We start from the raw sequence: 41994 nt of genomic DNA, 5'->3' as shown, positions 1-41994 counted from the left end.
AGGCGCGCGTCCGCCACGCGGACCGCTGCCGACCCCGACCCGGGCGGCCCTTCGGCGCCGGCCGCCGCGGCGCCCGCCCGGCCCGGCCCGGACGGCGGACCCAGCAGCCCCGTACCCGCCCCGCAGACGCGAGAGAAAGGCCGTATGAACAGAGCCGACGACCCGTCACCACCCGCTGTGGTGCTGGACGGTGTGACGAAGAGCTACGACGGGGTGCGTGCCCTGGACGGGGTGTCGCTGACGGTGGGCCACGGCGAGTTCTTCGGGATTCTCGGGCCGAACGGCGCCGGGAAGACCACGCTGGTGGAGATCGTGGAGGGCATGCGGAAGGCCGACGCGGGCACCGTCGAGGTGCTCGGCCGGTCGCCCTGGCCGCGCAGCACCGCGCTGCTGCGGCGGATCGGCGTACAGACGCAGACCTCCGCGTTCTTCACCCGGCTGACCGCGGTCGAGCACCTGGAGACCGTGGCCGCGCTGCACGGCCTGGAACGGTCGGCGGCCGGCCGGGCCATCGAGTCGGTGGGGCTGGCGGCCAAGGCCCGCAGCCGGGTCGACGACCTGTCCGGCGGCCAGCGGCAGCGGCTCGCCCTGGCCACCGCGCTGGTGCACGACCCCGAGCTGATCTTCCTGGACGAGCCGACCGCCGCGCTGGACCCGGAGGCCCGCAGGTCGCTGTGGGGGCTGCTGCGCGAACTGCGCGGCCAGGGCCGCACCATCGTTTACACCACGCACTACCTGGACGAGGCCGAGGCGCTGTGCGACCGGGTGGCGATCATCGCGGGCGGGCGGGTGGCCGCGCTGGACACCCCCGCCGCCCTGGTCCGGTCGCTCGCGGCGCCGGCCCGGCTGCTGGTGCCCGCCGACCGGATCACCCCGGACCAGGCCCGCGCCATCGAGGGCGTGGACCGGGTGCTGGTGGAGGGCGGCGAGGTGGTGATCGAGACCCGCGTGGCCAACCGGGTGCTGGTCGCGGTCGGCGCCTTCGTGGACATGGACGCGATCCGGACCAGGACCGCGACCCTCGAAGACGCCTACCTGCGGCTGACCGGAGCCGGAACGGAGCTGGGCAGATGACCGCCACGACCCCGAGCACACCGAGCACACCGAGCACCCCCACCGACCCGGACGAGTCCGCCGACCTCAAGGACCCCACCGACCCGAGCACCTCGAAGGGCCCCACCCCCGGCCCCACCCCCGGCGGCAGCACGCGCGGCACCCGCAGCACCGCCTATGCCGCGCTGACCAGAGCCGCGTTCCTCGCCTCCGTCCGCGACCGGACCACGGTCTTCTTCACCTTCGCCTTCCCGCTGGTCTTCCTGGCGGTGTTCGGGCTGCTCTTCCGCGGCCAGAAGGTCGACGGCGGACTGCCGTACATCAACTACGTGGCGCCGGGCGTGCTGTCGTGGGGCGTCGGCAACGCGGCCCTGTTCGGGCCCGCGTTCGCGCTGATGCACTGGCGGCGCGACGACATCCTGCGGCTGGTGTGGCGCACCCCGACCCCGCTTCCCACGGTGCTCGGGTCGCGGTTCGCGGTCGCGGTCGGAGTGGGGCTGTGCCAGGCGGTGCTGTTCACGGCGGTGGCGGTGCTGCCGGTGTTCGGGCTGCACCTGGCGGGCGACTGGCCGCTGGCGCTGCCCCTGCTGGTGCTCGGCGTGGCCGCGTTCCTCGCGCTCGGCCTGGTGGTGGGCAGCCTCGCCAACACCCCGGAGGCGGTCGCGGCGATCGCGAACTTCGTGATGGTGCCGATGGCGTTCCTGTCCGGCGCGTTCTATCCGGCGGACCTGCTGCCGGGCTGGATACAGGCGTTCTCCTGGGTGCTGCCGCTGCGCTTCCTCGACCACGGGCTGACCGACGTGCTCGCCGGCCGCGACGGGCTCGGCCGCTACGCCCTGGACTGCGCGGGCCTGATCGGATTCACCGTCCTGTTCGGGCTGATCGCGGCCCGCGTCTTCCGTTGGAGCAACCGGACATGACCGCCCCGACCGCAGCACTCCCCGCCGCCGCGTGGGCCGCAGCCCCGGGCATCGAAGCAGCCGGGCGGGAACTGGAACGGCAGTTGGCGGCACGCGCCGCCGCTGCCGGGCTGCCCGCGCCCGCGGTGGCCGTCATCGGCGGCCACGACCTGCTGCGGCCCGACCCCGAACCGCCCGAGCAGGCCCGGCGCCGGGCCGCGGCGACGGTGCACCTGGCCCCGGACGCGGTGCTGGTCGGCCCCTGGGGCGCGGGGCCGGATGCCACCGCGCCGCACGCCGGCGAACCTCGGCCCGGCGGTGACGGCGCCTGCGGCTGCTGCCTCGCCGTGCGCTGGCAGCGGCTGCGCACCCGGACCGAGCGGGAGGCGCTGGAGGCCGGGCGGAGCGGCCTGACCGCGGCGGGCCGCTGGCCGGTGCTCCCGGACTGCACCGTCGACGCCGTGTGGGCGCTGTACGTGTGGGCGGTCGCCACCCCCAGGCCGCCCCATGCCGACGGTCTGGCCCGGGTCACCCGGCACGACCTGGAGACCGGCCGCCCGCACACGGTGCCGCTGCTCGCCGACCCGCTGTGCGCCCACCACGGACCGGCGTCGTCCCCCCACCCCGGCGAGCGGGGCGGTTCGGGGATCTCACCGCGGCCGAAGCCCGCCGCCGACCGGTACCGGCTGCGCACCCCGGAGTCGTACGCCCTGCCGACCGAGGCGCTGGCCAACCCGGTCTGCGGGGTGCTCGGCGCCGGCACCTGGAACGACGTGACCTCGCCGACCACCGCCCCCGTCGCGGGCTCGGTCTTCATGCGCGGCTACGCCGGACTGACCGACGTGACCTGGAGCGGCCAGGCCAACTCCTTCGCGGCCAGCCGTGAACTCGCCTTCCTGGAGGGCCTGGAGCGGTACGCGGGCACCCACCGCCGGGACCGTACGGCGCCGCGCGTCGCGTCCCTCGACGACCTCGCCGCACGCGGCGAGCCGGCCCTGGACCCGCGCAACTGCGGCCTGTACGCGCCGCGGACCTACCGCGACGACCCGATGGTGCACCCCTTCGACCCGGGCCGGCCGATCCCGTGGGTGTACGGCCACTCGCTGCGCGACGACCGGCCCGTGCTGGTGCCGGCCCGGCTGGCGTACTACAGCGCGGGCACCGCCGCCGACGACTTCGTCTACGAGTGCTCCAACGGCTGCGCGATCGGAAGCTGCCTGGAGGAGGCGATCCTCTTCGGACTGCTCGAACTCATCGAGCGCGACGCCTTCCTGCTCGGCTGGTACGGCAACGCGCCGCTGCCGGAGATCGACCTCGCGTCGTGCGACAGCCGGGTGCTGCGCGCGATGATCGACCGGGCCGCCCTGTGCGGCTACGACGTGCACGTCTACGACAACCGGATCGACCTGCCGGTGCCGGTCGCCACCGGGCTCGCGGTGCGGCGCGACGGCGGGCCCGGCACGTTCGCGTTCGCCGCGGGGGCCGCCCTCGACCCGCTCGCCTCGGTGGAGTCGGCGGTCTCGGAGATCCTCACCTACCTGCCGCACCTGCCCCGCCAGGTCGCCGAGCGGCCGGCCGAACTGGCCGCGATGGCCGAGGACTTCACGCTGGTGCGCCGACTTCCCGACCACGCCGCGCTGTTCGGGCTGCCGCGGATGCGCGAGCACGTGCGCGGCTACCTGGAGCCGCCGGTGACCAGGACGTTCGCCGAGACCTACGACGGCTGGGAACGGCGCCGGCCACGCGGCCTCGACCTGCGGGAGGACGTCCTGTGGTGCACCGGCGAACTGGCCGCGGCCGGGTCCGACGTGATCGTGGTCGACCAGACCACCGCGGAGCAGCGGAGGTTGGGCCTGCGCACGGTCTGCACGATCGCGCCCGGGCTGCTGCCGATCGACTTCGGCTGGACCCGGCAGCGGGCGCTGACCATGCCGCGGCTGCGGACCGCCCAGCGCCGGGCGGGGATGCGCGACGGCGACCTGGCGGAGGAGGAGGTGCGCGCCGTGCCGCACCCGTTCCCGTAGGGCTGTCGGGAGCGTCGGGGCCGCCAGGACGGCTGGGGCCGTGACGTGACTGCGCGGCAACCGAATCATGCGGAAGGGCCCGCGGGCCGGTGTTCCCGGCGCGCGGACCCCGTGTCGGCCCCGACGATCAGGCGGTGCAGCTGGTGGTGCTGGTGGTGCTGGAGCAGGTGCTGGTGCTGGAGCAGCTCGTGGAGGAGCCCAGCATGACCTCGCTCGCGTCGGAGTAGTCGGTGATCTCGAACGTCTCGGACTCCAGCTCCAGGATCTCCTGGGCAAGGGAGGCGAGCGGCGTGTCCAGCTTGGAGATGTCAACCATGGTGACTCCTTCTCGTCGACAGCGGGCCCGGCCACGTGGCGGCCGCAGCGTCCTTTCTACGCGCGTCCACTGGCGGAACCGCCCGCCGACCGCTGTCACTTCGCTGGCACGCCCCGAACCGGCCCCCGCCGCAAGGTCCGCCGGACCGTTGCCCACCGGCCCGTTGCCCGCCGGCCGGCTGCCCACCGGCCGGCTGCCCACCTGCGTGCTGCCCGCCGTCCGCTCCGCCGTAGCGCCCGACTGCCGTGCGAGGAGAGCCACTTGAGCCCGCAGGAGACGTTCGAGGAGGCCACCGCGCACGTGCTCGGGCCGGCCGCCGGGTTCTACGCCGACGTGCACCGCCACCCCGAGCTGTCCGGCGCCGAGCGGCGCACCGCCGACCGCTTCGCGCGCTGGCTGTCCGGCGCGGGGTACGACGTCACCCCGGGGGTCGGCGGGCACGGCGTGGTCGGGGTGCTGCGCAACGGCCCGGGCCCGGTGGTGCTGGTGCGGGCCGAACTGGACGCGCTGCCGCTGCGCGAGGAGACCGGGCTGCCGTACGCGAGCACGGTGGGCGATCCGGCCCCGGCGATGCACGCCTGCGGGCACGACGCGCACCTGGCGTGCGCGGCGGGCGCGGCCACGGTGCTCGCCGAGGCCGCCGACCGGTGGCGCGGCACCCTGGTGGTGGTCGGCCAGCCCGCGGAGGAGACGCTGACCGGCGCCGCCGCGATGCTCACCGACGGTCTCTACGAGCGCTTCCCCGCCCCCGGCGTGGTGCTGGCGCAGCACACGGTGCCGCTGCCCGCCGGGATGGTGGCGCACGGCGACGGGCCGCTGCTGGCGGCGAGCCGCACGGTGGAGATCGTCTTGCACGGACGCGGCGGGCACGCGGGGGCGCCCCAGCTGGCGGTGGACCCGGTGGTGGCCGCTGCGGCGCTGGTCGGGCGGCTCCAGACGGTGGTGTCCCGCGAGACCGGCCCGGGCGAGCCGCTGGTGCTCACCGTGGGCGCGCTGCACGCGGGCGGCGCCGGGAACGTCATCCCGGACCGGGCCACGATGGAGGTCACCCTGCGGGCCTTCGCCCCGGCCACCCTGGATCGCGCCCTGGCGGCCGTGACCCGGATGGCGCATGCCGAGGCCGCCGCCGCGGGGGCCGAGCGGCCGCCGGAGCTCCGGGAGCTGTCCGGGTCGGCGGTGACCGCGAGCGACCCGGGCGTGGCCGCGCGGCTGCGGCAGGCGCACGAGGCGGCCTTCGGCGCCGGCCGGGTCGCGCGCTGGCAGCCGTCGACGGCGACCGAGGACTTCCCGCTGCTGGGCGCGGCGGGCGTCGATCTGCACGGCGTGGCCGGCGTCGCGACCGGCTACTGGATGCTCGGCAGCGTCGGGCCCGGCCAGTGGGCGGCGGCCGGCGACAGCGCCGAGCGCCGGCTGGCGGAAGTGCCGGGCAACCACTCCGCCCGCTTCCGCCCGCACGCCCGGTTGACGCTGGTGACCGGCATCCGGGCGATGGCGGTCGCCGCGGCGGCCCACCTCGCCGGGCCGGACGGCGGACCCCAGGTCGGTTAAGGTCGCCTGCGAGTCGCCCTCCGCGGTGGAGGGCAGAAGAAGCCGCAGCCACCGTGGGGGCCGTCGTGAGAATGAGGCTGGAGTTCACCACCGAGCCGTTCGACCTGGAGGAGCCGCCCGCACACGCGTTGGCGGCGCGTGAGGTGCTGGGGGCCGGGACGCTGGAGGCGATCGACGTCGGCCCGTTCGGCAACACCGCCGAGGGCACCGAGGACGCGGTGGTCGAGGCGGTCGCGGAGCTGCTGCGCCGTACCGCGGCGGCCGGTGCCACCCGTATCTCGCTCCAGGTCAGCGTGCTCGGCGAGGAGCCGCGGTGAGCGGCGACGCGCAGCGGCACGCCTTCGTCGCCGCCGTGCAGCCGCTGGTGGACGCGATGGGCGGGCGGGCGCTGCCGCCCGACCAGGCCCGCGGCGACGACGTGGTGCTGAGCTGGGAGGGCGAGCCGGCGGTCGCGGTGCGGCTGCCGCATCTGGCCGACTCGCTCGACCACCTGCTCGCCGACCTGCGCCGCCGGCACGGCCCGCTCGCCGAGCTGGGCCGCAAGGAGAAGCAGACCGTGGTGCGCATCCTGGAGGAGCGCGGCGCGTTCTCGGTGCGACACGGCGTGGAGACCGTCGCGTCGGCCCTCGGGGTCAGCCGTTTCACCGTGTACAACTACCTGAACAGGGAGAACGCGGCCCGCGACCCGAAGTGACCGCGCTGCGAGCCGTGTTCGCGGCCAGAAGTTTTTCAACAAACTGTTGACGTCCGCGCGCGGCGGCTCGTAGCTTGCGGGGGTGACAACCAGCGCTTCGCCGGGCCTGGCCCGGTTCAACGCGGCCCCCGACCGCGCCGCCGCCGACCTGCTGCACGACGTGTGCGCCAGCCGGGCCTGGGGCGCGGCGGTGTCCGCCGGACGGCCGTACGCCCGCCTCGACGACCTGCTCGCGGCGAGCGACGATGCGATGGCGGCGCTCACCGCCGCCGACCTCGGCGAGGCGATGTCCGGCCATCCGCCGATCGGCCGCCCCACCCCGGGCGACCCGACGTCGGCGCGCGAGCAGCGCGGGGTCGGCGACAGCGAGCGGGCCGAACTCCTCCGGCTCAACCTCGCCTACCAGGACGCCCACGGCCATGTCTTCCTGATCTGCGCCACCGGCCTGACCGGGGCGCAGATGCTGGCCGCCCTCAAGGAGCGGATCGGCAACGACCCGGACACCGAACGCGAGATCGTCCGTGCCGAACTGGGAAAGATCAACCGGATCAGGCTCACCCGCCGCACCGAGGAGGACCCGGCATGACGGCAGCGCAGGACCCGGCGACCCCGGCAGGCCCGCCCGGCGCGGCGGCGGACGGGACCGGCCCGGCCGCCCCGCGGCACCCCGTCTCGGTGTCCACCCACATCCTCGACACCAGCGTCGGGCGCCCCGCGGCCGGCGTCGGCGTCGAACTGTCCGTCAGGACCGGGCCCGACGCGCCCTGGAGCGCGCACGGCGCCTCGGCCACCGACGCCGACGGCCGCTGCAAGGACCTGCCCGACCCGCCCGAGCACACCACGCACGTACGGCTCCGCTTCGCCGTGGAGCCCTACCTCACCCACCAAGCCGAGGCCCAGCAGGACGCCCCCCGCGTGGACCGAGCCGGTCCAAGGGACAGCGGAGTGTTCTTCCCGGAGGTGGCGATCGTCTTCGCGGTCGCACCCGGCGAGCACTATCACGTACCGCTGCTGCTCAATCCGTTCGGCTACTCCGTATACCGAGGGAGCTAGCGATGACCGCAGAGACAAGCCCTGCCCGCCTCACCCGCCTTGGCCAGAACCAGTACGGCAAGGCCGAGGTCCGGGTGGTCCGGGTGGTCCGCGACGGGGACACCCACCACCTGAAGGACCTCAACGTGTCGGTGGCGCTGTCCGGCGCCATGGACGCCGTCCACCTCTCCGGCTCCAACGCCAACGTGCTGACCACCGACGCCACCAAGAACACCGTCTACGCCTTCGCGCAGAAGCACGGCGTCGAGTCCGCGGAGACCTTCGCGATCCACCTGGCCCGGCACTTCGTCAGCAGCCAGGACTCGATCCACCGGGCCCGCATCCGCGTCGAGGAGTACTCCTGGGACCGGATCGGCCCGCCGGAGCGCGGCCACTCCTTCGTCCGCGACGCCCGCGAGACCCGCACCACCGAGGTCGGCTACGACGGCGAGCGCTGGCAGGTGATCTCCGGCCTGAAGGACATGGTGGTGCTCAACTCGACCGACTCCGAGTTCTGGGGCTACGTCAAGGACGACTACACCACCCTGAAGGAGACCTACGACCGCATCCTCGCCACCGAGGTCAACGCCCGCTGGCGGTTCGCCTGGAGCGGCGACGACCAGCCCGCGCCGGCCTGGGAGGAGGAGTACGCGCGGGTCCGCGGCCACCTGCTGGCCGCGTTCGCGGAGACGTACTCGCTCTCGCTCCAGCAGACCCTGTACAGCATGGGCGCGCGGGTCATCGAGCACACGCCGGGCGTGGACGAGATACGGCTGTCGCTGCCGAACAAGCACCACTTCCTGGTCGACCTCGAACCGTTCGGCCTGAAGAACGACAACGAGGTCTACTACGCCGCCGACCGCCCGTACGGCCTCATCGAGGGCACCGTGCTGCGCGAGGGCGCCGAAGCCGCGATCCCGGTGACGGACTGAGAGAGGCGGACACCATGACCGAGCAGGACCCCGCGCGGCCGGCCCCGCGCCTGGTGATCGAGAACTGCGCGATCGCCACCGTCGACGCCGACGGCACCGAGTACGACTCCGGGCACGTCGTCGTGGCCGGCGGCGTCATCGAGTCGGTCGGCGCAGGACCCGCGCCCGCCGGACTCGCCGACGTCGCCCGCCGGATCGACGGCACCGGGCACCTGGCCACCCCCGGCCTGGTCAACACCCACCACCACTTCTACCAGTGGCTCACCCGCGGCCTGGCCCAGGACAGCAACCTGTTCAACTGGCTGGTCGAGCTGTACCCGACCTGGGCCCGGATCGACGAACCCATGGTGCACACCGCCGCGTCGGGATCGCTGGCGATGATGGTCCGCGGCGGTGTCACCACCGCGATGGACCACCACTACGTCTTCCCGCGCGGCGCCGGCGACCTGCTCGGCGCCGAGATCCGGGCCGCGGCCGACCTCGGCGTGCGCTTCACCGCCGCCCGCGGCTCGATGGACCGCGGCACGTCCGACGGCGGGCTGCCGCCGGACTTCGCGGTGGAGAGCACCGAGGAGGCGCTGCTGGCCACCGAGGCCGCGATCGACACCCACCACGACGCGTCCTTCGGCTCGATGCTGCAGATCGCTGCCGCGCCCTGCTCGCCGTTCTCCGTCTCCACCGAACTGATGCGGGAGGCGGCCCGGTTGGCCCGCCGCAAGGGGGTGCGGCTGCACACCCACGGCAGCGAGACCGTGGAGGAGGAGAAGTTCTGCCACGAGCTGTTCGGCATGGGCCCGACGGACTACTTCGAGTCCACCGGCTGGCTCGGCGACGACGTGTGGATGGCGCACTGCGTGCACATGAACGACTCCGACATCGCCGCCTTCGCCCGCACCGGCACCGGAGTGGCGCACTGCCCGTCCTCCAACGCCCGGCTGGCCGCCGGGATCGCGCGGGTGCCGGACATGCTCGCCGCGGGCGTCCCGGTCGGCCTCGGCGTGGACGGCACCGCCTCCAACGAGTCCGGCGAGCTGCACACCGAACTGCGCAACGCGCTGCTGATCAACCGGCTCGGCGGCGGCGAGAAGGCGCTCAACGCCCGGCAGGCGCTGCGGCTGGGCACCTACGGCGGCGCCCAAGTACTGGGCCGGGCAACGGAGATCGGCTCCCTGGAGGCCGGCAAGCTCGCCGACCTGGTGCTGTGGAAGCTCGACGGCATCGGGCACGCGTCCATCGCCGACCCGGTCGCGGCGCTGGTCTTCGGCGCGGCGGCCCCGGTCACCCTCTCGCTGGTGGGCGGCCGCCCGGTGGTGGAGGACGGCCGGCTCACCCGGGTCGACGAGGACGCCATCGCGAAGCTGACCCGCAGCGAGGCCCGCCGCCTCGCACACATCGCCGGACTGGCCTGACCGCCCCGGCGGTTCGGCCGGTCGGCGCCGCGCCGCGCGGGTCGCGGCGCCATGGCGGCCGGCACCGGTGAAGACGACCGGTCGGGGAGGGACGGCCCCCGACCGGTGGCCGGGCCCTGTCCTGAACAGGCCCCGGCGACAGCGCCCCCGGGCCCGGAGATCCGATCCGGATCGCCGGTGCCCGGGGGCGCTGTGCCGTGAGCCGGCCTGTGCCGTGAGCCGGCCTGTGCCGTGAGCCGGCCTGTGCCGTGAGCCGGCCCGGGGTGCGGGCCGCCCGGCCGGCGGCCGTGAGCGCCCAACCTCCTTACGGCTCCAGCGACTTGTACATGATGTGCAGCCCCACGTAGCCCAGCCGCAGGTGCCGGAAGCCCTCGGGCACGGTGCCGATGACCTCGAAACCCAGCGACCGGTAGAGCCGCACCGCGGGGGTGTTGGACGCCACCACCGCGTTGAACTGCATCCCGCGGTAGCCGGCCGCCGCCGCCCAGGCCAGCGCCTCCTCGCACAGCGCCCGCCCCACGCCCCGCCCGGAGTGCTCCGGGTCGACCATGAAGCTGGCACTGGCGACGTGGGCCGCGTTCCCCATCTGGTTCGGGTTCATCTTCGCGGTGCCGAGGACCGCGCCCGACCCGGCGACGGCCACGACCGTACGGCCGGGCGGCGTGAGCATCCAGTAGCCGCGGCCCACCTCCTCGGTGAGGTCCACCGGGTAGCTGAACGTCTCGCCCCGCGCGCAGATCCCGTGCAGGAACGGCCAGATCAGCGGCCAGTCCGCGGCCGTCGCGTCGCGTATCTCCACCGTGTCGCGTCCTTCCCTCGTGTCGCGCACCTCCGGGTTCGGCACGCGTCTACCCGACCAGCCGCTGGTAGGCGGGCAGGGTCAGGAAGTCGACGTACTCCGTGTCGAGCGCGGTGCGGATCAGCAGGTCGTGCGCCTCGGCCCACTTCCCGGCGGCGAAGGCGTCCTCGCCGATCTCGTCCCGGATCGCGAGGAGTTCGTCGGCGGCGACCTGGCGGGCCAGCTCGGGGGTGGCCTTCTCGCCGTTGTCGAAGACGACCCCGGTGTTGGTCCACTGCCAGATCTGCGAGCGGGAGATCTCCGCGGTGGCCGCGTCCTCCATCAGGTTGAAGATCGCCACCGCGCCCGAACCGCGCAGCCACGCCTCGATGTAGCGGATGCCGACCTGGACCGCGTTGCGCAGGCCCTCGTAGGTCGGGCGGGCGTCGAGCGAGGCGATGTCGATGAGTTCGGCGGCGGTGACGTGCACGTCCTCGCGCAGCCGGTCCTTCTGGTGCGGCCGGTCGCCCAGCACCGCGTCGAAGGAGGCGCGGGCGATCGGCACCAGGTCGGGGTGGGCCACCCAGGAGCCGTCGAAGCCGTCGGCGGCCTCGCGGTCCTTGTCCGCCTTGACCTTCTCGAAGGCCACCTTGTTGACCTCGGGGTCGCGCCGGGACGGGATGAACGCCGCCATGCCGCCGATCGCGTGCGCGCCGCGCTTGTGGCAGGTGCGCACCAGCAGTTCGGTGTAGGCGCGCATGAACGGCGCGGTCATCGTCACCGCGTTGCGGTCCGGCAGCACGAACCGCGCGCCGCCGTCCCGGAAGTTCTTCACGATCGAGAACAGGTAGTCCCAGCGGCCCGCGTTGAGCCCGGAGGCGTGCTCGCGCAGCTCGTAGAGGATCTCCTCCATCTCGTAGGCGGCGGTGATGGTCTCGATCAGCACGGTGGCGCGGACGGTGCCGCGCGGGATGCCGACGTAGTCCTGGGCGAAGACGAACACGTCGTTCCACAGCCGGGCTTCGAGGTGCGACTCGGTCTTCGGCAGGTAGAAGTACGGGCCCTTGCCGAGGTCCAGCAGGCGCTGGGCGTTGTGGAAGAAGTACAGGCCGAAGTCGACCAGCCCGCCGGGGATCTGCTCGCCGTCGACGGTCAGGTGCCGCTCGCCGAGGTGCCAGCCGCGCGGGCGCACCACGACGGTGGCCAGTTCGGCCGCGTCCTTCAGGGCGTAGCTCTTGCCCTGCGGGGAGGTGAAGTCGATCCGGCGCTCGTAGGCGTCGATCAGGTTGATCTGGCCGCCGATGACGTTCTCCCAGGTGGGGGCGGAGGCGTCCTCGAAGTCGGCGAGCCAGATCCGGGCGCCGGAGTTGAGCGCGTTGATCGTCATCTTGCGGTCGGTGGGGCCGGTGATCTCCACCCGGCGGTCCTGCAACGCGGCCGGGGCAGGCGCCACCTGCCAGTCGCCGTCGCGGATGTGCGCCGTCTCCGGCAGGAAGTCGAGGGCAGCGGTGCGGGCGATCTCGGCGCGGCGCTCCTTGCGGAGGGCGAGCAACTCGTCGCGGCGGGCGGCGAAGTGCCGGTGGAGCTCGGCGAGGAAGGTGAGGGCCTCGGGGGTCAGCACCTCCTCCGAGCGGGGTACGGGCCCGGCGGCCTCGGAGACGACGGCCGGGGACGGCGCGCTTGCTGACATGCGGGTCACTCCTCCGTAGAGCAAGGGTGGCACGGGGTGCCGGGGCGCGCCGGAGCGCGCTCGCTTCTGCAAGGTGGAGCATAGTTTTCGCTGTGCGGAAGTTCAACGTTTTGTGGCACGCCGTGCAGTGTCGGATCGCGGTCCGCCCGGTGTCCCGCCGCCCGCGCCCGCTGCCCGCGCCGCCGCCGGAACGCACCGGACCGCTGCCTCGACCCGCCGTCGACCCGCCGTCGGGCCGCCCCGGACCGTCCTCGCGCAGCCGAGCGCCCGCCGCCCGGCGCCGTCCCCCCTCAGTCGAGAAGCCGCAGGTCGGCGGGGGTGTCGATGTCGGCGGGATCGCCGATGTCCCCGCACTCGACGAGCACGGTCTGCTCGGCGTGCTCGCGCAGATACGTCCGGGCGCCGCGGTCCTCGCCCGCGCTGCACGCCACCCCCGCCCAGCGGCTCGCACCGAACAGCACCGGGTGCGCCCGCCGCCCGCCGTACACCGCCGAGACCAGCGCCGACGGCAGGTCGTCGGCCTCCCGCGCCGTCGCGATCACCCGCGCCACCGCCGCGCCCGGCACCCCCGGCTGGTCCACCAGTCCGATCACCGCCGCGGTCGGCAGCCGCGCCGAGGCGGCCAGCGAGGCGAGCCCGGCGCGCAGCGAGGAGCCCATGCCGTCCGCCCAGTGCGGGTTGTCCACCAGCACGCAGCCGGCCAGGTCGGCGCGCTCGCGCACCTCCTCCGCCGCCGCGCCCAGTACCACGTGTACCTGGTCGCAGCCGCCCGCCCGCAGCACCGCGACCGCGTGCTCCACCAGGGGCCGCCCCCGGTAGGCCAGCAGCGCCTTCGGCCGGCCGCCGAGCCGCCGACCGCCACCGGCCGCCAGCAGCAGTCCGGCCACCTCGCCATGAGAGTTCATACTTCCTGCATACCGCGCGTGTCACGGCACTGGAACAGGACGCCTTCGGCGTGGCGTGTTCCGGTATCGTCGGGCCGTGTTGCGGGTGGGGCGGTTGCCAGGTGAGGAACGGGGACTGAGGGGACTGATGGGGCCAGCGCACACCGGTCCGGACTTCGGTCAGGACCTCGGGCCGGACTTCCGCGGCCCGGTCTTCGCACCGCTCGCCGGCGACGATCCGGCGACGGTCTCCGGGCACCGGATCGGCGCGCGCCTCGGCGCGGACGGACCGGGTGCCGCCGGCACCACCTACCTCGCGTACGAGCCGGGCGGGCAGCCGGTCGCGCTCACCGTGATCCGCCCCGAACTCACCGCCGCCGACGGCTTCGCGTCCCGCTTCCACCACGACGCGCAGGCCGCGGCCCGGGTGCCCGGACCCCGCGCGGTGCCGGTGCTCGGCAGCGGGCGGGAGGGCGAGCGGTACTGGATCGCCTGCGGCTACGTGCCCTCGCTGTCGCTGCGCGCCGCCGTCGAGGGCGCGGGACCGCTGCCCACCGGGGTCGTGCTGCGGCTGGTCGCCGCGCTCGCCGAAGGGTTGCAGGCGATGCACCACGCGGGTGTGGTGCACGGCGGGCTGCGGCCCGCGCACGTGCTGCTCGCGGGGGACGGGCCCCGGGTGAAGGGGCACGGACTGGCGTGGGTCGCGCAGGAGGCCGGGAACGCCGACGCGGGCAGCGTGGACGTGGCCGGCGTGGACGCCGGTTCCGCTGATGCCGCCTCCGGTGCTGCCGGTTCCGGTGCCGCCGGTTCCGCTGCCGACGGTACGGGCGAGGCCGGTACGGACGGGCCCGAAGGCGCGGGCGGCGCGGGGGAGTCGGGGGATGCCGGACGCGCTTCCGCGCAAGGGGCGGCACGCGAGGCCGGTCCGGCCGAGGTCGGTGAGGCGACCGCCTTCCGTTCGCCCGAGCAGGCCGCGGGCAAACCGGCCCGGGCCGCCACGGACGTCTTCGCGCTCGGCCAGATAGCGGCGTACGCCTCGATCGGCTCCGCACCCTTCGGCGACGGCTCCCGGGTCCAGCACGCCGAGCCCGATCTGAACGAACTCCCGGGCCAGCTACGGGAGATCGTCACCCGCTGCCTCATCAAGGACCCCGCGCTACGACCCTCCCTCGCGCAGATCACCACGATGTGCGCGCAGGCCGCTCCCGAGTCGCGCCCCGTCTCCTGGCTGCCGGCCCCGCTGCTCGCCGCGATCCTCCCGGCCATCCCCCCGCCGCACTTCGCGCAGCCGCCGGCGGCGGCGCCCCCCGCCGCGCACCCGGCCGCGCCCGTGTCGCCGCCCCACCCGCCGCAGCCCCCGCACCGGCCCGCGCCGGAGGCCCCACCTGCCCCTGCTCCTGCCCCTGCGCCCGGCGCCGAGGAGCCGTGGCCCGGGCCCGCTCCGGCCGGCCGCCCGCCGGAGCACGCCCACGCGCAGGTGCCGGGCCCGCCCGGTCCGCTCGGCCCACCGGGTCCGCCGCAGCACGGCGGATACCTCTGGCACCCCCAGCAGTGGCCGCGGGCGCCGTACGTCCATGTGCCGCTGCCGCTGCCGAGGAAGAAGCGCAAGGCGGTCGGCGTGGTGGCCGCGGTCGCCGGGTTCGCGGTCGTGGCGACCGCCGCGGTCGCGCTGTCCTCGGGGGACGGCGGCGGCAAGCCGACCGTGGGGGCCCAGCCGCCGGCGGCCGGGGCGCCGCAGCCGTCGTCGCCCTCGCCGTCGTCCCCCTCCGCACCGGCGATGCCCTCGCCCACGATGCCCTCGCCGACGTCGCAGCCGCCCGGCGGGGGCGCCACCGGGTCGCCGCCGGAGACCGGCCTCGTGTACCAGCAGTTGCACCTGCCCGCCGGCGACGGAATGTCACTGCGCGGCGACCCGCCTACCGTCAGTTCCGGCACGTACAGCGGGGACTTCGGGTTCACCGGCGACGCCGCCGCGTTCACCGCCGACCGCTCCCGCGACACGCTCGCCCTGATCCCCGCGGCGAGCCCGGCGACCGCCGCCGCCTGCCGGTCGTCCGACGCGGTCCGGGTGAACTCGGTGAACGCCGACTCGCTCGGCGAGGGCGCGCGGCTGTGCGTGCGGTCCGTCGACGGCACGGTCACCGCGCTGGTGACGTTCCGTCAACTGCCGACCCGTCAGGCCGCCCATCCGGTCGCGGTGTTGGACCTCACGGTGTGGCACGAGGTGGCGGAGCGTTCCGCGCCGGGTACCGGAATCCGCGCGAATTTCGCCGACGGAGTGGCGCGACGAGGGTGATGTCGCGTTAACTGATCCGCCCCGGGGCGAGCCGTGGCGGGGAAGCGCCCGGGTGGAGTCCGACGCGAGGGTGGGTTGTCCGTGGTGGTGGGGGAGTCGCACGTGCTCGAGAACGGGCGCGGAGCCGCGGTCGGCAGCGGGCCGGGCGCGGATCTGGCGGAGGCGGTCGGCCGTATGCGCCGCGAACTGATCACGTACCGGCCGATGTTGCCGGACCGGGCCGTCGCCGAGGTCGAACTCGACGCACTCGCCCGCGCGGCCGGTGCCGTGGACCGGGCGCCCGGCTCGGTGGACTCCGAGCGGTTACGCCATTCGCTCCTGCTGGTCGTGGCGGCGATCGGCTCGGTGAGCGCGCTGACCGAAGCGCTCGACGCGCTGCGCGAGGCCGTCGAACGGATCGCCCCGCCGCGCCCCTGACGACGGAGGCGCCGACGCGGAATTCCGCGGCCGTCACCCCCGCGCTCGGTTGGTGGTTTGTCACCCCGTGCTCGGTGGGTGGTCTGTCGCCCCCGCGTCGGGCGGGTGGTCCGTCACTCCCGCGCTCGGCAGGCGGTCCGTCACCCCGCGTCCGGCAGGCGGCCGGGCGCGGTCCGCTCTCAGGTCGCCAGCGCCCGCGCCAACTGCCGTGCCACGTCCTGGAGTACGGGCACGATCTTGTCGGTGGCCGCTTCGGTGACCCGCCCGGCCGGACCGGAGATGGAGATGGCCGCGGCGGTGGGGGAGTCGGGCACGGTGACCGCGAGGCAACGCACCCCGGCCTCCTGCTCGTTGTCGTCGACGGCGTAGCCCAGGCCCCGGATACGGTCGAGTTCGGCGAGGAACGCGTCCGGGTCGGTGATGGTGTGCTCGGTCGCCGCCGGCATCCCGGTCCGCCCGAGCAGCGCCCGCACCTGCTCCGGCGGGACCTGCGCCAGCAGCGCCTTGCCGACCCCGGTGGAGTGCGGCAGCACCCGCCGCCCGACCTCGGTGAACATCCGCATCGAGTGCCGGGAGGGCACCTGCGCGACGTACACCACCTCGTCGCCGTCGAGCAGCGCCATGTTCGCGGTCTCGCCGGTCGCCTCGACGAGCTCCGCGAGGTACGGGCGGGCCCAGGTGCCCAGCAGCCGGGACGCGCTCTCGCCGAGCCTGATCAGCCGGGGCCCGAGGGCGTACCGCCGGTTCGGCTGCTGGCGGACGTAGCCGCAGTCCACCAGGGTGCGCATCAGGCGGTGGATGGTCGGCAGCGGCAGCCCGCTGCTGGCCGACAGTTCGCTCAGCCCGACCTCGCCACCCGCGTCGGCCATCCGCTCCAGCAGGTCGAAGGCGCGTTCAAGCGACTGGACGCCTCCGGTGCGGTCAGCAGGCACGTACGTTCCCCTCGTTCGTGGTGGACCCTCGCGGCGGGCCGCCCGGACGCTCCGGCGCGGCCGGTCCGGACCGGAGCGGCACCCCGGCACCCGCCGCTGGCGGAAGGTGGTTTTCGCTCTGTGGAATCCTACCGCCCTTGACGTCCCGGGGAACGATACCCACCATGGCCGTCAACAGAACGTTGAAATTCTCGATGACGGAGGCCGTGTGGTGGAGGAGCAGGTGCTGCGTTCGACGCGCGTCGTGACCCCGGAGGGCGAGCGGCCCGCGGCGGTGGTCCTCGCGGCCGGCACGATCACCGCGGTGCTGCCGTACGACGCGCCGCTGCCACCGGGCGCCCGGTGCACCGACCTCGGCGACGACGTGCTGCTGCCCGGTCTGGTCGACACCCACGTGCACATCAACGACCCCGGCCGCGCGGAGTGGGAGGGCTTCGCCACCGCCACCGCGGCCGCCGTGGCCGGCGGCATCACCACCGTCGTGGACATGCCGCTCAACAGCGTGCCGCCCACCACCACGGCCGCGCACCTCGACGTCAAGCGCGCCGCCGCCCGCGGCCGGGTGCACACCGACACCGGCTTCTGGGGCGGCGCGGTACCCGGCAACACCGCCGACCTCAAGGCCCTGCACGACGCGGGCGTCTTCGGCTTCAAGTGCTTCCTGCTGCCCTCCGGCGTGGACGAGTTCCCGCACCTGGACCGGGCCCGACTCGTCGAGGCGATGGACGAGTTGGCGCGCTTCGACGGCCTGCTGATCGTGCACGCCGAGGACCCGCGGCTGATCGAGGGCGCCCCGCTGCGCGGCGGCCCGAAGTACGCCGACTTCCTCGCCTCCCGGCCGCCGGCCGCCGAGGAACGCGCCATCGCCGGGCTGATCGAACTGGCCGCGGAGCGCGGCACGCGGGTGCACATCCTGCACCTGTCCGCGGCGGGCGCGGTGCCGCTGATCGCCGCCGCCCGGCGGGACGGAGTACGGCTGACGGTCGAGACCTGCCCGCACTTCCTCACCCTCACCGCCGAGGAAGTCCCGGACGGGGCAACGGAGTTCAAGTGCTGCCCGCCGATCAGGGAGGCCGCCAACCAGGACGTGCTGTGGCAGGCGCTCGCCGACGGCGTCATCGACTGCGTGGTGTCCGACCACTCGCCCTCCACCATCGACCTCAAGCACAAGGACACCGGGGACTTCGCCACCGCCTGGGGCGGCATCTCCTCGCTCCAACTCGGCCTGCCCGCCGTGTGGACCGAGGCCCGCCGCCGCGGGCACACGCTCTCCGACGTGGCCGGCTGGATGTCGGCGGGACCGGCCCGGCTGGCCGGCCTCGACGCGGTCAAGGGCGCGATCGCCGTCGGCCGCGACGCCGACTTCACCGTGCTGGACCCGGAGCGGACCTTCACCGTCGACCCGGCCCGGCTGCACCACCGCAACCCGATCACCGCGTACGCCGGCCGCACCCTGCACGGCGTGGTCCGCGCCACCTACCTGCGCGGCCGGCTGGTCGCCGCCGGTCCCGGCGAGGGAACGGCCGCGGGCGCCCCGGCCGCCGGCCCCGCCCGAGCCCTGCGGAACCCCGCCGGCCGGCTCATCGAGCGGCCGTCCGACCGGAGTTGACCGGAGCGGCAGCCCCGGGCCCGGCCGTGCCGGAGGTGCCGGCGATCGGCGCGGAGGGGCGGCACCGGCTCGGGTGACGACGAGGACGCGCCGGTCGGAGGTCCGACGGGCGCGTCCTCGGGTCGTACCGCTGGTCAGGCCGCGCGGCGTGCCTTGCGGCGGTGTGCGGCAACGATGTCGGCGTAGCGCCGCCCGCTGCCCTTGATGGTGCGCTTCTGCGTGGCGTAGTCGACGTGCACCAGACCGAAGCGCTTGTCGTAGCCGTACGCCCACTCGAAGTTGTCCAGCAGCGACCAGGCGTAGTACCCGGCCAGCGGCACCCCGCGCTTGACGGCGCGGGCGCAGGCGGCCAGGTGGTCCTCCAGGTACTGCGCCCGCTCCGGGTCGTCGACCTGCCCGTCGGGGCCGACCACGTCGCGGTAGGCGGAGCCGTTCTCGGTGACGAAGACCTTCCGGGCGCCGTACTCCTCCGAGAGCCGGACCAGCAGCGACTCTAGGCCGTCCGCGTCCACCTCCCAGTCCATCGCGGTGCGCGGCACGCCCGGCCGGTACGCCATCTTCGCCTGCGGCGCCGGCCCGGTCGGGTCGTCCGTGATGTACTGCGGGAAGTAGTAGTTCAGGCCCAGCCAGTCCAGCGGAGCCGCGATCGACTCCATGTCGCCGTCCTTGACCGGCAGTTCGACGCCGTACAGGTCCACCATGTCCTGCGGGTAGCCGCGGCCGTGGATCGGGTCGAGCCACCAGCGGTTGGTGTGGCCGTCGGCCCGCTTGGCGGCCGCGATGTCCGCCTCGCGGTCGGTGGCCGGCAGGCAGGGGCTGAGGTTGTTGACGATGCCGATCCGCAGGTCGCCGTGCGCGGCCCGCAGCGCCTGCACCGCCAGCCCGTGGCCGACGTGCAGGTGGTAGGACGCGCGCACCGCGGCGGTCAGGTCGGTCCAGCCCGGCGCCATGGTGCCTTCCAGGTGGCCGATCCACGCCGAGCACAGCGGCTCGTTGAGGGTCGCCCAGTCCTTGACCCGGTCGCCGAGTGCCTGCCCGACCACGGCCGCGTACTCGCCGAACCGCTCGGCGGTCTCCCGCTCGGGCCAGCCGCCGCGGTCCTGCTGCGCCTGCGGCAGGTCCCAGTGGTACAGCGTCGCGTTGGGGGTGATGCCCGCCTCCAGCAGGGCGTCCACCAGGCGGTCGTAGAAGGCCAGTCCGGCCTGGTTGACCGCGCCGGAGCCCTGCGGGATGATCCGCGGCCAGGCCACGGAGAAGCGGTAGGCGTCCAGGCCCAGGGACTTCATCAGCCCCAGGTCCTCCTGCCAGCGGTGGTAGTGGTCGCAGGCGACGTCGCCGGTGTCGCCGCCCGCGACCTTGCCGGGGGTGTGGGAGAAGGTGTCCCAGATGGACGGGGTCCGGCCGTCCTCGTCCACCGCGCCCTCGATCTGGTAGGCGGCGGTGGCCGCGCCCCAGAGGAAATCCGCGGGAAGAGCGCTCAGGTCGTTCACGAGTTACCTTTCGGTGGGGTCACTTGACGGCGCCGGCGGTCAGCCCGGCCACCAAGTAACGCTGGAGAAGCAGGAATCCGGCGACCACCGGCACACTCACCACGAGTGAGGCGGCCATGACCTGGTTCCAGTACACGTCGTTCTCGGTTGCGTACTCGCGCAGGCCCACGGCCAGCGTGCGAGTGCTCTCGTTGGTCATGACCGAAGCGAAGAGCACTTCGCCCCAGGCGGTCATGAAGGCATAGACGGCCACCGCGACGATGCCCGGGACGGCGGCCGGCACGACGACCCGGAACAGCGCGCCCAGCGCACCGCAGCCGTCGACCTTCGCCGCCTCGTCCAGGTCGCGCGGGATCGAGTCGAAGTAGCCCGCGAGCATCCAGATGGAGAACGGCAGCGAGAAGGTGAGGTAGGTGATGATCAGCCCGAGCCGACTGCCGTTGAGCGTGACACCCGTGTCGTTGCCGATGTTGACGAAGATCAGGTACAGCGGCAGCAGGAACAGGATGCCGGGGAACATCTGCGTGGACAGCACCGTCACCGTGAAGACCTTGCGGCCCATGAAGCGATAGCGGCTCACGGCGTAGGCGGCGAAGATCGCCACCGCCACCGAGAAGACCGTCGCGCTGACCGAGACGATCACCGAGTTCACGAAGTAGTGCGCGAGCGGGATCGTCTTCCAGATGTCGATGTACGGGCGGACCGTCAGGCTGTGCGGAATCCACCGGAAGGAACCCTGCACGTCCTGGAGGCTCTTCAGGGACGAGCTGAGCATCACGTAGACGGGGATCGCCACGAAGGCGGTGATCAGCGTCAGCACGATGCGCCGGGTCCACAGGAAGGACTTCGGCCGCGCCATGGGGGACGGCTGGTCGGAGAACCTAGACATCGGATTCACTCCTTCCCCTGGACGTGACCAGCAGGTAGAGGGCGGTCACCACGAGCAGGAAGAGCAGCAGGAGCACCGACATCGCCGAGCCCGAGCCGAAGTTCCAGTTGACGAACGAGGACTGGAAGATGTGGATCGAGATCAGGTCCGCCTGTTTCGGCGGACTCTGACCGAACATCACGTACGGCGTGTTGAAGTCGTTGAACGTCCACAGGAAGAGCACCAGGACGATCACCTGGTTCACCGGCCGCAGCGAGGGCATGGTGATCTTCCTGATCTGCTGCCAGACACCGGCCCCGTCCATCGCCGCTGCCTCGTACAGCTCCCGCGGGATGTTCTGCAGGCCGGCCATCAGCGCCAGGAACGCGAACGGCCAGGACTTCCACACCGAGACGATCAGCATCGCCCAGAAGCTGTTGTTGCCCAGCAGCCAGAACGACTTGCTCGACGTGATGTGCAACTGGTCGTGCAGGACGTGGTTCACCAGACCGGTGTCCTGCTGGAACATGAAGGTCCAGGTGATCAGCGCCGCGTAGGTCGGCAGCGCGTACGGCACCAGGAACAGGGCCCGCAGGATGCCCCGGCCGCGGAAGGCGTCCTGGAGCAGGATCGCCGCGGCGATCCCGATCAGCCAGGAGAAGCCCACGGACAGCAGGGTGTAGGACAGCGACACCCAGAAGGAGTGCAGCAGCGCCTGGCCGATCGGCTGGTGGATCTCGATCGCGGCCTTGTAGTTGTCGAACGCCGCCCACGGAGCGGTCTGCCAGTGGCGGATGTAGAAGAGCGTCAGGTCCCGGAAGCTGATGACGATGCCGAAGACCATCGGCACGATGTGGATCAGCAGTTCGGCGAGGATGGCCGGGAGCAGGAGGAGGTACGGCAGTCCGCCTTGGCGGAGCCGTTCGACGAGGCGCGGCCCTAGCCGGCGCCCGGCGGCGGACTTGCCGCTGCCGGGGCCGGCTTCGGGTGCGCGCCTGGGAGGGGCGGTGGCAGTCATGGAGGGGTGTCGATCCTTATGACGTGGGCATCTGCGACTGCGCCTTTTGCAGCGCGGCCTTGACGGTGTCGTCCGTGACGGCCTTGCCGGCGGCGGCGTCGGCGAACAGGCTCTTGATCGCAGGACCGACGAGGTTCTCGAACTGCGCCTCGTTGGCCACCTGCGGCATCGGGGCGGCCGACTTGCTGAGCACGCCGGCGAGGGCCTTCAGGTCCGGGGTCTGGAAGGCGGGGTCGCTCTGCGCCTCGGTGACCGGCGGGATCGTGCCGTAGGTGCCGTTGAGGATCTTCTGCTCCGGCGTGCTGGTGAGGAACTTCGCCAGCTGCACGGCGGCTGCCTTGTGCTTGGTGCTGTTGAAGACCGCGACGTTGATGCCGGCCACCATGGAGGTGACGCCCGCGTCACCGGTGGCTCCGGCGGTCTGCGTCGGGACCGGGACCACGCCGTACTGGTCCTGCGACATGCCGTGCGACTTGATGGAGGTCGCGGCCGACTGCCACATCATCATCGCGGCCTTGCCGGTGGCGAAGTCGGTGATGGTCTGGTTCTGCACGTACTCGGCGTCGCCCTTGGCGGCGATCTTGTCGCTGGCTATGAAGTCGACGTACTGCTTGACCGCCGCGACGTTGCCCGCACCGGTGAAGGTCGGCTTGCCGGAGGCGTCGAACCAGTCGGCGCCGTGCTGCTTGGCCAGCACGAAGGCGTGGTGGATGTTCTCCGCGCCGTTGGCGCCCTCGACGGCCAGGCCGTAGTGGCCGTCCTTGGTGAGCTTCTTGCCGTCGGCGACCAACTCGGCCCAGGTGGTGGGCGGTTGGGCGATGCCCGCGTCGGCGAACTCCTTCTTGTTGTAGTACAGGCCGTAGGCCATCGAGTACAGCGGCAGGGCGGCCGGGTCCTTGCCCGCGGCGCCGGCGGAGGCGAGCGCCGCGGCGGAGAAGCGGTCCTTGCCGCCGACGGTGGCGAACGCGTTGGCGTCCCACGGCATCAGGGCGCCGGTCGCCTGGAGCGAGGCGGACCAGGTGTTGCCGATGTTGAGCACGTCCGGGCCCTGGCCGGAAGTGGTCGCCGCCAGGATGCGGTTGAGCAGATCGGCCCAGCCGACCACCTCGAGGTTGACCTTGATGCCGGTCTGCTGGGTGAACTTCTTCAGCTCGGGGGTGAGCACCTGCTTGTCGTTGGCCAGGCTGGTGCCCTGGTTGCTCGCCCAGTACGTGATCGTCTGGCCCTTGAGGCTGCCGGGGGAGGCGGAGATGTCGCCGCTGCCCTTGCTGTCCGAGCCGCCACCACACGCGGCGACGGTGAGGCCGAGCGCGGCCACGAGGGCGGTGGCCGCGAAGACTCTGTTGGTGCGCATAACGGTTCCCTCTCAGGGGTGGGATCGCTTCAGGAAGTGAACAGCGCCTGTGCCTTAATTCAGGCCGTGATTTAACTTGTGAGAAAAGGTGGCGTCAAGACCCCGTGCAGCGATAGGTTCCAGCGGGGCGGGGCAGGAGGGAGTCCAGATGGCTGAGCGGGCCAAGCGCACGGTGCGTGACCTGCGGCGCGGCAACCGCGCATCGCTTCTGCGTCATTTGTATTTCGAAGGCCCCCTCAGCCGGCAGGAGCTGGGCCGGGACACCGGCCTGAGCGCGGGCTCGATCAGCAACGTCGTTGGAGAGTTGATCGCGGACGGCATGGTCGAGGAGGCGGGCGCGGTCGAGTCCGACGGCGGGCGCCCGCGCATCCTCCTCCAGGTCGCCCCCGGCTACGGCTACGTGGTCGGCGTGGACGTCGGCGAGACCCGGGTGCGGGTGGAGCTGTTCGACCTCGCGCTGACCGAACGCGCCTCCGCCGACCTGCCGTTGTCCGACAGCGGGCACGACGTGGACCTGGTGGTCCGGCTCGCCCTGGAGGGCATCGAGGCCGTGGTGCGCGAGGCCGGCATCGACGACCGGGAGGTGCTGGGCGTCGGCATCGGCGTGCCCGGGATCGTGGAGCAGGGCGACCCGCGGGTGACCTCGCCCGGCGAGGGTGACGGCATCGTGGTGCACGGCCAGACCATCGGCTGGGACGCGGTGCCGCTGGGCCGGCTGCTGCGGGCCGGCACCGACCTGCCGCTGTTCATCGACAACGGTGCCAAGACCCTGGGCCAGGCCGAGATGTGGTTCGGCGGCGGGCGCGGCTCCGGCAACGTGGTGATCGCGCTGATCGGTTCCGGCGTCGGCGCCTGCGTGGTCGCCGACGGCACTCCGTACCACGGCGCGAGCAGCAGCGCGGGGGAGTGGGGGCACACCACGCTGCGGGTCGGTGGCCGGATCTGCCGGTGCGGCTCGCGCGGCTGCCTGGAGGCGTACGTCGGCGCGGAGGCGCTGCTGGGCCGGTGGTCGAACGCGCCGCGGGGGGCGAGCGAGGAGACCGCGCTCGCCGCGCTGCTGGCCGCCGCCGACCACGACCGGGAGGTGGCGGAGTTGCTCGCCGAGGCCGCGGAGTACCTGGGCGCGGGCATCGCCGACCTGATCAACCTGTTCAACCCGCAGCGGATCGTGATCGGCGGCTGGGCCGGACTGCTGCTCGGACCGCGGCTGCTGCCGTCGGTGCGCGAGGTGGCCGCGGAGTACTCGCTGCACCACCCCTGCGCGCAGACGTCGATCGAGCTGGGCCGGCTGGGCGCGGACGCGGTCACCGTGGGGGCGGCGACGCTGCCGCTGGCCCGCTTCCTGGAAACCGGCGGCGAGCGGCCGGTGCGGTTGCCGGCGCAGGGCGGGCAACCGGACGGTGGTGGGGCTCCGGGCGGTGCGGTGGGCGGGCCGGGCCGCGGACCGGCCCGCGGGTCACGTTCCGGTGCCGCCTCCGGCGATCCGGTGCGGAACCGAACCACGCGGGCGGTACGTTGACGGGTCGGTGCCCGGCGCACCGCGGGTCCGGCGGAATGCCGGATTCGCCACCGTTTCGCACCTTTTTCGCGGTACATACCTCGCACGCCCTTCAGGAGTCCTCCCATGACCCTTCGACAGCAGATCGTCGGCAACGCCATGCAGATGGCCGTCTGCACCCTCGACCCCGGTCAGACCGTGTACTGCGAGGCGGGCAAGTTCCTGTTCAAGACCGCCAACGTCAGCATGGAGACCCGCCTCGGCGGCCCCGGCAACGGCAGCCGGCAGGGCGCCGGCGGCCCCGGCGGGCAGGGCGGCGGCATGGGCGGGATGCTGCGCCAGGCGATGGGCACCGCGATGCAGGTCGGCCAGCGCGCCCTGGCCGGCGAGTCGCTGGCCTTCCAGTACTTCACCGCCGCCGGCGGCGAGGGCACCGTCGGTTTCGCCGGGGTGCTCCCCGGCGAGATGCGCGCGCTCGAACTGAACGGCTCGCGCGCCTGGTTCGCGGAGAAGGACGCGTTCGTCGCGGCCGAGGAGAGCGTCAGGTTCGGCATCGCCTTCGCCGGCGGCCGGCAGGGTATGAGCGGCGGCGAGGGCTTCATCCTGGAGAAGTTCACCGGCACCGGCACCGTGATCATCGCCGGCGCGGGCAACTTCATCGACCTCAACCCGGCGGACTTCGGCGGCCGGATCGAGGTGGACACCGGCTGCATCGTCGCCTTCGAGGAGGGCATCCAGTACGGAGTGCAGCGGATCGGCGGGCTCAACCGCCAGGGCATCATGAACGCGGTCTTCGGCGGCGAGGGGCTGTCGCTGGCGACCCTGGAGGGCAACGGTCAGGTCATCCTCCAGTCCATGACCATCGAGGGCCTGGCCAACGCGCTGAAGAAGGCGCAGGGCGGGGACAAGCAGGGGCCGACCGGGGGCCTGTTCTCCACGCACGCCGGCTGAGCGGGCCCGGCCCGGGCGCGCCCCGGACCCTGGTCCGACCGCCCGCATCTCGGGTCTCATGCTCCTCTCATGTCACGGTGCGGTGACAGGTGGCCCGCCGTGACCCATCGCGGCGCCGCCCGGCGGGTAGCGTCTGGATCACGTGTATCCCGCAGTGCCGCACGATCCGCGTGCGGCACTCACGCAGGAAGGTGGACCGACTGCCGTGTACCGCTGGGAGATCACCCGGGCCGCACTGGCCCAGCGGGTATTCGCCACCATCCGCAGCGAGAGCTACGACCAGGCCGCCGCCACCGCGGACACGTTGCTGTCGGCCGGACTGACCACGTTGGAGATCTCCCTCACCACGCCGTTCGCCCTGGAAGCCGTCACCACGCTGGTCCGCGAGGTCGGCGACGACGCGGTGGTCGGCGCGGGCACCGTGCTCGACGAGGTCTCCGCGCGGATGGCGATCGAGGCCGGGGCGCGCTTCCTGCTGTCGCCCAACCTCGACGAGGCGGTGCTGCGCACCGGGCACCGCTACGGAATTCCGGTCTTCCCGGGCGTCGCGACCCCCACCGAGGCGGTCCGCGCGATGGAACTCGGCGCCGACGCGCTGACCCTCTACCCCGCCACCGCCTACACCCCGGACTGGGTGGTGGACGTCCGCGCGATCATTCCGCAGGCGGCGTTCCTGCCGATCGGGGGCATAACGGTCAGCGCGGCGCCCGATTGGGTCGCGGCCGGCGCGGTCGCGGTAGGCATGGGCTCCGCCCTCACCGACGGCGACCGCGCCACCGTCACCAAGCGGCTCACCGAACTCCTGGAGCGGCTCGCCGACACGGTTCCCTCCGGGGGCTGAGCCGTTCCCGGCGGGCCCCTGCGGGGTGGCTGCCCCGTCCCGTCCGCGGGCCGGTGGCCCGCTTGTCGCGCAGTTCCTCGCGCCCCTGGGTGGGTGGGCCTTGTGGTGCGTTGCTTGTTTGCGGGTGCGTGGTGGCTTGTCGCGCAGTTCCTCGCGCCCCTGGGTGGGTGGCTCTTGTGGTGCGTTGCTTGTTTGCGGGTGCGTGGTGGCTGGTCGCGCAGTTCCTCGCGCCCCTGATTTGGGTTGCTCGCCGTCGTCGGCGAGCTGTGCGCTGCGGAGCAGCCGCACGTACTCAGGGGCGCGGGGAACTGCGCGACCAGCAGGCCACCGGCCGGTGGTCGGGAACGAGACGGGCACCGTGATGGCGCGTAGCCGAGGGGCGCGGGGAACTGCGCGCTTAGCCGGTCACTGGCCGGTGGTCGGCGGCGAGACGGGCACCGTGGTGGCGCGTAGCCGAGGGCAGGACGGGCGGGGGCGCGCCCATAGAATCACGTGGGTGACCGTTCTCGCTGTTCCTGGCTCCAAGTCCGTGACCGCTCGCGCGCTGTTTCTCGCCGCCGCCGCCGACGGAGTCACCGTGCTCCGGGACCCGCTGCTCTCCGACGACACGGAAGGCTTCGCCGAGGGCCTGACCCGGCTCGGCTACGAGGTGCGGCGCACCGCCCGTGAGTGGCGGATCACCGGTCGCCCGGCCGGCCCCGCGGCCGACCACGCGGAGGTCTTCACCCGCGACGCGGCCACCGCCTCCCGCTTCCTGCCCGCGCTGGCGGCCGCAGGCCACGGCACGTTCCGCTTCGACGCCTCCGCGCAGATGCGCCGCCGCCCGGTCGCCCCGCTGACCGAGGCGCTGCTCAGCCTCGGCGTGGACCTGGTGCACGAGGAGGAGGACGGCCACCTGCCGCTGCGGGTGGAAGCGCACGGCATCAAGGGTGGCGCCATCGACCTGGACGCGAGCCTGTCCTCGCAGTTCCTGACCGCGCTGCTGATGGTCGGCCCGCTCACCGCCGAGGGCCTGCGGATCAGGGTGACCGGCATCGTGTCGGTGCCGTACGTCGAGATCACGCTCGCGATGATGCGCCGCTTCGGCGTCGAAGTGGCCCGCGAGGGCGACACCTTCGTGGTGCCCGCGGGCGGCTACCGCGCGCAGGACTACCCGATCGAGCCGGACGCCTCCACCGCGAGCTACGTGTTCGCCGCGGCCGCGCTGTCCGGCCGTACCGCGACCGTGCCGGGGCTCGGCAGCGACGCGCTCCAGGGCGACCTGCGGTTCGTGGAGGTGCTGCGCCGGATGGGCGCGGAGGTCGAGACCACGGCGGACGCCACCACGGTGACCGGGACCGGGCGGCTGTCCGGCCTGACCGTCAACATGCGGGACATCTCCGACACGATGCCCACCCTCGCGGCCATCGCGCCGTTCGCGGACGGCCCGGTCCGGATCGAGGACGTCTACAACACCCGCGTCAAGGAGTGCGACCGGCTGGAGGCGTGCGCGCTGAACCTGCGGGCGCAGGGCATCGAGGTCGCCACCGGCCGGGACTGGATCGAGATCACGCCGGGCACCCCGAAACCGGTCGAGATCGCCTGCCACGGCGACCACCGCATCGCGATGAGCTTCGCCGTCGCGGGCCTGCGCACCCCGGGCACGACCTTCGACGACCCGGGCTGCGTGAAGAAGACGTTCCCCGGATTCCACGCGTTCTTCGCGGAGTTGCGGCGCACCTGGGACGTCTGAGGCGATCCCGCGCGGCCGTGCGGCCGTGCGGCGGGCGGCCGTGCGGCGGGCGGCCGTACGACCCGCGTCGAGTCCGGGCGGCAGCGGCAGCGCGGACCGGACCGCTACCCCGCCGGCGCAGCCACCAGCACGGGCTCGCGGTCCAGCGTGATGCCGAAGTGCTCGCGGTAGGCGGCCAACACCTCCGCGGGTCCGGGCAGTTCGCGTTCCTGCCGGGAACCGCCCGCGGTGCGTACGAGGGTGCGCCCGCTGAGGGTGACCCGCCCGTCGGCGGTGAGCCGGGAGCACACCAGGGACGTGCGGAAGTGGGACAGCGGCGAGGTGCGCTGCCACCAGCAGGTGGCGGCGAAGTCGCCGAGCCCCCGCGGCCGTTGCTCGACGCGGTACTGCGGCTCGTCGTCGCGCAGCACGTCCAGGTCGCCGTCGGGCGCCTCGCGCAGCGTGAACACGCCGCCGGGTTCAGGCTGTTCGGCCCGGCTGCCGTAGGACAGCGGGAAGTGGCTGTGCCGGCCGAAACCGACGTCCGCCAGCCACGCGGCGCCGTCCTCCGTGCGCACCCGCAGCGCCATGTGGTCGAAGGGCGGGCCGAGTTCGCCGCCGTCACCGAAGGACCGGCAGGTCAGCAGCTCCACCTCGTAACCGAGCGCGCGCAGCAACTCGGCGAAGGCGCCGTTGAGTTCGTAGCAGAAGCCGCCGCGCCGGCGGTCCACGACCTTCGCCACCAGCGGGCCGGGCGCCAGCACGATGTCCTCGCCGCGGTGGATCGAGAGGTTCTCGAACGGCACCGTGCGCAGGTGGGCCAGGTGGAGCGCGCGCAGCGCGTCGAGGTCGGGGCGCGCCGGCCGCTCGGCGCCGATGTGCTCCAGGTAGGCCGCGGCCCGCTCTTCGTCCATGCTCCAGTTATGCCGTACCGCGTGCCCCGGCGTCATCCTCCCCGGGTACAGGATGCCCCGGGACCTGGGGCGTACGTCCGAAGGCGCCGCGCTCAGGCCAGCGAGAGGGCGTCCGCGAGGAGTTCGACCTGGGCGTCGAGCAGGGCCGCCGGGTCGTGGCCCATGCCGTTGTAGAGCCCGGAGACCTCCAGCGAGACGGTGCCGTGCACCTGGGTCCACACCTGCACGGCGCCGGTCAGCCCAGCCGCGGCGGCCTCGGCGGACGCCTCGGGCAGGTACGTCTCCAGCCACCGCTCGACCCCGGGTTCGCGCGTGACCCAGGCCCGCAGGTCCGCGACGACCGGGCCGAGCGCGGGGTGCGGGGTGCAGCCGGCCAGCAGGGCGACGAAGGGGCCGAGCACGGCGCGGGCGTGCTCGCGGGTCTGCGGCGGGGCCTCGTAGCCGGGCACGGGGGTGCCGCCGATCAGCAGGTAGCGATGCGGCTGCGCGACGGCCCAGCCGCGGAAGGTGCGCACGAGGTCGCGCAGCCGGGAGCGCGGGGTCGAGCCGGCACCGGCGGACGTCGCGGCGGCGTCGGCCACGGCGCCGGCGAGGTCGGCGTACGCGTCGCAGATGAGGGCGTCGAGGAGGTCGTCGCGGCCGGCGAAGTAGCGGTAGAGGGCCGGGCCGGACAGCCCCAGCTCCTTGGCGATCTTCACGAGCGCGAGCGCCCCGGTGCCGCCCTCGGCGAGCTGGGCGAGGGCGGCCGCCTTGATCTCGGCGCGGGTCTGCTCCCGGTAGCGGGCGCGGGGTCCGGGGGTGGCGGCCTGCGGTGGCATCGGGTTCGGGACTCCTCGTGAAGGGGGCGGGGCGCGGGGACGGCGACGGGCAGTTCTGTTACTGCCTCTCACTCTAGCAAGTGGCCATCGCGAACGAGATTGCGTGTGTCTATCGCAAGAGTTACAGTCTCTAACAGAAGCGAGTTCGTATCGCGGAGTGCGTCGCGCATCGCCGTCACGAACCCACCGGACCCGATCGCAGGGGAGAACCCTCATGGCCGCGCACCAGCAGCACCGCCCGCACGTCGTCCTCGGCGCCGGTCCCGCCGGCACCACCCTCGCCACCGAACTCGCCGCCCGCGGCCACTCCGTACGCCTCGTCGACCGCTCCGGCGGCGGCGACACCCCGCAGGGCGTCACGCGGCTGACCGCCGACGTGTCCACGGCCGACGGCGCCCTGCGGGCGGTCCAGGGGGCGGCCGTCGTCTACCACTGCGTGAACGTCGGCTACCACCTCCAGGTCGAGGTGATGCCGCGCATCCAGCGCGCCGTGCTCGGCGCCGTCGAGGCGGTCGGCGCCCGGCTGGTCGTGCTCGACACCCTGTACCCGTACGGGCCCACCGGCGGCGCCCCGATGACCGAGGACACGCCGTGGAACGCGACCAGCCGCAAGGGCCGGATGCGGGCCGAACTCGACGCGGTCTACCTCGACACGCACCGCGCCGGCCGGGCCCGGGTCGCCATCGGCCGCTCCGCCGACTTCGTCGGGCCCGGGGTGCTCAACTCCTCGCTGGGCGGAGGGGTCTTCCCCGGCGCTCTCACCGGCGGGACCGTGGTCGGCATGGGCGACATCGACCTGCCGCACAGCTACACCGACATCCGCGAGGTCGCGGCCGGGCTCGCCACCCTCGGCGAGCGGGCCGGCGACGACGCCGACGGGCGGGTCTGGCACCTTCCGACCGCCCCGGCCTGGACCACCCGGCAGGTGCACGACTTCCTCGCCGAGCGGACCGGGCGCCCGCTGGACGTCGTGGTGCTGCCCGAAGCCCGCCCGTTCGGGCCCTTCGACGAGGTGTTCGCGGCCGAGTACGCCGAGATGTTCTACCAGCACACCGAGGCGCAGATCATGGACTCCTCGGCCTACGAGGAGTTCTTCGGGGTACGGCCCCGCCCGCTGCCGACCACGCTCCGCGACACCCTCGCGTGGTACGGCCGGAGCGTCCCGGCGTAGCCGCGTGCCGCGGGCCCCGGTCCTCGCCGCCGGCCCTGGTCCGCCCGCGGGGCCGCCCTCGCGTGCCGCGTGAACGGCGCCCGGGCCGGGCCCGGTCGGCGGTCGGGGTGCGCGGAGGCTTGACGGATTCTTGGGCCGCCGGGAAGGTCACACGCAGCACTTCCATCCCGGCTGCACCAGGGAACGTAGCGAAAGGCAGGGCCACGTGGCGGAGGCAAGGGCGGGACGCGACCGCGGCGACCGCGGGGGGAAACGAAGGACGCGCCGGGTGGTCGGGGCGCTGCTCGCGGCGGCGCTCGCGGCGGCGGCCCTGGCCGGGTGCAGCGCCACCGGCGGCAAGCGCGCGGAGGACCGGGCGAAACAACTCGCCGCGAACGGCTCCGCGGTGAACACCCCGCACTGGACGTTCGCGATGGTGACGCACTCCGGCGCCGGCGACACGTTCTGGGACATCGTGCAGAGCGGCGCGAAGCAGGCGGCCCAGAAGGACAACATCAAGTTCCTCTACTCCAACAGCGACCAGGGCGACCAGCAGGCGCAGTTGGTGCAGGCCGCGATCGACCAGCACGTGGACGGCCTGATCGTCACGCTCGCCAAGCCGGACGCGATGAAGGCGGTGGTCGCGAAGGCGGTGAAGGCGGGCATCCCGGTGATCACCGTCAACTCCGGTGCGGAGCAGTCGAAGCAGTTCGGCGCGCTGACCCACATCGGGCAGGACGAGACGGTCGCGGGCAACGCGGTCGGCGACGAGCTGAACACGCGCGGCCGCAAGCACGCGCTGTGCGTGCTGCACGAGCAGGGCAACGTCGGCCTGGAGCAGCGCTGCGCCGGGGTGAAGGCGAACTTCCACGGCACCCTGGACAAACTCTACGTGGACGGTACGAACATGCCCGACGTGCAGTCCGCGATCGAGGCCAAGCTCCAGGCGGACCCGTCGATCGACTCCGTGGTGACGCTGGGCGCGCCCTTCGCGGCGACCGCCGCCAAGGCCAGGCAACAGGCGGGCTCCAAGGCGGAGATCGACACGTTCGACCTCAACGCCCAGGTGGCCGCCTCGCTGAAGGACGGCACCCTCGGCTTCGCCGTCGACCAGCAGCCCTACCTCCAGGGCTACGAGGCGGTGGACCTGCTGTGGCTGTACCGCTACAACAAGGACACCCTCGGCGGCGGCCAACCGGTGCTCACCGGCCCGCAGATCGTCACCAAGGACGACGCGGACGCGCTGCTGGCGTACACGAAGCGGGGGACCAGGTGACCGGCACCCGCGCGGCCGCGCCGGACGTCGTCGGAGGCGCCGGCGACGAGCGGCTGGCGCCCAGGTCGGTGGCCCGACGGCTGCTCGGGCGGCCGGAGTTGGGCGCGGTGGTCGGCGCGGCCGCGGTGTTCCTGTTCTTCTCGTTCGTCGCGGACTCGTTCCTGCGCGCCTCCAGCATGGGCACCGTGCTGTACGCGTCGTCCACCATCGGCATCATGGCGGTGCCGGTGGCGCTGCTGATGATCGGCGGCGAGTTCGACCTGTCCGCGGGCGTGATGGTGACCAGCTCCGCGCTGATCTCGTCGATGTTCAGCTTCCAGATGACCGCGAACACCTGGGTCGGCGTCGGGGTGTCCCTGCTGGTCACGCTGGCGCTGGGCGCGTTCAACGGCGTCATGCTGGTGCGCACCAGGCTGCCGAGCTTCATCATCACGCTCGGCACGTTCCTGATGCTCACCGGCCTCAACCTCGGCCTGACCAAGCTGATCAGCGGCACCGTGGCGACGAAGTCGATCAGCGACATGCAGGGCTTCCCGACCTGCCGCGACCTGTTCGCCTCGCACTGGACGATCGGCTCGGTCGACCTCCAGGTGACCATCCTGTGGTGGCTGGGCCTGGTGGCCGTGGCCACCTGGGTGCTGCTGCGCACCCGCGCGGGCAACTGGATCTTCGCGGCCGGCGGCAACGCGGACGCGGCGCGCGCGGTCGGCGTGCCGGTGGCCCGTACCAAGGTCGGCCTCTACGTGGCGGTCGCGTTCTGCGCCTGGATCTCCGGCCAGCACCTGCTCTTCTCGTTCGACGTGGTGCAGTCCGGCGAGGGTGTCGGCAACGAGTTCCTGTACATCATCGCCGCGGTGATCGGCGGCTGCCTGATGACCGGCGGCTACGGCAGCGCGATCGGCTCGGCGGTCGGCGCGTTCATCTTCGGCATGGCCAGCAAGGGCATCGTGTACGCGCAGTGGAACCCGGACTGGTTCCAGTTCTTCCTGGGGGCGATGCTGCTGCTCGCCACCCTGCTCAACGTGTGGGTACGCAGGCGGGCGGAGGCGAGCAAGTGATCACGGTCGACGACGACAAGGCCCCCGGCCCCTCCGCCGGCGCGCCCGGCGCCCTGGTGGCGCTCACCGACGTCAGCAAGTCCTACGGGAACGTACGGGCGCTGCGCGGGGTGTCCCTGGAGGTGCACGCCGGGGAGATCACCTGCGTGCTCGGCGACAACGGCGCCGGCAAGTCCACCCTCATCAAGATCATCGCGGGCCTGCACCCGCACGACGCGGGCACGTACGCGATCGAGGGCGAGCAGGTCCGGCACAGCTCGCCGCGGCAGGCGCTGGACCGCGGAATCGCGACGGTCTACCAGGACCTCGCCGTGGTGCCGCTGATGCCGGTGTGGCGCAACTTCTTCCTCGGCTCGGAGCCGACCCGGGGCCGCGGGCCGCTGCGCCGCCTCGACACCGCCCTGATGCGCACCACCACCCGCCAGGCGCTGCTGCGGATGGGCATCGACCTGCGGGACGTGGACCAGCCGATCGGCACCCTGTCGGGCGGCGAACGCCAGTGCGTGGCGATCGCCCGGGCGGTGCACTTCGGCGCGAAGGTGCTGGTGCTGGACGAACCGACCGCCGCGCTCGGCGTGAAGCAGTCCGGGATGGTGCTGAAGTACGTGGCCGCGGCCCGCGACGCCGGTCTGGGTGTGGTGCTCATCACGCACAACCCGCACCACGCCTACCTGGTCGGTGATCGTTTCGTCCTTCTCAAGCGTGGCGCGATGTCCGGCAGCCACCTGAAGGAGGACATTACGCTGGACGAGCTGACGCGGGAGATGGCCGGCGGCAGCGAGCTCGACGAACTGACCCACGAGCTGAGCCGGTCCAGGAGAACCGGCACAATAGCGGAGGACGCCGCGCCGACCCCCTCCGCTGCACCGGCTTCCGCTGCTCCGTCCGCCCCGTCCGCCCCGTCCGCTCCGTCCGCCCCCCGCACCGACCCACCCGACCCGGAGATCACCGCTTGAGTGCCAATCGTGAACGCGTCTACCGCGGCGGCGCAGCGCGCGCCACGGTCTGGCAGAGCGTGGGTATGCGCGACCGCAGGGAGCGCCGCTCGCACCTGACCGCGCCCCGCGTGCCCACCGTCGGCATCGACATCGGGGGCACCAAGGTGATGGCGGGGGTGGTCGACGCCGACGGGGTCATCCTGGAGACGCTGCGCACCGAGACCCCCGACAAGTCCAAGAGCCCCAAGGTGGTCGAGGACACCATCGTGGAACTGGTGCTCGACCTCTCCGAGCGGCACGACGTGCACGCCGTCGGCATCGGTGCCGCCGGATGGGTGGACGCCGAGCGCTCCCGGGTGCTGTTCGCGCCGCACCTGGCCTGGCGCGACGAACCGCTGCGCGACCGGCTCTCCGAGCGGCTGCTGGTGCCCGTCATGGTCGACAACGACGCCAACACCGCGGCGTGGGCGGAGTGGCGCTTCGGCGCCGGCCGCGGCGAGGCCGACCTGGTGATGATCACCCTCGGCACCGGCATCGGCGGCGCGATCCTGGAGGACGGCCACGTCAAGCGCGGCCGCTACGGGGTGGCCGGCGAGTTCGGCCATATGCAGGTGGTGCCCGGCGGGCACCGCTGCGCCTGCGGCAACCGCGGCTGCTGGGAGCAGTACAGCTCCGGCAACGCGCTGGTCCGCGAGGCCCGCGAGATGGCCGCCGCCGACTCCCCGGTGGCGTACGGCATCAACGACCGGGTCGGCGGCAACATCCGCGACATCACCGGGCCGCTGATCACCGAACTGGCCCGCGAGGGCGACCCGATGTGCGTGGAGCTCTTCCAGGACATCGGGCAGTGGCTCGGCGTCGGCATCGCCAACCTCGCCGCCGCCCTCGACCCGTCCTGCTTCGTCATCGGCGGCGGGGTCAGCGCCGCGGACGACCTGCTGATCGCCCCGGCCAGGGACGCCTTCCGGCGCACCCTGACCGGCCGCGGCTACCGGCCCGAGGCGCGCATCGCCAAGGCCGAACTCGGCCCGGAGGCGGGCATGGTGGGCGCCGCGGACCTGGCGCGGCTGGTCGCCCGCCGATTCCGCCGGGCCAACCGGCGCCGGGTCGAGCGCTACGAACGGTACGGACGCACCCTCGGACGGCAGGCAGCCCAACCGTGACCACATCGCAGCACCGCGGCCCGGAACCGGCCGCCGTCGACGACCTCGCCGAAGCGGAGGCGGAGTTCGCCGCCGCGCCGCGGCTGCCGCGCAACCCGCCGCGCTGGGTGCGCTGGACCGTGGTGCCGCTGCTGGTGCTCGTGCCGATGGGCTACGTGGCGGTGTCCGCCGCGCAGAGCCGCGGCAGCGGCGAGGACGCCATACACGAACAGGCCGGCCGCCGGCTCACCCAGGTGTACCCGACCCAGCTCCAGCAGCGGATCTACCAGGTGACCGTCCCGGTCGGCTCGCGCTACGTCCGCAACCTGGAGACCAACTCCTGGGACACCAGCGAGCTGTACGCCGAGTTCGTCACCACCGCCGGCGGCCTGGACACCTTCCTCGCCCAGATCGGCACCAGCCGGGCCGCACTGCGGAACGGCGCGGTGGCCATGACGGCCGCCCAGTCCAAGGCGGCCGGCTGGAACTTCGCCATCCCCCGCACCTGGGCGGGCCTCAGCCTGCACCGCCCCGGCGACAAACCCGACCACAACATCACCGTCGACATGACCAATCCGGACCACCCCCGGGTCTACGTCGTGTCCACCGTCAACTTCCAGCACGGGTTCGGGGGCGGCTGAGTGCCGCCCTTGGGGGAGGCCCCTGCCGAGCCCTGCCCTTCACTCGATAGCGTGAGGCGATGAGCGACGTGACCGACGAGACCGCCGACCGGCTCGGCACGTACGCCGGCGCGGCCACGTACACCCCGTACGGCGGCCGGGTCGGCGGCCTGACCGACGACGACGGTGGCACTGCCCCGGACGCGGACGACGAACGCGACGACCTGCAACCCCCGTTGCAGTACCGCTTCGACGGCCCCGACGACGCCCCCGTGCTGGTCCTCGGACCCGCGCTCGGCTCGACCTGGCACATGTGGGACCGGCAACTGCCGCAACTCACCGCGCACTGGCGGGTCCTGCGGTACGAACTGCCCGGGCACGGCGGCGCGCCCGCCGAGCCCGCCTCGACCGTGGACAACCTCGCCCGGCGGCTGCTGGCCGTCCTCGACGACGAGGAGGTCGACAGCTTCGGGTACGCCGGCTGCGAGCTGGGCGGGGCGGTGGGGGCCCGGCTGGCCCTGCTGCGGCCCGACCGGCTGGCCGCGCTCGCCCTGGTGTCGGCCGCGGCCCGGTTCGGCAGCGCGGACACCTGGCGGCAGCGCGGCGTGGTGGTCCGCGCCAACGGCCTGGACCGCACCGCCGCCAACACCCCCGAGCGCTGGTTCACCGGGCCGTTCCGGACCACCCAGCCGGCGATCACCCAGTGGGCCGTGCAGATGGTGAAGACCACCGACAGCGCCTGCTACATCGCCGCCTGCGAGGCGCTCGCCGGGTTCGACATCCGCGACCAGCTCGGCAGCATCACCGTGCCCACGCTGGTGGTGGCCGGCGCCGACGACACCGAGACGCCGCCGGCCGACGCCCGGCTGCTGGTCGCGGGCATCCCCGACGCGCGGCTCGCCGTCGTGCCCGGCACCGGGCACCTCGCGCCCGTCGAGGAACCCGCCGCCGTCGGCACCCTCCTGGTACGGCACTTCGAGACCGCGTGGGCGGCCGACCGCACGTCCGGCACGGTCCCGTACGCGCCCGCGCCGCCGCCGGTGCAGCCGCGCGTCCCCGCGCCCGCCGCCGCGCCGCCCGGGCCCGACGCGTACGCCGAGGGCATGCGCATCCGCCGGGAGATGATCGGCGAGGCCGAGGTCGACGCGGCGGTCGCCCGGGCGAAGACGTTCGGGAGCGGGTTCGACACGTTCGCCACCCGCTGGGCGTGGGGCGAGACGTGGACCCGCCCCGGGCTGGACCGCCGCACCCGGAACTTCGTCGCCCTCACCGCGCTCACGGTGCTCGGCCAGCTGGAGGAGCTCGCGGACCACACCCGGGCGGCGCTACGGGGCGGGCTGACCCCCACCGAGATAGAGGAGACCCTGATGCAGACGTCCGTCTACTGCGGGTTGCCCGCGGCGCGGGCGGCCGTGGACAGGGCGCGCTCGGTGATCGAGCAGGAGACGTCCACGGGCAAGGGGTGACGGGACCGCCCGGGGTGCCTGGTCGCGGACGTGCCCGGGCCTCGCGGCTCGTGGGCGGTTCGTCGCGCGGTTCTCCCTCCGGCGGAGCCAGGGGGAGCACGCCCAGCGCCCCTGGACATCCGCGGGTCGCCCGGTGTCACCCGTGGCGGTGGGCGGCGAGGCGTCCCTCCGAGGCAGGATGGGGGGATGGAGCTGACCAAGAAATCTCATGCGTGCGTGCGGCTGGAGCAGGACGGGCGGACGCTGGTGATCGACCCGGGGGCGTTCAGCGAGCCGGACTCGGTGGCCGGGGTGGACGCGATCCTGGTGACACACGAGCACATGGACCACTTCAGCGAGGACCGGCTGCGGGCCGGGCTGGAGGCGAACCCGGCGGCGGAGCTGTGGACGCTGGCGAGCGTCGCGGAGAAGGTGTCCGCGGCGTTCCCGGGCCGGGTGCACACCGTGGGGCACGGCGACACGTTCACCGCGGCCGGGTTCGACGTGCAGGTGCACGGCGAACTGCACGCGGTGATCCACCCGGACATCCCGCGGATCACCAACATCGGGTTCCTGATCGACCGCGCCGTCTTCCACCCCGGTGACGCGCTGACGCTGCCCGGCCACGCCGTGGACACGCTGCTGCTGCCCGTGATGGCGCCGTGGAACAAGATCTCCGAGGTGATCGACTACGTCCGCGAGGTGAAGCCGCGCAGGTCGGTCGACGTGCACGACGCGCTGCTCACCGACCTCGCCCGACCGATCTACGACATGCAGATCGGCAACCTCGGCGGGGCCGACCACCTGCGGCTGGCGCCGGGGGAGGCCGCCACCGTCTGAGGGTGCGGGCGGGCTGTCGTACCCAGCGGCTAGGTTGGGGCACATGCGTATCGCGACCTGGAACGTCAACTCGATCACCGCGCGGCTGCCCCGGCTGCTGGCCTGGCTGGAGAGCAGCGGCACCGATGTGCTGTGCGTCCAGGAGACCAAGTGCACCGCCGAGCAGTTCCCGCACGACGAGCTGCGCGCGATCGGTTACGAGGCCGCCGTCGAGGCCACCGGGCGGTGGAACGGCGTGGCGGTCATCTCCCGGGTCGGCCTGGCCGACGTGGTGCACGGCCTGCCCGACGGCCCGCGGTACGAGGACGTGGCGGAGCCCCGCGCGCTCGCCGCGACCTGCGGCCCGGTCCGCGTCTGGTCGGTCTACGTGCCGAACGGCCGGGAGGTCGACCACCCGCACTTCGCCTACAAGCTGCGCTGGTTCGAGGCGCTGACCGCCGCCGTCGCCGGGGACGCGGCGGGGCAGCGCCCCTTCGCCGTCCTCGGCGACTACAACGTGGCGCCGGCCGACGCCGACGTCTGGGACACCACCGCGTTCGAGGGCGCCACCCACGTCACGCCGGCCGAGCGCGCCGCGCTGGCCACCCTGCGCGGCACCGGCCTGAGCGACGTGGTGCCCCGCCCGCTGAAGTACGACCACCCGTACACGTACTGGGACTACCGCCAGCTCGCCTTCCCGAAGAACCGCGGCATGCGGATCGACCTCGTGTACGGCAACGAGCCGTTCGCGAAGGCGGTCTCCGACGCGTATGTGGACCGGGAGGAGCGCAAGGGCAAGGGTGCCTCCGACCACGCCCCGGTGGTGGTCGACCTGGAGGTGTGAGGGAGCCCCCGGTGTGGCGTGCGGCCGACCGGGGTCATCAGCGCGGGGGACCACCACGGGCGTGTCAGCCGCCGATCGGCCGGAAGGGCACCGCCGCGCGTGCATGATGGCGCCAGCGGACATCCCGGGACACGCCCTCACCGGTCCCTGACGCTCCCTCACACCACCTTCACCACCGGCTTGTACGGAGGCACGACGTGGACTCCCTTCAGCAACTGCCGAACATCGGAGCGGTGCTCGCAGATCGGCTGCGCCGCGCCGGAGTGGACGACGCGGGCGAACTGCGCCGGCTCGGCTCGGGCCGCGCCTTCGAGAAGATCCGTCCGGAGCTTCCGGAGGACGCCTGCACGCACACCCTGCTCGCGCTCGAGGGTGCGCTTCGCGGAATGCGCTGGACCGCGATCCCCCAGACCGAGCGCGACACCCTCGTCCACCGCGTGCTGGGGTGCCCCTGACCCCGCGGTCGGCTTGTCCTGCCGGTTCAGGGTCCACCGGTCGGTGGTGGGCCCGGCGCGCCGGCAGGCGGCGGGGCGAAGGCGCACCCAACTGCGGCGGAGTCGTTTACGTGCTAGGGGCCCGGGCAGCCGCACGAAGGGGGACCGTCGCGAGAAGGGAAACCTGATGCCCCCGACCGTCACGCAGGACACCGTGCTCGACCACGCGCAGATCGCCGAACTCGGGCAGCAGCTCAGAGTGGACGCGGTCCGGGCCGCGGATGCCGCCGGCTCCGGGCACCCCACCTCCTCGATGTCCGCCGCGGACATCTTCGCGGTGCTGCTCGCCCGGCACCTGCGCTACGACTTCGACCATCCGGAGCACCCCGGCAACGACCACCTGATCCTGTCCAAGGGCCACGCCTCCCCCCTGCTGTACGCCGCGTACAAGGCGGCCGGCGCCATCAGCGACGACGAGCTGCTCACCTTCCGCAAGCTCGGCAGCCGGCTGGAGGGCCACCCGACACCGAAGATCCCGTGGGTCGACGTGGCCACCGGTTCGCTCGGCCAGGGCCTGCCGATCGGCGTGGGCGTGGCGCTGGCGGGCGCCCGGCTGGACCACCTGCCGTACCGCACCTGGGTGCTGTGCGGCGACAGCGAGATGGCCGAGGGATCGGTGTGGGAGGCGTTCGAGCAGGCCGGGATGGAAGGGCTCGACAACCTCACGCTGATCATCGACGTGAACCGACTCGGCCAGCGCGGCCCCACCCGGCACGGCTGGGACCTGGAGGCGTACGCCCGGCGGATCAGGGCGTTCGGCTGGCACACCGTGGAGGTCGACGGCCATGACGTCGACGCCGTCGACCGGGCCATGGCGACCGCTCGCGGCAACCGCGGCGCCCCCACCGCGATCATCGCCCGCACCCGCAAGGGCCGGGGCGTGGCCGCCGTGGAGAACCAGGAGGGCAAGCACGGCAAGCCGCTGCCCGACGCCGAAGCCGCGATCCGCGAGTTGGGCGGCCGCCGTGACCTGCGGGTCCAGGTCGCCGGACCTCCCGACGTCGTACGGCCGCCGCGCACGGCGCCCGACCCGGACGCCGCCCTGCCGCGGTACGACAAGGGCGGCAGCGTCGCCACCCGCACCGCGTTCGGCGAGACGCTCGCGGCTCTCGGGGACCGGCGCGGCGACATCGTCACCCTCGACGGCGAGGTCGGCGACTCCACCAAGGCGCAGATGTTCGCCGCCGACCACGCCGACCGCTACATCGAGTGCTACATCGCCGAGCAGGAGCTGATCGGCGCGGCCGTCGGCGTCGGCAAGTGCGGCTGGACGCCGTACGCGTCCACGTTCGCCGCGTTCCTGACCCGCGCGCACGACTTCCTGCGGATGGCCGCGGTGTCCCGCTCCGACCTCAACGTGGTCGGCACCCACGCGGGCGTCGCCATCGGTGAGGACGGCCCGTCCCAGATGGGCCTGGAGGACATCGCGATGCTGCGCGCGATCCACGGCAGCACCGTGCTCTACCCGTGCGACGCGAACCAGACCGTGCAGCTCGTCACGGCCATGGCCGAGCGGCGCGGCATCACCTACCTGCGGGCCAGCCGGGGCGACTTCCCGGTGATCTACGGGCCCGACGACGCCTTCCCGATCGGCGGCAGCAAGGTGCTGCGCGCGAGCGACGACGACCAGGTCACGCTCATCGGTGCGGGGGTGACCGTGCACGAGGCGCTCAGCGCCGCGGACAAGCTGGCGGCCGAAGGGATCAGCGCGCGCGTGATCGATCTCTACTCCGTCAAGCCGGTCGACGTGCAGACGCTGCGGGCTGCTGCGCAGGCGACCGGGCGGTTCGTCACCGTCGAGGACCACCACCCCGAGGGCGGGCTCGCCGACGCCGTCCTGGAGTCCTTCGGGAACGGGCATCCCATGCCGGTGCTCACGCGGCTCGCCGTTCACTCCATGCCGGGGTCGGCGACTCCCGATGAGCAGCTCGACGCCGCAGGGGTCAGCGCCCCCGCGATCACCGCGGCCGCCCGCAAGCTCCTCGCCGACTGACCCCCCCGGGTGCCCCGGTCCCCTCGGTCGAGGGACCACCTCCCGGTGGGGGGTGAGGGGGAGCGCCCCCAGCGCCCCTCGGCTGTGCGCCGTCGTGGTTCGGCTCTGTTCCCGGCCGCAGCCCGGTGGCCTGCTGAGCGCGCAGTTCCCCGCGCCCCTTGAGGGTGGCCGTCCTTCCGCGGAAGGAGCCGCACCAACTCAGGGGCGCGGGGAACGGCGCGACAAGCCAGCTCTGAAGA

39 protein-coding genes are annotated in these 41994 nt (G+C 73.4%); 28 read left to right on the top strand and 11 right to left on the bottom strand.

Annotation, left to right across the window (positions count from 1 at the left end):
- The first annotated feature begins 144 nt into the window (after nt 1-144).
- The 3 genes from AB0399_RS31340 to AB0399_RS31330 are packed head-to-tail and all read left to right on the top strand — an operon-like array spanning nt 145 to nt 3976.
- Nucleotides 145-1074 carry an ABC transporter ATP-binding protein gene (locus AB0399_RS31340; protein WP_366413622.1) on the top strand — a complete coding sequence of 310 codons (930 nt, stop codon included), beginning with the start codon at nt 145-147 and terminating at the stop codon, nt 1072-1074.
- Nucleotides 1071-1973: an ABC transporter permease gene (locus AB0399_RS31335; RefSeq protein WP_366413621.1), complete on the top strand. Its 903-nt coding sequence runs from the start codon at nt 1071-1073 to the stop codon at nt 1971-1973. Before AB0399_RS31340 ends, AB0399_RS31335 begins: the two co-directional genes overlap by 4 nt.
- Complete coding sequence (locus AB0399_RS31330; protein ID WP_366413620.1) at nt 1970-3976, top strand: TOMM precursor leader peptide-binding protein; 2007 nt, start codon at nt 1970-1972, stop codon at nt 3974-3976. Before AB0399_RS31335 ends, AB0399_RS31330 begins: the two co-directional genes overlap by 4 nt.
- 127 nt (nt 3977-4103) lie before the next feature.
- Here the strand turns inward: AB0399_RS31330 and AB0399_RS31325 are convergent, their stop codons facing one another.
- Nucleotides 4104-4292 carry a thiazolylpeptide-type bacteriocin gene (locus AB0399_RS31325; RefSeq protein ID WP_366413619.1) on the bottom strand — a complete coding sequence of 63 codons (189 nt, stop codon included), beginning with the start codon at nt 4290-4292 and terminating at the stop codon, nt 4104-4106.
- A 300-nt stretch (nt 4293-4592) separates the two neighbouring features.
- Here AB0399_RS31325 and AB0399_RS31320 point away from each other — a divergent pair, with 300 nt between their 5' ends.
- From AB0399_RS31320 to AB0399_RS31290, 7 genes are all read left to right on the top strand, one after another.
- A complete protein-coding gene (locus AB0399_RS31320; RefSeq protein WP_366413624.1) occupies nt 4593-5840 on the top strand; it encodes an amidohydrolase in 1248 nt (415 codons plus the stop codon).
- A gap of 65 nt (nt 5841-5905) precedes the next feature.
- Nucleotides 5906-6157 carry a hypothetical protein gene (locus AB0399_RS31315; protein WP_329363605.1) on the top strand — a complete coding sequence of 84 codons (252 nt, stop codon included), beginning with the start codon at nt 5906-5908 and terminating at the stop codon, nt 6155-6157.
- 56 nt (nt 6158-6213) lie between these two features.
- Nucleotides 6214-6534, top strand: a complete 321-nt coding sequence (locus AB0399_RS31310; protein WP_329373783.1) for a helix-turn-helix domain-containing protein — start codon at nt 6214-6216, stop codon at nt 6532-6534.
- 82 nt (nt 6535-6616) lie between these two features.
- Nucleotides 6617-7120: a 2-oxo-4-hydroxy-4-carboxy-5-ureidoimidazoline decarboxylase gene (uraD, locus tag AB0399_RS31305; protein WP_329363603.1), complete on the top strand. Its 504-nt coding sequence runs from the start codon at nt 6617-6619 to the stop codon at nt 7118-7120.
- Nucleotides 7117-7587 carry a hydroxyisourate hydrolase gene (gene uraH / locus AB0399_RS31300; protein ID WP_366413618.1) on the top strand — a complete coding sequence of 157 codons (471 nt, stop codon included), beginning with the start codon at nt 7117-7119 and terminating at the stop codon, nt 7585-7587. The genes uraD and uraH overlap by 4 nt, the downstream gene beginning before the upstream one ends.
- A 2-nt stretch (nt 7588-7589) precedes the next feature.
- The gene (pucL, locus tag AB0399_RS31295) at nt 7590-8498 is read left to right on the top strand and encodes a factor-independent urate hydroxylase (RefSeq protein ID WP_329363599.1); all 909 of its coding nucleotides are present in this window, start codon (nt 7590-7592) and stop codon (nt 8496-8498) included.
- Between the two features lie 14 nt (nt 8499-8512).
- Nucleotides 8513-9907: an 8-oxoguanine deaminase gene (locus tag AB0399_RS31290; protein WP_366413617.1), complete on the top strand. Its 1395-nt coding sequence runs from the start codon at nt 8513-8515 to the stop codon at nt 9905-9907.
- Between the two features lie 304 nt (nt 9908-10211).
- Here the strand turns inward: AB0399_RS31290 and AB0399_RS31285 are convergent, their stop codons facing one another.
- The 3 genes from AB0399_RS31285 to AB0399_RS31275 all read right to left on the bottom strand — a co-directional run bounded on the left by AB0399_RS31285 (nt 10212) and on the right by AB0399_RS31275 (nt 13280).
- A complete protein-coding gene (locus tag AB0399_RS31285) occupies nt 10212-10706 on the bottom strand; it encodes a GNAT family N-acetyltransferase (RefSeq protein WP_366413616.1) in 495 nt (164 codons plus the stop codon).
- A 49-nt stretch (nt 10707-10755) separates the two neighbouring features.
- On the bottom strand, nt 10756-12375 hold the full coding sequence (gene aceB / locus AB0399_RS31280) for a malate synthase A (protein WP_329363595.1): 1620 nt from the start codon (nt 12373-12375) through the stop codon (nt 10756-10758).
- A gap of 290 nt (nt 12376-12665) precedes the next feature.
- Nucleotides 12666-13280, bottom strand: a complete 615-nt coding sequence (locus AB0399_RS31275; RefSeq protein WP_366413615.1) for a nucleotidyltransferase family protein — start codon at nt 13278-13280, stop codon at nt 12666-12668.
- A gap of 127 nt (nt 13281-13407) precedes the next feature.
- Between AB0399_RS31275 and AB0399_RS31270 the strand changes: the two genes are divergently transcribed.
- Both AB0399_RS31270 and AB0399_RS31265 read left to right on the top strand, forming a co-directional pair.
- The gene (locus AB0399_RS31270) at nt 13408-15555 is read left to right on the top strand and encodes a hypothetical protein (RefSeq protein ID WP_366413614.1); all 2148 of its coding nucleotides are present in this window, start codon (nt 13408-13410) and stop codon (nt 15553-15555) included.
- A gap of 102 nt (nt 15556-15657) precedes the next feature.
- Complete coding sequence (locus tag AB0399_RS31265) at nt 15658-15972, top strand: DUF5955 family protein (protein WP_329363590.1); 315 nt, start codon at nt 15658-15660, stop codon at nt 15970-15972.
- Nucleotides 15973-16151: 179 nt separating this feature from the next.
- Here AB0399_RS31265 and AB0399_RS31260 read toward each other — a convergent pair whose 3' ends face one another.
- Nucleotides 16152-16904, bottom strand: coding sequence for an IclR family transcriptional regulator (locus AB0399_RS31260; RefSeq protein ID WP_328470917.1), 753 nt, complete (start codon nt 16902-16904; stop codon nt 16152-16154).
- A 208-nt stretch (nt 16905-17112) separates the two neighbouring features.
- On the opposite strand from AB0399_RS31260, the gene allB reads away from it, so the two are divergent.
- Nucleotides 17113-18513, top strand: a complete 1401-nt coding sequence (allB, locus tag AB0399_RS31255) for an allantoinase AllB (protein ID WP_366413613.1) — start codon at nt 17113-17115, stop codon at nt 18511-18513.
- 134 nt (nt 18514-18647) lie between these two features.
- On the opposite strand, the gene AB0399_RS31250 is transcribed toward allB, so the two are convergent.
- From AB0399_RS31250 to AB0399_RS31235, 4 genes are read right to left on the bottom strand one after another with little or no spacing between them, the layout of a single operon-like run.
- Nucleotides 18648-20003, bottom strand: a complete 1356-nt coding sequence (locus AB0399_RS31250) for a GH1 family beta-glucosidase (protein ID WP_329363587.1) — start codon at nt 20001-20003, stop codon at nt 18648-18650.
- Between the two features lie 19 nt (nt 20004-20022).
- Complete coding sequence (locus tag AB0399_RS31245; RefSeq protein ID WP_329363585.1) at nt 20023-20892, bottom strand: carbohydrate ABC transporter permease; 870 nt, start codon at nt 20890-20892, stop codon at nt 20023-20025.
- Nucleotides 20885-21889: a sugar ABC transporter permease gene (locus AB0399_RS31240; protein WP_329363584.1), complete on the bottom strand. Its 1005-nt coding sequence runs from the start codon at nt 21887-21889 to the stop codon at nt 20885-20887. Before AB0399_RS31240 ends, AB0399_RS31245 begins: the two co-directional genes overlap by 8 nt.
- A gap of 16 nt (nt 21890-21905) precedes the next feature.
- Nucleotides 21906-23243 carry a sugar ABC transporter substrate-binding protein gene (locus AB0399_RS31235; RefSeq protein ID WP_366413612.1) on the bottom strand — a complete coding sequence of 446 codons (1338 nt, stop codon included), beginning with the start codon at nt 23241-23243 and terminating at the stop codon, nt 21906-21908.
- A 148-nt stretch (nt 23244-23391) separates the two neighbouring features.
- Between AB0399_RS31235 and AB0399_RS31230 the strand changes: the two genes are divergently transcribed.
- The 4 genes from AB0399_RS31230 to aroA all read left to right on the top strand — a co-directional run bounded on the left by AB0399_RS31230 (nt 23392) and on the right by aroA (nt 28265).
- Nucleotides 23392-24762: an ROK family transcriptional regulator gene (locus AB0399_RS31230; RefSeq protein ID WP_329363580.1), complete on the top strand. Its 1371-nt coding sequence runs from the start codon at nt 23392-23394 to the stop codon at nt 24760-24762.
- Nucleotides 24763-24867: 105 nt separating this feature from the next.
- Complete coding sequence (locus AB0399_RS31225; RefSeq protein WP_328470931.1) at nt 24868-25692, top strand: AIM24 family protein; 825 nt, start codon at nt 24868-24870, stop codon at nt 25690-25692.
- A 205-nt stretch (nt 25693-25897) separates the two neighbouring features.
- The gene (locus tag AB0399_RS31220) at nt 25898-26533 is read left to right on the top strand and encodes a bifunctional 4-hydroxy-2-oxoglutarate aldolase/2-dehydro-3-deoxy-phosphogluconate aldolase (protein WP_328470933.1); all 636 of its coding nucleotides are present in this window, start codon (nt 25898-25900) and stop codon (nt 26531-26533) included.
- A 496-nt stretch (nt 26534-27029) separates the two neighbouring features.
- On the top strand, nt 27030-28265 hold the full coding sequence (aroA, locus tag AB0399_RS31215; protein WP_366413611.1) for a 3-phosphoshikimate 1-carboxyvinyltransferase: 1236 nt from the start codon (nt 27030-27032) through the stop codon (nt 28263-28265).
- Nucleotides 28266-28369: 104 nt separating this feature from the next.
- Here aroA and AB0399_RS31210 read toward each other — a convergent pair whose 3' ends face one another.
- Nucleotides 28370-29158 (bottom strand): arylamine N-acetyltransferase, encoded by a 789-nt coding sequence (locus tag AB0399_RS31210; RefSeq protein WP_366413610.1) that lies wholly within the window; start codon nt 29156-29158, stop codon nt 28370-28372.
- A gap of 92 nt (nt 29159-29250) precedes the next feature.
- The gene (locus AB0399_RS31205) at nt 29251-29976 is read right to left on the bottom strand and encodes a TetR/AcrR family transcriptional regulator (protein WP_366413609.1); all 726 of its coding nucleotides are present in this window, start codon (nt 29974-29976) and stop codon (nt 29251-29253) included.
- Nucleotides 29977-30190: 214 nt separating this feature from the next.
- On the opposite strand from AB0399_RS31205, the gene AB0399_RS31200 reads away from it, so the two are divergent.
- The 11 genes from AB0399_RS31200 (at nt 30191) to AB0399_RS31150 (ending at nt 41755) form a co-directional block, all read left to right on the top strand.
- The gene (locus tag AB0399_RS31200; protein WP_366413608.1) at nt 30191-31147 is read left to right on the top strand and encodes an NAD-dependent epimerase/dehydratase family protein; all 957 of its coding nucleotides are present in this window, start codon (nt 30191-30193) and stop codon (nt 31145-31147) included.
- Nucleotides 31148-31415: 268 nt separating this feature from the next.
- On the top strand, nt 31416-32402 hold the full coding sequence (locus AB0399_RS31195) for a sugar ABC transporter substrate-binding protein (RefSeq protein ID WP_329363569.1): 987 nt from the start codon (nt 31416-31418) through the stop codon (nt 32400-32402).
- Between the two features lie 53 nt (nt 32403-32455).
- Nucleotides 32456-33460, top strand: a complete 1005-nt coding sequence (locus AB0399_RS31190) for an ABC transporter permease (RefSeq protein ID WP_366413623.1) — start codon at nt 32456-32458, stop codon at nt 33458-33460.
- A complete protein-coding gene (locus AB0399_RS31185; RefSeq protein WP_366413607.1) occupies nt 33457-34416 on the top strand; it encodes an ATP-binding cassette domain-containing protein in 960 nt (319 codons plus the stop codon). The genes AB0399_RS31190 and AB0399_RS31185 overlap by 4 nt, the downstream gene beginning before the upstream one ends.
- Nucleotides 34413-35561: an ROK family glucokinase gene (locus AB0399_RS31180; protein WP_329363565.1), complete on the top strand. Its 1149-nt coding sequence runs from the start codon at nt 34413-34415 to the stop codon at nt 35559-35561. The genes AB0399_RS31185 and AB0399_RS31180 overlap by 4 nt, the downstream gene beginning before the upstream one ends.
- Nucleotides 35558-36181, top strand: a complete 624-nt coding sequence (locus tag AB0399_RS31175) for a hypothetical protein (protein ID WP_328470949.1) — start codon at nt 35558-35560, stop codon at nt 36179-36181. Before AB0399_RS31180 ends, AB0399_RS31175 begins: the two co-directional genes overlap by 4 nt.
- 59 nt (nt 36182-36240) lie before the next feature.
- Complete coding sequence (locus AB0399_RS31170) at nt 36241-37626, top strand: alpha/beta fold hydrolase (protein ID WP_329363562.1); 1386 nt, start codon at nt 36241-36243, stop codon at nt 37624-37626.
- A gap of 186 nt (nt 37627-37812) precedes the next feature.
- Complete coding sequence (locus AB0399_RS31165) at nt 37813-38445, top strand: MBL fold metallo-hydrolase (protein WP_329363561.1); 633 nt, start codon at nt 37813-37815, stop codon at nt 38443-38445.
- Between the two features lie 43 nt (nt 38446-38488).
- Nucleotides 38489-39268, top strand: coding sequence for an exodeoxyribonuclease III (locus AB0399_RS31160; protein WP_328470955.1), 780 nt, complete (start codon nt 38489-38491; stop codon nt 39266-39268).
- A 197-nt stretch (nt 39269-39465) separates the two neighbouring features.
- Nucleotides 39466-39723, top strand: a complete 258-nt coding sequence (locus AB0399_RS31155) for a TfoX/Sxy family DNA transformation protein (protein WP_328470957.1) — start codon at nt 39466-39468, stop codon at nt 39721-39723.
- Nucleotides 39724-39889: 166 nt separating this feature from the next.
- Nucleotides 39890-41755: a transketolase gene (locus tag AB0399_RS31150; RefSeq protein WP_366413606.1), complete on the top strand. Its 1866-nt coding sequence runs from the start codon at nt 39890-39892 to the stop codon at nt 41753-41755.
- The last annotated feature ends 239 nt before the right edge of the window (nt 41756-41994 follow it).

It is taken from the genome of Streptomyces sp. NPDC088194 (assembly GCF_040702025.1).
In the GTDB taxonomy this organism is placed as follows: Bacteria; Actinomycetota; Actinomycetes; order Streptomycetales; family Streptomycetaceae; genus Actinacidiphila.
This window is presented reverse-complemented; position numbering and strand designations above follow the sequence as displayed.

Coding starts and splice junctions, on each gene's coding strand:
- AB0399_RS31340 (WP_366413622.1), top strand. CDS start 145: ATGAACAGAGCCGACGACCCGTCACCACCCGCTGTGGTGCTGGACGGT.
- AB0399_RS31335 (WP_366413621.1), top strand. CDS start 1,071: ATGACCGCCACGACCCCGAGCACACCGAGCACACCGAGCACCCCCACC.
- AB0399_RS31330 (WP_366413620.1), top strand. CDS start 1,970: ATGACCGCCCCGACCGCAGCACTCCCCGCCGCCGCGTGGGCCGCAGCC.
- AB0399_RS31325 (WP_366413619.1), bottom strand. CDS start 4,292: ATGGTTGACATCTCCAAGCTGGACACGCCGCTCGCCTCCCTTGCCCAG.
- AB0399_RS31310 (WP_329373783.1), top strand. CDS start 6,214: ATGGGCGGGCGGGCGCTGCCGCCCGACCAGGCCCGCGGCGACGACGTG.
- uraH (WP_366413618.1), top strand. CDS start 7,117: ATGACGGCAGCGCAGGACCCGGCGACCCCGGCAGGCCCGCCCGGCGCG.
- pucL (WP_329363599.1), top strand. CDS start 7,590: ATGACCGCAGAGACAAGCCCTGCCCGCCTCACCCGCCTTGGCCAGAAC.
- AB0399_RS31290 (WP_366413617.1), top strand. CDS start 8,513: ATGACCGAGCAGGACCCCGCGCGGCCGGCCCCGCGCCTGGTGATCGAG.
- aceB (WP_329363595.1), bottom strand. CDS start 12,375: ATGTCAGCAAGCGCGCCGTCCCCGGCCGTCGTCTCCGAGGCCGCCGGG.
- AB0399_RS31275 (WP_366413615.1), bottom strand. CDS start 13,280: ATGAACTCTCATGGCGAGGTGGCCGGACTGCTGCTGGCGGCCGGTGGC.
- AB0399_RS31270 (WP_366413614.1), top strand. CDS start 13,408: ATGGGGCCAGCGCACACCGGTCCGGACTTCGGTCAGGACCTCGGGCCG.
- AB0399_RS31245 (WP_329363585.1), bottom strand. CDS start 20,892: ATGTCTAGGTTCTCCGACCAGCCGTCCCCCATGGCGCGGCCGAAGTCC.
- AB0399_RS31240 (WP_329363584.1), bottom strand. CDS start 21,889: ATGACTGCCACCGCCCCTCCCAGGCGCGCACCCGAAGCCGGCCCCGGC.
- AB0399_RS31235 (WP_366413612.1), bottom strand. CDS start 23,243: ATGCGCACCAACAGAGTCTTCGCGGCCACCGCCCTCGTGGCCGCGCTC.
- AB0399_RS31230 (WP_329363580.1), top strand. CDS start 23,392: ATGGCTGAGCGGGCCAAGCGCACGGTGCGTGACCTGCGGCGCGGCAAC.
- AB0399_RS31225 (WP_328470931.1), top strand. CDS start 24,868: ATGACCCTTCGACAGCAGATCGTCGGCAACGCCATGCAGATGGCCGTC.
- AB0399_RS31210 (WP_366413610.1), bottom strand. CDS start 29,158: ATGGACGAAGAGCGGGCCGCGGCCTACCTGGAGCACATCGGCGCCGAG.
- AB0399_RS31205 (WP_366413609.1), bottom strand. CDS start 29,976: ATGCCACCGCAGGCCGCCACCCCCGGACCCCGCGCCCGCTACCGGGAG.
- AB0399_RS31200 (WP_366413608.1), top strand. CDS start 30,191: ATGGCCGCGCACCAGCAGCACCGCCCGCACGTCGTCCTCGGCGCCGGT.
- AB0399_RS31170 (WP_329363562.1), top strand. CDS start 36,241: ATGAGCGACGTGACCGACGAGACCGCCGACCGGCTCGGCACGTACGCC.
- AB0399_RS31165 (WP_329363561.1), top strand. CDS start 37,813: ATGGAGCTGACCAAGAAATCTCATGCGTGCGTGCGGCTGGAGCAGGAC.
- AB0399_RS31160 (WP_328470955.1), top strand. CDS start 38,489: ATGCGTATCGCGACCTGGAACGTCAACTCGATCACCGCGCGGCTGCCC.
- AB0399_RS31150 (WP_366413606.1), top strand. CDS start 39,890: ATGCCCCCGACCGTCACGCAGGACACCGTGCTCGACCACGCGCAGATC.